This is a genomic window from Pseudomonas persica (assembly GCF_900291015.1).
In the GTDB taxonomy this organism is placed as follows: Bacteria; Pseudomonadota; Gammaproteobacteria; order Pseudomonadales; family Pseudomonadaceae; genus Aquipseudomonas.
This window is the reverse complement of the sequence record NZ_OLKL01000007.1, coordinates 1-57,671: the sequence shown is the minus strand read 5'-3', so window position 1 is coordinate 57,671 and position 57,671 is coordinate 1. Positions and strand designations below refer to the sequence as shown.

The window sequence follows — 57,671 nt, the reverse complement described above, 5'->3', positions numbered from 1 at the left end:
CGAAATCAAGATCTACGACAAGCTGCTGGTCAACAGCTCGCTGGCCAAGGCCCATTGCGCACCAGACACGCTGAAGATGCTCGCCCAGTTCACCGTGCTGTCGCGCCTGAAAGAACCGGAAAACTCCAACATCTACTCGAAGATGCGGGTGTACGATGGGGAAAACCTCAAGGACACCGACCCGAAGGCCAAGTCGATCCAGGAATACCGCGATGCCGCCGGCGTCGACGAAGGCATGAACGGCCTGTCGACCCGCTTCGCCTTCAAGATCCTGTCCAAGGTATTCAACTTCGACCCGCATGAAGTGGCCGCCAACCCGGTGCACCTGCTGTATGTGCTGGAACAGCAGATCGAGCAGGAACAGTTCCCGGCCGAAGTGCGCGAACGCTACCTGCGCTACCTGAAGGAGTACCTGGCCCCGCGCTATATCGAGTTCATCGGCAAGGAAATCCAGACCGCCTACCTGGAGTCCTACAGCGAATACGGCCAGAACATCTTCGACCGCTACGTGCTGTACGCCGACTTCTGGATCCAGGACCAGGAATACCGCGACCCGGAAACCGGCGAAATCCTCAACCGTATCGCCCTCAACGAAGAACTGGAGAAGATCGAGAAACCGGCCGGCATCAGCAACCCGAAAGATTTCCGCAACGAAATCGTCAACTTCGTGCTGCGTGCACGTGCCAACAACAACGGTAAGAACCCGAGCTGGCTGAGCTACGAAAAGCTGCGGGTGGTGATCGAGAAGAAAATGTTCTCCAACACCGAGGACCTGCTGCCGGTCATCAGCTTCAACGCCAAGGCCAGCAAGGAGGACCAACAGAAACACAACGACTTCGTCACGCGGATGGTGGAGCGTGGCTACACCGACAAACAGGTTCGTCTGCTGTCGGAATGGTACCTGCGGGTCAGGAAATCGCAATAAAGCGACAGGCTACACACCGCACGCCCAGGGCTGCTACGCCAGCCTTGGGCGGCGGCAGCTGCTTTGCTGCCTTTACCTGCAGCAACTCGTAGCTTGAAGCGTGCAGCTGTTCCCAGCTACCGGAGGGACCATGAGCTACGTTATAGACCGACGCCTGAACGGCAAGAACAAGAGCACGGTGAACCGCCAGCGCTTCCTGCGGCGGTACCGCGAACACATCAAGAAAGCCGTCGAAGAGGCGGTGAGCCGCCGTTCCATCATGGACATGGAACATGGCGAGCAGATCAGCATTCCGGGGCGCGACATCGACGAACCGGTGCTGCACCATGGTCGTGGGGGCAAACAGACCATCGTGCACCCAGGCAACAAGGAATTCACCGCAGGTGAACATATCCCCAGGCCGCAAGGCGGCGGCGGTGGCAGTGGCCGTGGCAAAGCCGGCAACTCCGGCGAGGGCATGGATGACTTCGTCTTCCAGATCACCCAGGAAGAATTCCTCGAGTTCATGTTCGAGGACCTCGAACTGCCCAACCTGGTCAAACGTCACCTGACCGGGGCAGACACCTTCAAGACCGTGCGCGCCGGTATCGCCAACGAAGGCAACCCGTCACGCATCAACATCGTGCGCACCCTGCGTTCGGCCCATGCCCGGCGCATCGCCCTGACCGGCAGCAGCCGCGCACTGTTGCGCGAAGCGCAGAAGGAACTCGCCCGCCTGAAGGTCGAGGAACCGGACAACTTCACCGATATCCAGGAAGTCGAACATGAGATCGAACGCCTGAAGGCACGTATCAACCGCCTGCCTTTCCTCGACACCTTCGACCTCAAGTACAACCTGTTGGTCAAGCAGCCCAACCCCAGTTCCAAGGCGGTGATGTTCTGCCTGATGGACGTGTCCGGCTCGATGACCCAGGCCACCAAGGACATCGCCAAGCGCTTCTTCATCCTGCTGTACCTGTTCCTCAAACGTAACTACGAGCGCATCGAAGTGGTCTTTATCCGCCACCACACCAGCGCGCGTGAAGTCGACGAGGAAGAATTCTTCTATTCGCGGGAAACCGGCGGCACCATCGTTTCCAGCGCACTCAAGCTGATGCAGGAGGTCATGGCCGAACGCTACCCGGCCAGCGACTGGAACATCTACGCCGCCCAGGCCTCCGACGGCGACAACTGGAACGACGACTCGCCGATCTGCCGCGACATCCTGGCCAAGCAGATCATGCCGCATGTGCAGTACTACACTTACGTTGAAATAACCCCTCGTGAGCACCAGGCGCTGTGGTACGAATACGAGCGCATCGGCGAAGCCTTCCCCGATACGTTCGCCCAGCAGCAGTTGGTATCGGCCGGCGACATCTACCCGGTCTTCCGTGAACTCTTCCAGCGCAGGTTAGCCACATGACCGCCAGAGCACAGAGACGCCAACCCATTTCCACCGGGTCCGAGTGGACGTTCGAACTGATCCAGACCTACGACCGGGAAATCAGCCGCCTGGCCGAGCGTTACGCCCTGGACACCTACCCCAACCAGATCGAGGTCATTACCGCCGAGCAGATGATGGACGCCTATGCCTCGGTCGGCATGCCACTGGGTTATCACCACTGGTCCTACGGTAAGCAGTTCCTCAGCACGGAAAAGTCCTACAGCCGCGGCCAGATGGGCCTGGCCTATGAGATCGTGATCAACTCCGACCCGTGCATCGCCTACCTGATGGAAGAAAACACCATGTGCATGCAGGCACTGGTGATCGCCCATGCCTGCTACGGCCATAACAGCTTCTTTAAAGGCAACTACCTGTTCCGCACCTGGACCGACGCCAGCTCGATCATCGACTACCTGGTGTTTGCCAAGCAGTACATCGCCCAGTGCGAAGAGCGCCATGGCATCGATGCCGTGGAAGACCTGATCGACTCCTGCCATGCCCTGATGAACTACGGCGTCGACCGTTACAAGCGGCCGTACCCGATTTCCGCCGAAGAGGAGCGACGGCGGCAGAAGGAGCGCGAGGAGCACCTGCAGCGGCAGATCAATGACCTGTGGCGGACCATTCCGAAGAGCGCAGACAAGGGTAACGAGCGCGATGATGCGCGCTTCCCCGCCGAACCGCAGGAAAACATCCTGTATTTCATCGAGAAGAACGCCCCGCTGCTGGAACCCTGGCAGCGCGAAGTGGTGCGCATCGTGCGCAAGATCGCCCAGTATTTCTACCCGCAGCGCCAGACCCAGGTAATGAACGAAGGCTGGGCGACGTTCTGGCACTACACGCTAATGAACGACCTGTACGACGAGGGACTGATCACCGAAGGCTTCATGATGGAGTTTTTGCAGTCGCACACCAGCGTGGTGTTCCAGCCCGGCTTCGACAGCCCCTACTACAACGGCATCAACCCCTACGCGCTGGGCTTTGCGATGTACACCGACATCCGCCGCATGTGCGAAAACCCGACCGAGGAAGATCGCCGCTGGTTCCCAGACATTGCCGGCAGTGACTGGCTTTCTACCATCAAGTTCGCCATGAGCAGCTTCAAGGACGAGAGCTTTATCCTGCAGTATCTGTCGCCCAAGGTCATGCGTGATCTCAAGCTGTTCAGCATTCTCGATGACGACCAGCGCGACGACCTGTATGTACCTGCCATCCACGACGAGGCCGGCTACCGGACCATTCGCGAACTACTGGCGGCGCAGTACAACCTGGGCAACCGCGAACCCAACGTGCAGATCTGGAGCGTCGACCGCCGCGGCGACCGCTCGCTGACCTTGCGCCACCAGCAACACAACCGCAAACCGCTGGGCGATTCGACCGATGAAGTGCTCAAACACCTGCACCGCCTGTGGGGCTTCGACATCCATCTGGAGACCGTGCAGGGCGAGCAGGTGATGAAGACCCACCATATGCCACCGCGCGGCGAACACGGCGAAAGCGCCGACTACGGCCGCATGGACCTGGCGGTCATCCACCACCTCTAGGGCTACGCCATAACTGCCGACAGGGTATCCTGTCGGCAGTTATGGAGAGCTGCACATGCACATCTACAAAGTCGGCGGCGCCGTGCGCGACCGCCTGCTCGGCCGTCCGGTCAGCGATATCGACTGGCTGGTGGTCGGCGCCACGGTCGAGGAAATGCACGCCAAGGGCTTTCGCCCGGTCGGCGCTGATTTCCCTGTATTCCTGCACCCGAAAACCGGCGAGGAATACGCCTTGGCGCGCACCGAGCGCAAAAGCGGGCGCGGCTACGGCGGGTTCACCTTCCACGCCAGCCCCGATGTGACCCTGGAAGAAGACCTGATCCGCCGTGACCTGACCATCAATGCGATGGCCGAGGATGAGGCGGGTACGCTGTACGACCCCTATCATGGCCAGGACGATCTCGATCAGCGCCTGTTGCGCCATGTTTCCCCGGCATTCGCCGAAGATCCTTTGCGCGTGCTGCGTGTTGCGCGCTTTGCTGCCCGTTATGCACCGCTGGGTTTCCGGGTTGCCGATGAGACCCTTGAGTTGATGCGCCGGATCAGCGCCTCTGGCGAACTGCAGGCGCTGACTGCCGAGCGCAGCTGGAAAGAAATCGAGCGGGCGCTGATGGAGGTGCAGCCGCAGGTGTTCTTCCAGGTGCTGAGTGCTTGTGGGGCCCGGCAGGAGCTGTTGCCTGAGCTTGATGACGGCCCCCAGGCCTTGGCGGCGCTGGAACAGGCGGCAATGCACGAACAGCCCCTGCATGTACGCTGGGCCTGCTTGCTGCGAGCACTGGCACCAGCCGCGATCAAAGCTATCAACCAGCGCCTCAAGGCGCCGCGAGAGTGCCAGGAGCTGGCGTTGCTGACGGGCGAGTGCCTGGCGCAAGGCAACCAGGCGCTGGGGCTGCCCGCCACGGCATTGCTGGCGTTGTTGCAGAAGTTCGATGTGTACCGGCGGCCGCAGCGCTTCGAGGACTTCCTGATCGCTTGCGAGATGGCAGCGCTGGGCGAAGGCAAATCGGGTTATCCACAGGCCGATTACCTGCGAGGGGCAGCGGCAGCGGCGCGGGCGGTGGATGTGAAGCCGTTGGTGCAGGCAGGGCTGACTGGCCAGGCCTTGGGCGAAGCGCTCAAAAGTGAGCGGCTGAAAGCACTCGAGGCTTACCAGCGCAGTTAGCCATACCGGCCCTTTCGCGGCTAAAGCCGCTCCCACAGGAATCGCACAACACTTGGCATCATGCGATCACTGTGGGAGCGGCTTTAGCCGCGAAAGGGCCGGCACCGGTTCAAGCTGGAGTCAGCTGCAACCCACGCCACTCAAAGGCAACCGGCGCCAACACCTGATCGATTCGCGCCTCCTGCCACAACTGCGCCATCGTCTTGCCTACCCCCGGGTGCACCAGCTCCGGCGCCAGCAGCGACAGCGGCCACAGCACAAAGGCGTTCTTCAGGATCTCGGCCCGAGGCAACACCAGCCCATCGAACGTGCCGTGCAAATCGTCATACATCAGCACGTCGATATCCAGTGGCAGCCCTCTGCGGTCAGGCGCATAGCGGCCATTGTCGGCCTCGATGAACTTCAGCCGGCGGTCCAGTTCGATCAACGGCAACGCCGTCTGCCCGGTCACCACGAAGTTGATGAACGGCCCGCTCTTGATCCCCACCGCCTGGCTTTCGAACGCCGGCGAACAGCGTATGTCGGTCAGGATGCCCGCCAACGCATCGAGCCCGGCGCACAAGTGCGCCTCGCGGTCGATGTTGCTGCCAAGGCCCAGGTAAACCGTGCTTAGAGACATCCGCGCTCGATCTCCACGCCGACACCACCACGGGCCGCAGGCACCGCACCCGGCTTGGTCAGCTTCAACCGCACCCACGGGATATGGAACTCTTCCATCAACGTCGCCACCAGGCGCTCGGCGAAGGTTTCCACCAACTCGAAACGGGCCTGTTCGGCAAACGCCTGGATGCGCGCCGACACACTGGCATAGTCCAGCGCCAGGCTCAGGTCGTCACCGGCCGCAGCCGGGCGGTTGTCCCAGGCAAAGCTCAGGTCCAGGCGCAAGCACTGGCGAATATCCCGCTCCCAGTCATAGGCACCGATGACGGTATCGACTTCCAGGCCTTCGATGAACACTCTGTCCAAGCACTTCTCTCCACAGCACGACAAGGGCGACTGGCGCCGTTAGAATCAGGGCGTCCTCGCCCGGAATAGTTAGCATGTTTTGGTTACTGGCGTTGCTCGCCTACCTGCTCGGCTCGCTGTCCTTCGCCATCGTCCTCAGCCGCCTGACCGGCAGCCCGGACCCGCGTTCCAGCGGTTCAGGCAATGCCGGCGCCACCAACATGCTACGCCTGGCAGGCCGCAAACTGGCGATCCTGACCCTGCTTGGCGACCTGTGCAAGGGCCTGTTGCCGGTTTTGCTCGCCCGCCTTGCCGGGCTGGACCTGCACGCGCAGGCCTGGGTTGGCGTGTGCGCGGTGCTGGGCCACCTGTTCCCGCTGTATTTCCGCTTCCAGGGTGGCAAGGGCGTGGCAACTGCCGCCGGCATGCTCATGGCCCTGTACTTCCCGGCCGCGTTGCTGGCCATCGGCGCCTGGCTGCTGATCTTCTACCTTACCCGTACCAGCTCGCTGGCGGCGCTGATCGCCACACCGCTGATCCTGCCATTGCTGGCCTGGCGCGAGCCCGAAGCCCTGCTGCCGATGACCGTGCTGACGGCGATGATCGTGTGGCGCCACCGCAGCAACCTGCGCGACCTGTTTGCCGGGCGCGAACGGCACTTCTGACGCTTAAACCGGCGGCAACTGCTCCATTGGCCAGCGTGCCTGCACGCTGATTGCCAGGTCCTGCTGCTGTCCGGCCAACAAGCGCTGGCAGCCAGCGTAGGCGATCATCGCGCCGTTGTCGGTGCAGAACTGCGGACGTGCGTAGTACACATTGCCCTTGATGCTGCCGAGCATGTCCTCGAGGGACGCGCGCAGAGCCTTGTTGGCGCTGACACCACCGGCAATGACCAGGCGCTTGAGGCCAGTCTGCTTCAGCGCCCGCTTGCACTTGATGGTCAAAGTCTCCACCACCGCCTGTTGGAATGCCAGGGACAGGTCGCAACGGGTTTGCTCACTGTCGTCGCCGGCATCGCGGCACTGCTGCCAGGTGTTCAGGGCAAAGGTTTTCAGGCCGCTGAAGCTGAATTCCAGGCCCGGGCGGTCGGTCATCGGCCGCGGGAACACGAAGCGGCCAGGCACGCCGCGCTCGGCCAGGCGGGCGATTTCCGGGCCACCGGGGTAATTCAGGCCGATCAGCTTGGCAGTCTTGTCGAACGCTTCACCGGCGGCGTCGTCCAGGCTCTCGCCCAGCAGCTCGTACTGACCGATGCCATCGACCCGTACCAGCTGGGTGTGGCCACCGGAAACCAACAAAGCGACGAACGGAAACTCCGGCGGGTTTTCTTCCAGCATGGGCGCCAGCAGGTGGCCTTCCATGTGGTGCACGCCAATCGCCGGGATGTCCCAGGCGAAGGCCAGCGCCTGGGCACAGGAGGCCCCCACCAGCAATGCACCGACCAGGCCCGGGCCGGCGGTGTAGGCGATGGCGTCGATCTCGGTGGCGACGCAGCCGGCCTCGTCCAGCACCTGGCGGATGAGTGGCAGCATGCGCTTGACGTGGTCACGCGAGGCAAGCTCTGGCACCACACCGCCGAACACACGGTGCAGGTCGATCTGGCTGAACAGCGCGTCGGCCAACAAACCGCGCTCGCTGTCGTATAATGCGACGCCAGTTTCGTCGCAGGATGTTTCCAATCCCAGTACTAGCATGGGTTCGTCCCTTGTGGGGGCTGAATTCGAAGCCGCGCATGATAGTCCCCGTGTCGGATGCCGACCAGCGGTTTTCGATCAGAGGCTTTGCATTCCGGCTTGCTAAGGGTTAACATCCGCAACCCTTGAAAACCGACGTTCTCCAGCACACCTTTGTTTTGCCAGGAGCACGTCTACCCCGGTAATGAATTAAGGTAGCCCTGGATGCCAGCCGTCAAAGTTAAAGAGAACGAACCCTTCGACGTAGCTCTGCGTCGTTTCAAGCGCTCCTGCGAAAAAGCCGGTGTACTGGCTGAAGTTCGTAGCCGCGAGTTTTACGAGAAGCCGACCGCCGAGCGTAAGCGCAAAGCAGCTGCTGCTGTTAAGCGTCACGCCAAGAAAGTTCAGCGCGAACAGCGCCGCGCCGTTCGTCTGTACTAATACAGACGTTCAACGCAAAGCTTCTGCCCTGCCCGGCTAACCGCCGGGCGATGGCAGTAGTAGCCTCAAACTTGAGCAGCTAGCTCAAGGCCCTGCACAAGCTTAACGCGAACTGCACATGGGCAACCTGCCTGAAACGTCAGAGCTGGTCCTCCTTGTTGTATGACCAGACGTGCACGTCCGACTGACGGGCCCTCAGGGGCTGGCGACGAGCACACATTCCCTCGCACTTCCCCAAGCGGCACTCGCCCCATTCGGCGCGTGAGCGATTAGACTTGCCAGTTGCCAGATGACGAGACTGCCATGGCCGGGCTGATTCCCCAGAGTTTCATTGACGACCTTATCAACCGCCTCGACATCGTCGACGTGGTGAGTTCGCGCGTTCAGCTGAAAAAAACCGGCAAGAACTACTCCGCCTGCTGCCCGTTCCACAAGGAAAAGACCCCTTCCTTCACGGTCAGCCCCGACAAGCAGTTCTACTACTGCTTCGGCTGCGGCGCCGGCGGCAACGCCCTGGGCTTCGTCATGGACCACGACAACCTGGACTTCCCCCAGGCCGTCGAGGAACTGGCCCGCGCCGCCGGCATGGAAGTGCCCCGCGAGCAAGGCCGCCGCGACCACAAGCCGCGCCAGCCAACCGATTCGCCGCTATACCCGCTGCTGGACGCCGCCTCGGAGTTCTACCGCCAGGCCCTGCGTAACCACCCGACCCGCAAGGCGGCGGTGGAGTACCTCAAGGGTCGCGGCCTGTCCGGGGAAATCGCCCGTGACTTTGGCCTGGGCTTCGCCCCACCAGGCTGGGACAACCTGCTCAAGCACCTGGGTGCCGACAGCCTGCAGCAAAAGGTGATGATCGATGCCGGCCTGCTGATCGAGAACGCCGAGAGCGGCAAGCGCTACGACCGTTTCCGCGACCGGGTGATGTTCCCGATCCGCGACAGCCGCGGGCGCATCATCGCCTTCGGCGGCCGGGTACTCGGCGACGACAAACCCAAGTACCTGAACTCGCCGGAAACCCCGGTGTTCCACAAGGGCCAGGAACTGTACGGCCTGTACGAGGCACGCAAGCACAACCGCAACCTCGACGAAATCATCGTCGTCGAGGGCTACATGGACGTCATTGCCCTGGCCCAGCAGGGCCTGCGCAATGCCGTAGCCACACTCGGCACTGCCACCAGCGAAGAGCACCTCAAGCGCCTGTTTCGCGTGGTGCCCAGCGTGCTGTTCTGCTTCGACGGTGACCAGGCCGGGCGCAAGGCTGCCTGGCGCGCCCTGGAATCGACCCTGTCGAACCTGCAGGACGGCCGCCGCGCGCGCTTCCTGTTCCTGCCCGAAGGCGAAGACCCGGACAGCCTGGTGCGCGCCGAAGGCACCGATGCCTTCATGGCCCGCATCAACCAGCACGCCCAGCCGCTGGCCGATTACTTCTTCGAGCAATTAAGCGTCGAAGCCGACCCGCGCTCGCTGGAAGGCAAGGCGCACATGGCGACCCTGGCCGCACCGTTGATCGAAAAGATCCCCGGCGCCAACCTGCGCCAACTGATGCGCAACCGCCTGAAGGAAATCACCGGCCTTGACCCGCAGCTGGTCGAGCAACTGGCGCAACACGCCCCGGCCCCCAGCAGCGTGCCGGACTACGACCCTGGCTACGACTACGACGCCATGGCCAGCTACACCCCCGACTACGGCGACATGCCGCAGCACGACTACGCCCCCGTTCATCAGGAGCAGGAGTGGAAGCCGAACAAGGGCGCTGGCAAGAAGCAATGGAGCGACAAGCCCTGGGACAAGAACCGCAAGGGCGGCAAGCCCTGGCAGCAACGCGATGAAGCGCCACCACGCGTGCCGGCCCCGGTCGAGCCACCCACCCTGGCCGCTCTGCGCACCCTGCTGCACCACCCACTGCTGGCCGGCAAGGTGGAAGATGCCAGCCACTTCGCTGACGAAGAGCACCTGTACAGCCAGCTGCTGGTAGCACTGATCGAAGCCGCGCAGAAAAATCCTGGGCTAAGCTCAATGCAGTTGATCGCACGTTGGCACGGCACCGAACAGGGGCGCCTGCTGCGGGCCCTGGCGGAAAAGGAATGGCTGATCGTGGCCGACAACCTTGAACAACAGTTTTTCGACACTATAACTAGCTTGTCTGCCCGCCAACGCGAGCGCAGCCTGGAACAACTGCTCAGGAAATCACGTCAAAGCGAATTGACCAGCGAGGAAAAAACCCAGCTCCTCGCCCTGCTGAGCCGGAATGTTCCCGCACAAACGCCGACCTCATCTGGCGCGTGAGGCCCATGCTCGGGTATAATCCTCGGCTTGTTTTTTGCCCGCCAAGACCTTCAGTGGATAGGGTGTTATGTCCGGAAAAGCGCAACAGCAGTCTCGTATCAAAGAGTTGATCACCCGCGGTCGTGAGCAGGGCTACCTGACTTACGCGGAGGTCAACGACCACCTGCCTGAGGATATTTCAGATCCGGAACAGGTGGAAGACATCATCCGCATGATCAACGACATGGGGATCAACGTATTCGAGAGTGCTCCGGATGCGGATGCCCTTCTGTTGGCGGAAGCCGACACCGACGAAGCCGCGGCCGAAGAAGCCGCTGCTGCGTTGGCGGCCGTTGAAACCGATATCGGCCGTACGACCGACCCGGTGCGCATGTACATGCGCGAAATGGGTACCGTCGAGTTGCTGACCCGCGAAGGCGAAATCGAAATCGCCAAGCGTATCGAGGAAGGCATTCGCGAAGTCATGGGCGCCATCGCCCACTTCCCGGGCACTGTCGACTACATTCTCGGCGAATATGACCGCGTCACCACCGAAGGTGGCCGTCTGTCCGACGTTCTCAGTGGTTACATCGACCCTGACGACAATATCGCCGCGCCGACCGAAGAAGTGCCGATTCCCGGCACCAAGGCCGCCGCCGCGAAGGAAGAGTCCGACGACGAAGAAGAAGAGTCGGAAAGCGGTGACGACGAGGAAGAGGCCGAGAGCGGCCCGGACCCGGAAGTCGCGCGCCAGCGCTTCGGTGCGGTCAACGATCAGCTGCAGGTTACCAACAAGGTCCTGAAGAAAAACGGTCGTGCCCACAAGGAAAGCATCGAGGCCCTGCAGGCCCTGGCCGACCTGTTCATGCCGATCAAACTGGTACCGAAACAGTTCGAGGTACTGGTAGAGCGTGTTCGTGACGCCCTGAACCGTCTGCGCCAGCAGGAACGCGCCATCATGCAGCTGTGCGTGCGTGACGCCCGCATGCCGCGTGCCGACTTCCTGCGCATGTTCCCGAGCAACGAAACCGACCAGACCTGGAGCGGTGACCTGGCCAAGCGCAACACCAAGTGGGCTGCCGCCCTGGGTGAAAAGGACGCTGCCATCGTCGCTTGCCAGCAGAAGCTGATCGACCTTGAGACCGAAACCGGCCTGACCGTTGCCGAGATCAAGGAAATCAACCGTCGCATGTCGATCGGTGAAGCCAAGGCCCGCCGCGCCAAGAAAGAAATGGTCGAGGCGAACCTGCGTCTGGTGATCTCCATTGCCAAGAAGTACACCAACCGTGGCCTGCAATTCCTCGACCTGATCCAGGAAGGCAACATCGGTTTGATGAAAGCGGTGGACAAGTTCGAATACCGTCGCGGCTACAAGTTCTCGACCTACGCCACCTGGTGGATCCGCCAGGCGATCACCCGTTCGATCGCCGACCAGGCACGCACCATCCGTATTCCGGTGCACATGATCGAGACGATCAACAAGCTCAACCGTATTTCCCGCCAGATGCTGCAGGAAATGGGTCGCGAACCGACCCCGGAAGAGCTGGGCGAGCGCATGGAAATGCCTGAGGACAAGATCCGCAAGGTACTGAAGATCGCCAAAGAGCCGATCTCCATGGAAACCCCGATCGGTGACGACGAAGATTCGCACCTGGGCGACTTCATCGAGGACTCGACCATGCAGTCCCCGATCGACGTGGCCACGGTCGAAAGCCTCAAGGAAGCCACCCGTGACGTGCTCTCGGGCCTGACCGCACGCGAAGCCAAGGTGCTGCGCATGCGTTTCGGTATCGACATGAACACCGACCACACCCTCGAAGAGGTGGGCAAGCAGTTCGACGTGACCCGTGAGCGGATCCGTCAGATCGAAGCGAAGGCGTTGCGCAAACTGCGCCACCCGACTCGCAGCGAGCATCTGCGCTCCTTCCTCGACGAGTGATGACAAAACCCCGGCCCAGGCCGGGGTTTTTCTTTCCGGCCCTGCGCGATCCGTGTGGGAGCCGGCTTGCCGGCGATGGGCTGCGCAGCAGCCCCATTTCCTCATTACCGCCCCCCTTTCGACAGCCAGAACACAAAGCCCGCCCTTCCACCGCACACCTGCAGCAATGCCCGTCTACACTCGATTTCAGACCCCCTGAATGCGAGGCCGCTATGCACCCGATGCCGGCCATCCTGTTGCTGCTCCTGGTTTTGTGGAACACAACGGCCGGCGCCCTGACCCTGACAGACGAGGAGAAAACCTGGTTGGCTGCCCACCCGCAGCTGAACCTGGGTGTAGACGCCTCTTGGCCACCGTTCGAGTTTCGCGACCAGGAGGGCCGGTACCAGGGATTGGCCGCCGATTACATCGCCACAATCCAGCAACGCCTGGGGGTGACGCTCAAACCGGTCGAACCCAGCAGCTGGACCGAGGTACTGGCGCAGGCCCGCGAAAGCCGCATCGACCTGCTGCCCGGCATCATGTCCACCCCCGAGCGCCAAGGTTATCTGGCCTTCACCCGGCCGTACCTCGACTTCCCTATTGTCATCCTCGCGCATAAAGGCGGCGCACAGCCGCGCAACCTGGACGACCTGTACGGCCTGAAGATTGCCGTGGTCGAAAACTACGCCCCGCACGAACTGCTGCGCACCCAGCATCCAGACCTCAACCTGGTAGCCCTGCCCAACGTCAGCTCCACTCTACAAGCCCTGGCCACCGACGAAGTGGACGCGGTGGTGGGTGACCTCGCTTCTAGCATCTGGAGCCTGCGCCAGCTCAAGCTCGACGGCCTCTACGTCAGCGGCGAAACACCCTACCGCTACCAGCTGGCCATGGCCGTCCCGCGCGACAAGAAGGTGCTGGTCGGCATTCTCGACAAAGTGATGGCCGACATGAGCAGCGGTGAAGTCAGCCAGATCCAGCAACGCTGGGTGGGCAATGTGGTCGACCAACGGATGTTCTGGTCCGACCTGCTGATGTATGGCCTGCCCGCGGTACTGGTATTGATAGCCGTGCTGGCAGTGGTCATCCGCATCAATCGCCGGCTCAGTTCGGAAATTTCCCGGCGCATTGCCCTCGAACAGGAACTGCGCAGCAGCGAGTACCACTATCGCAGCCTGGTCGAGAGCCTGTCCGCCATCGCCTGGGAGGCCGACGCCAACGACTTCACCTACAGCTACGTCTCGCCCCACGCCGAAGGCCTGCTCGGCTACCCACTGGGTGACTGGCTCAAGCCCGGCTTCTGGCGCAGCATCCTGCACCCGGAGGACGCCCTCTGGGCCCAGGCCTACTGCGACAGCGAAACCGCCGCCGGGCGCGACCACAGCCTCGACTATCGGGTGATCCGGGCCGATGGTCAGCCACTGTGGGTGCGCAACATCGTCAGCATGATCGAGCATGGCCACCAACCGGTGATGCGCGGGCTGATGATCGACATCAGCGAGACCAAGCGCACCGAGAACGCCCTGCGCCTATCCGAGCAGAAGTTCGCCTCGGTGTTCCAGCAGTGCCCCGACATCCTGCTGATCGCCCGCCACAGCGACGGCTGCCTGCTGGAGGTGAACGAGGCCTTCGAAGAACAGATCGGCCTCACCCCGGGCCAAGTCATCGGCCGCACGGCCACCGATCTCAACCTGTGGGGCGTCGACGGCACCGGCCCACGCCTGCTCGAACGCCTGCACCAAGGCGGTATCCGCAACCTGGAAATGAGCTTCCGCCGCAGCAACGGCCAACTGTTCACCGGCCTGACCTCGGCCGAAACCTTCGAGCTCGACGGCAACCTCGCGCTGGTGGTAGCGGTACGCGACATCAGCCAGCTCAAGAAAACCCAGGAGCAGTTGCAAACCTCGGAGGAGAAATTCGCCAAGGCCTTCCACGCCTCGCCCGATGGCCTGCTGCTGTCGCGCCAGAGTGACGGCTTGCTGCTCGAAGTGAACGAGGGCTTCTGCCGCCTCACTGGCTATGACCTCAGCCCGACCCTCGACCAGACCTCGCTGGACCTGGGCATCTGGGTCGACCTCAACGAACGCAAGCGCCTGGTCGACCAGCTCAACCGCGACGGCTTCGTACGCGACTTCACGTGCCACCTGCGCCGCAGCGATGGGCAGATTCGCCTCTGCGAGCTCTCTGCACGGCCGCTGCCGATTGCTGGCGACGACTGCATGCTGACCATCGCCCGCGACATCACCGAACGCCACCTGATGCAGGAAAAGCTGCAGCTGGCCGCGACCGTGTTCGAGAACACCGCCGAAGGCGTGCTGATCACCGACATCGACCAGCGCATCAGTGCCGTCAACCGCGCCTTCAGCGAAATCACCGGCTACAGCGAGATCGAAGCCCTCGGCCAGACCCCACGCCTGCTCGCCTCCGGCCAGCACGACAGCGCGTTCTATGTCGCCATGTGGCACCAGCTGACCGATGAAGGCCACTGGCAAGGCGAGATCTACAACAAGCGCAAGAACGGCGAGCTGTACCCCGGCTGGCTGACCATCAGCGCCGTACGCAACAGCGAGCGCGAGATCACCCACTTCGTCGCCGTGTTCGCCGACATCTCCAGCCTCAAGCATGCCCAGGCCAAGCTCGACTACCAGGCCCACCACGACCCGCTGACCGGCCTGCCCAATCGCGCCCTGTTCGAGAACCGTCTGCAGGCCGCGCTCGCCTGCTCGCAGCTGTCCGCCCGCAAGGGCGCGGTGCTGTTCCTTGACCTCGACCGTTTCAAGCACATCAACGACAGCCTCGGCCACCCGGTCGGCGATCTGCTGCTCAAAGGCATCGCCCAGCGCCTGAAGGAGCAGGTACGCGACATCGACACCGTGGCCCGCCTGGGCGGTGATGAGTTCATCATCCTGTTGCCCGGCCTGCACAAAGCCAGTGACGCCAGCACCATCGCCAACAAACTGCTGGCCTGCTTCAACGCGCCGTTCCAGGCCGGCGAGCACGAGTTCTTCACCAGCGCCAGCATCGGTATCAGCCTTTATCCACAGGACGGCACCGACGTTTCCACACTGATTCGCAACGCCGACGCTGCCATGTACCGCTCCAAGGCCAAGGGCCGCAACCGCGTCGAGGCCTACACCCTCGACCTCACCGCCCAGGCCAGCGAACGCATTGCCCTGGAGCACGAGCTGCGCCGCGCCATCGAACGCAACGAATTGAGCCTGTGTTTCCAGCCCAAGCTCAGCCTCAAGACCCAGAGCCTGGTGGGCGCCGAAGCACTGATCCGCTGGAGCCACCCGACCTTTGGTGAGGTGCCGCCGGAGCACTTCATCCACCTGGCGGAAGATAACGGCACCATCCTCCAGATCGGCGACTGGGTGCTGGAGCAGGCCTGCCGGCAGATGCAGGCCTGGAAGCTGCACTACGAACCCTTCGGCCCGCTGTCGATCAACCTCGCTGGCGCCCAGCTGCGCCACCCGCACCTGGCCCGACGCATCGAACAGCTGTTGAAGCAATGCCAACTCAAGGCCGGCGACCTGCAGCTGGAGATTACCGAAAACTTCATCATGAGCCAGGCAGAAGAAGCCCTGGCCGTGTTGTACCAGCTGAAGAAACTGGGCGTGCAGCTGGCCATCGATGACTTCGGCACCGGTTATTCATCGCTGAGCTACCTCAAGCGCCTGCCGCTGGACATCCTCAAGATCGACAAGTCGTTCATCCGCGGCCTGCCCGACGACCCCCACGACGCCGCCATCGCCCGCGCGATCATCGCCCTGGGCCGCAGCATGCAGCTGACCATCATTGCCGAGGGTGTGGAGAATCAGGCACAGCAGCGCTTCCTGGCGGCTGAAGGGTGTGAACAGATCCAGGGATACATCGTCAGCCTGCCGCTGCCGCCAGAAGAGTTCGCAGCGACGTTTCTTCGCATAGCACTATCGGATCTTTCAGATGGCACAGGTGCGAAACCCTCGTTATAATCCGGCCACTTACTGAGGGCCTATAGCTCAGTCGGTTAGAGCAGAGGACTCATAATCCTTTGGTCCACGGTTCGAGTCCGTGTGGGCCCACCAGATACGACAAAGCCGCGCGATTGCGCGGTTTTTTCATGTCTGTCGTTCAGGCGGAGAATCACTCTCGTTTCTTCGGGGCATGCCCGGTCGCCTCATTTGCGAAACTTGCAGGCAGGTGGCGCAGCCTCCAAACATAAGCGGTCTTGTGGGAGCGGCCAGCTGTGACTGCCCTTGCTCTGGCCTGCACTGGCTGGCTAGGCTAGCGGGCCAACCGTAGAGACTCGCCATGTCGGATTCCCGCTCCATCACGCTGGATGAAATCGATCGCCAGCTGATCGCCCTGCTGCAGATCAACGCCCGCGAAAGCGTCGCCACCCTCGCCCGCCAGCTTGGCATCGCCCGCACCACCGTCAACTCGCGCCTGGAGCGGCTGGAGAAGAACAAGGTCATCTCCGGCTATGGCGTGCGCCTGGGCCAGCGGGTGATGGGCGGTGGGCTGCAGGCCTACGTGGGGATCAAGGTGCAGCCGCGCTCGGGCAAGGAGGTAGTGCGGCGCCTGAGTGCCATGGGCCAGGTGCAGCAGCTGTGCGCAGTGAGCGGCGAGTTCGACTATGTGGCCTGGCTGCGCACGGATTCGCCCGAGCAACTGGACCAGCTGCTCGACCAGATCGGCAGTGTCGACGGGGTGGAGAAGACCACCACGTCGATCATTCTCAGCAGCAAGGTGGACCGCGGGCAGCCGCTCTGAACTCGCTGGCAGTCAGGCTTCCTGGCCGTCGAGCAGGCCTTCCAGAATCGCCGCAAGGCTTTCGGCGGAATGCTGCATCGACCAGACGATGTCACGGCTGCGCTCGGGGGCGTGGTGTTGGGCATAGTCGGTGGCGACTTGATTGATGCCACGGGCCAGCAGACAGGCGTGGACCAGGGCGTCGGCTGCATCGATGCCGGGGCGGATGGCGAATAGCGGTGGGTGGCTGGATTCGCAGTTGCAGAAGGTTTTTTCTGCGGTGGGTTTCAGTTTTTCGGGCTGGTCGGGATCTGTCTTCTTCATGATGCAATTTCCAAATTGGGTCTTGAGGAAACCGCCTACCAACTCCTTCTCACGGGAAATAGGTGGCAGCCATGCACGGGGTGAGAACCGGCCAACTTGGAAATCCGGCCAGGCCAAAGCCTGCCCGCGCACGGCTGCCATGACATAAGCCTTGGTGCGAAGTTGAAGATGGGTTCTCACACCCAGTCGCCCGAACAGCAGCGACCCTGTGACGTTAACCCTGAGGCATTTCCCACGCAGCCAGACCGAGGCTATGGCGGGCGTAGGGTAATTCTTTAAATCCTGGCATGGGTGTAGGAACTGTCTGATCACCGCCTTCCAAAACGCGCAGATGTCAGGCCGACAGGTCGCATGAAGGTTACCAGGTGCTTGCCTTGCGATTTGCAAGGCCTATGCGATCGAGCGCCGCCCGCGCGGCGCATCGCGAGCTGCGCTCGCTCCTACGTTTGTTTCGGGCCAGTTATTCCTGGGGGATTTGCGCGCGAACGCGTTGGCGCATGACGCGACATCGTGTGGTACGAACCAGGCGGTCGCGCGCGTTGGCGCAGGCGTTACTGGCCCGAAACAAACGTAGGAGCGAGCGCAGCTCGCGATGCGCCGCGCGGGCGGCGCTCGATCGCATAGGCACCACAAACCTTAAGACAATAACCTCGTCTAAAAGAACATAAAAATTATCATTTCGACGAAAAAAACTACATTAAGACAACACTCTGCACCTTAATAACGAACGCCCCACTCCCTAAAATGGCCACCAGGCATCTCCTATACTCAGGCTCCGCACCTGCGCAGCCCCTCTGGCAAGGTCACTTCATGAACAAGAAAAACCGCCACCCCGCCGATGGCAAAAAGCCCATCACCATCTTCGGCCCGGACTTCCCCTTCGCCTTCGACGACTGGCTGGAACACCCGGCAGGCCTGGGCAGCATCCCGGCCGAGCGCCATGGTGAAGAAGTGGCCATCGTCGGTGCCGGTATCGCCGGCCTGGTGGCGGCCTACGAGCTGATGAAGCTGGGCCTCAAGCCGGTAGTGTACGAGGCCTCCAAGCTGGGTGGCCGGCTGCGCTCGCAAGCCTTCAACGGCACCGACGGGATCATCGCCGAGCTGGGTGGCATGCGCTTCCCGGTGTCGTCCACCGCCTTCTACCACTACGTGGACAAGCTGGGCCTGGAGACCAAACCCTTCCCCAACCCGCTGACCCCGGCCTCGGGCAGCACGGTGATCGACCTGGAAGGCCAGACCTACTACGCCGAAAAACCCACCGACCTGCCCAAGCTGTTCCAGGAAGTAGCCGACGCCTGGGCCGACGCGCTGGAAAGCGGTGCCCAGTTCGCCGACATCCAGCAGGCCATCCGCGACCGTGACGTACCACGCCTGAAAGCGCTGTGGAACAAGCTGGTACCGCTGTGGGACGACCGCACGTTCTACGACTTCGTCGCCACCTCGCGCTCGTTCGCCCAACTGAGCTTCCAGCACCGCGAAGTGTTCGGCCAGGTCGGCTTCGGCACCGGCGGCTGGGACTCGGACTTCCCCAACTCGATGCTGGAAATCTTCCGTGTGGTAATGACCAACTGCGACGACCACCAACATCTGGTAGTCGGCGGTGTGGAGCAGGTACCGCAAGGCATCTGGCGCCATGTGCCGGAGCGCTGCATACATTGGCCGGAAGGCACCAGCCTGAGCGCACTGCATGGCGGCGCACCGCGTACCGGGGTCAAACGCATCGCCCGCGCCGCCGATGGCCGCCTGGCGGTCACCGATAACTGGGGCGACACCCGGCACTACAGTGCGGTGCTCGCCACCTGCCAGACCTGGCTGCTGACCACCCAGATCGACTGCGAGGAATCGCTGTTCTCGCAAAAAATGTGGATGGCCCTGGACCGCACCCGCTACATGCAGTCGTCGAAAACCTTCGTCATGGTCGACCGCCCGTTCTGGAAGGACAAGGACCCGGAAACCGGCCGCGACCTGATGAGCATGACCCTCACCGATCGCCTCACCCGTGGCACCTACCTGTTCGACAACGGCAACGACAAGCCGGGGGTGATCTGCCTGTCGTACTCGTGGATGAGCGACGCACTGAAGATGCTGCCGCACCCGGTGGAAAAACGCGTGCAGCTGGCCCTGGATGCACTGAAGAAAATCTACCCGAAGACCGACATCGCCGGGCACATCATCGGCGACCCGATCACCGTTTCCTGGGAGGCCGACCCGCACTTCCTCGGCGCCTTCAAGGGCGCGCTGCCGGGCCACTACCGCTACAACCAGCGCATGTACGCGCACTTCATGCAGCAGGACATGCCTGCCGAGCAGCGCGGCATGTTCATCGCCGGTGACGACGTGTCATGGACGCCGGCCTGGGTGGAAGGCGCGGTACAGACATCGCTGAATGCGGTGTGGGGTATCATGAATCACTTCGGTGGCCGCACCCACCCGGACAACCCCGGCCCGGGCGACGTGTTCGACGAAATCGGCCCGATTGCCCTGCCGGACTGAGACAAGGAGGCAACATGCGCATCGCTCTGTTCCAGGGCGCGCCCAAGCCACTGGACGTGCCCGGCAACCTGCAACGGTTGCGCCATCAGGCGCAACTGGCGGCCGAACGCGGCGCCCGGCTGCTGGTGTGCCCGGAGATGTTCCTGACCGGCTACAACATCGGCCTGGCCCAGGTCGAGCGCCTGGCCGAGGCCGACGATGGCCCGGCGGCCATGGTGGTGGTGGAGATCGCCCAGGCGCACCGCATCGCCATCGTCTACGGCTACCCGGAGCGCGGCGAAGACGGCGCGATCTACAACAGTGTGCAGTTGATCGACGCGCATGGCCGCAGCCTGAGCAACTATCGCAAGACCCACCTGTTCGGCGAGCTGGACCGCTCGATGTTCAGCGCAGGTTCCGACCATTTCCCGGTGGTGGAGCTGGATGGCTGGAAGGTCGGCCTGCTGATCTGCTACGACATCGAGTTCCCGGAAAACGCCCGGCGCCTGGCACTGGGCGGCGCCGAGCTGATCCTGGTGCCGACGGCGAACATGGCGCCGTACGACTTCATTTGCCAGGTGACCGTGAGGGCGCGGGCGCAGGAGAACCAGTGCTACCTGGTGTATGCCAACTATTGCGGCGCGGAAGGCGAGATCCAGTATTGCGGGCAGAGCAGCATCATCGGCCCGGATGGCAGCCTGCTGGCCATGGCCGGGCGGGACGAATGCCAGTTGCTGGCGGAGCTGGAGCATGAGCGTGTGGTGCAGGGGCGGGCGGCGTTTCCTTACCTGAGCGATCTGCGCCAGGAGCTGCACCTGCGTAAAGGCTGACAGGGGCCGCTGTGCGGCCCATTCGCGGGTAAACCCGCTCCCACAGGGTAAATCACAGGTTCTGAAAGCTGTGCAGTGCCTGTGGGAGCGGGTTTACCCGCGAATGGGCCGGCCCTGCAAACAAATGGGTTAGCATGGACAGCAGTTACCGGAGCTCCCATGCCTGACGCCACCCGCCACCTCACCCTCGCCAACGGCCTGCAGCTGACCCTGCGCCATGCCCCGCGCCTGAAGCGCTCGGCCGCCGCACTGCGGGTGCACGCGGGCAGCCACGACGCGCCGGGCAAATGGCCTGGCTTGGCCCACTTCCTGGAGCACCTGTTCTTCCTCGGCACCCCGCGCTTCCCTCTGGACGACGGCCTGATGCGCTACGTGCAGGCCCTCGGTGGCCAGGTCAATGCCAGCACCCGCGAACGCACCACCGACTTTTTCTTCGAGGTCCCACCCAGCGCCCTGGCCGGCGGGGTGGAGCGCCTGTGCCAGATGCTGGCCGAGCCTGACCTTGGCATCGCGCAGCAATGCCGCGAACGCGAAGTAATCCATGCCGAGTTCATTGCCTGGTCGCGCAGCCCGCAGGCCCAGCAACAGTTCGCCTTGCTGCAAGCCGCAGCGCCCGGCCATCCGCTGAGCGCTTTTCATGCCGGTAACCGCTACACCCTGGCCTTGCAGGATCCTGCCTTCCAGCAAGCACTCGATGGCTTTCACCAGCGCTTCTACCAAGGTGGCCAGGTCACCTTGAGCCTGTGCGGCCCACAATCGCTGGATGAACTGGAAATACTGGGCCGCCAGCATGCCGAGCTGTTCGCAACAGGTGAACGGGTGCCACAAGCTCTACCACCGCCATTGTCGGCGACCGACACGCCCCTGCTCTTTAGCCACGAAAACCTGCCGGTGGGTGCCGAGCAGGCCCTTGAGTTGTTGATCGCCTGCCTCGGCGATAGCCGCCCGGGCACCTGGCTGGATGCGCTTCGCCAGCGTGGCTGGCTGCAAGGGTTCAAGGCCGAGGCGCTGTATGCCTTCGCCGGGCAGCTGCTGTGGCACATCGACCTGAAGCTCGGCGAGGACGCCTGCCCAGAGGAGGCCGATGCCCTGTTGCAGGGTTGGTTTGGCTTCATCCGCCAAGCCGAACCTGAGCAATTGAATGCCGAGTTCGAACTGCTGCAGCAAAGCCGCGAACGCAGCGCCAGCGCGCTTGAACTGGCCCGCCGGGACAGCGCCGGCCAGCCGTTCGCCGGGCTGGATACACAAGGCTTGCAGGCCCTTCGTGCCCTGCTGGAGAGCCTGCCGGGCCGCAAGCACGGGCACTGGCAGCTGCCCGCTATAGACCCCTTGCTCCTGGCCGACTTGGCCGTTGCCAGGGCGCAGCCGCTGCCCGCGGCACTGAAGGTCAGCGACCAGCTGCCTGACGCTCGTCAGTACGCCGCGCTGTACCTGCGCTGGCATGTCCCTTCGCCCTTGCGCCAGCACCTGCATGCGCTGCTCGAACGTGCCTTGCACCCCATGCAGGAGCGCTGTGAGCGCGTCTCGGTGCAGCTGCAGTTCAGTACTGCTGGCGAATACTGGCAGCTGCGCTGCGCCGGGCTGCCGGCAGCGGTGCTGCGCACTATGGAACAGGCCTTGGCACTGATGCTCAAGCCCCCGGCAGGCAGCTGGCTGCCTGGTTCGGCGCAGCCTCCGGCACTGATCCCCCTACGCGCCCTGCTCAAACAACTGCCCGACGCCGTGCTGGGCGCCACGCCTGCACCCGTTGCGGCCTGCCCCCTGGCACAGACGCAACTCGACAGCCTGTGGCAGCAGGCACGCTGGCACGGCCTGGCTGCAGGCTTCGACGATGCCGCCCTGAACGCATTGGGCACTGTAATGCAGCACTGCCCTGGCCAAGGCTCGGCGCCAGACCCTCTGCCCGCCTGGGCCAACCGCCGTTGGCAACATGCCAAAGTACCCGGCAGTGAACATGCCCTGCTGTTGTTCTGCCCACTGCCGGCGGCCATGGAAGCCGCTGGCCGCCTGCTCGCCCAGGTGCTGCAAGGGCCGGTTTTCCAACGGCTGCGGGTAGAACTGCAACTTGGCTATGCGGTATTCAGTACCTTTCGTCAGGTCGAGGGTGTCGGTGGTCTGCTGTTCGGGGTCCAGTCGCCTCATGCCAGCCAGGTACAGATCCTCGACCACCTGCTCACCTTGCTGCGCCAGGGCGTTACCCTCGCCCCTGCCGCTCGCCAGGCCCTGGCCGGGCAATTCGATGAGCCGGCAATGGGCAATGCCGAAGTCGCCGAATGGGCGTGGCAGACATACCTGGCCACACAACCCGGCAGGCTGGATGCGCTGCGCAGATCTATCCTGCATACGCAGCAGACGGATCTGGACCACCTGCTGGGCCACCTGCTCGGTACAGGTTCCACTTGGCTATGCCTGGCCAACACTGCCGCACCAGATGCTTCCTGGCTGGGCTCGCCCCCCTGATTGTTACGAAAACTGCAAGGGACTTTTCGAATAATTAACCTTTCGGTACAAATTTTTCTTGTAAGATAGCGCAATCTCAACCATGGGAACCTCCAGGCAATGGCGGTACCCAAGTAGTAGCTGACAAACCCACCCCCTCATCCGGAAGGAGTAATTCCATGTGGACCAAACCTGCATACACTGATCTGCGCATCGGCTTCGAAGTCACCATGTACTTCGCCAACCGCTAAGCCCGGCTTACGGTTCAACGCCTCGGCCTGCCGGGGCGTTTTCGTTTTTCGCTACGGTTTTCTGCAGAGAGAGTGCCCATGTACATCCAGGTTCTCGGTTCCGCCGCCGGCGGCGGGTTCCCACAGTGGAACTGCAACTGCGTCAACTGCAAGGGCTTGCGTGACGGCACCCTGCGGGCCACGCCGCGCACCCAGTCGTCCATCGCCCTGTCCGACGATGGCGTGCACTGGGTACTGTGCAATGCCTCGCCCGACATCCGCGCCCAGCTCCAGGCCTTTGCGCCGATGCAGCCGGCCCGTGCCCTGCGCGACAGCGGCATCAACGCCATCATCCTGCTGGACAGCCAGATCGACCACACCACCGGCCTGCTCAGCCTGCGCGAAGGCTGCCCGCACCAGGTGTGGTGCACCGACATGGTCCACCAGGACCTGACCACCGGCTTCCCGCTGTTCAACATGCTCAGCCACTGGAACGGCGGCCTGCAATGGCACCGCATCGAGCTGGAAGGCAGCTTCGTCATCGACGCCTGCCCCAACCTGCGCTTTACCCCGTTCCCCCTGCGCAGCGCCGCACCGCCCTACTCGCCACACCGCTTCGACCCACACCCGGGCGATAACCTTGGCCTGCTGGTCGAGGACACCCGCACCGGCGGCAAGCTGTTCTACGCCCCGGGCCTGGGCCAGGTGGACGACAAGCTGCTGACGATGATGCACGGCGCCGACTGCCTGCTGGTCGACGGCACCCTGTGGGAGGATGATGAAATGCAGCGCCGTGGCGTGGGTACCCGCACCGGCCGCGAGATGGGCCACCTGGCGCAGAACGGCCCCGGCGGCATGCTGGAAGTGCTCGATGGCTTCCCGCGCCAGCGCAAGGTACTTATCCACATCAACAACACCAACCCGATTCTCGATGAAGACTCGCCCGAGCGTGCCGAAGTGCTGCGCCGGGGCGTGGAAGTGGCCTTCGATGGCATGAGTATCGAGTTGTAACGACCAGATCGCACACGCAAACCCGCTCCCCCAGCGGGCCGCGCCGAGACTCAGCTTTACAGGAGCCAGCCGAATGAGCGACGCACTGCCAATGTCCCCTGCCGAATTCGAGCAGGCCCTGCGCGCCAAGGGCGCCTACTATCACATTCATCACCCGTATCACGTGGCGATGTACCAGGGCCGCGCCACCCGCGAACAGATCCAGGGCTGGGTGGCCAACCGCTTCTACTACCAGGTCAACATCCCGATGAAGGATGCCGCGATCCTGGCCAACTGCCCGGACCGCGAAGTGCGCCGCGAGTGGATCCAGCGCCTGCTCGACCACGACGGCGCGCCCGGTGAGGATGGCGGCATCGAGGCCTGGCTGCGCCTCGGCCAGGCCGTGGGCCTGGACCCCGACCAGCTGCGCAGCCAGGAGCTGGTGCTGCCCGGGGTGCGCTTCGCGGTCGACGCCTACGTCAACTTCGCCCGCCGCGCCAGCTGGCAGGAAGCGGCCAGCAGTTCGCTGACCGAGCTGTTCGCCCCGCAGATCCACCAATCGCGCCTGGACAGCTGGCCGCAGCACTACCCGTGGATCGACCCGGCCGGCTACGAATACTTCCGCACCCGCCTGGGCCAGGCCCGGCGTGACGTGGAGCACGGCCTGGCGATTACCCTGCAGCACTACACCACCCGCGCAGGCCAGGAGCGTATGCTGGAAATATTGCAGTTCAAGCTGGATATCCTGTGGAGCATGCTCGACGCCATGAGCATGGCCTACGAGCTGAACCGCCCACCCTATCACTCCGTCACCCAGGAACGGGTGTGGCACAAAGGGATCACCCTATGAGTTTCAACCGTCATCAAGTGCCGAACTGGCGCCCCGGCTACCGCTTCCAGTACGAGCCGGCGCAAAAAGGCCATGTGCTGCTGTACCCCGAGGGCATGATCAAGCTCAACGACAGCGCCGCCCTGATCGGTGGCCTGATCGACGGCCAACGCGACGTTGCCGCGATCATTAGCGAACTCGAACAACAGTTCCCCGGTGTCCCGGAAGTGGCCGACGACATCGAGCAGTTCATGGAGGTGGCCCGTGCCGAACACTGGATCGTCCTCGCCTGAGTTACCGCCCACGCCCGCGGTCGGCCTGCCGCTATGGCTGCTGGCCGAGCTGACCTACCGTTGCCCGCTACAGTGCCCGTACTGCTCCAACCCGCTGGACTTCGCCGCCCAGGGCCAGGAGCTGAGCACCGCGCAGTGGTTCAAGGTGATGGCCGAAGCCCGGCAAATGGGTGCCGCGCAAATCGGCTTTTCCGGCGGAGAACCGTTGGTACGCCAGGACCTCGCCGAACTGATCGGCGAGGCCCGCCGGCTGGGCTACTACACCAACCTGATCACCTCGGGCATCGGCCTGACCGAGGCGCGCATCGCCGACTTCAAGAAGGCCGGCCTGGACCATATCCAGATCAGCTTCCAGGCCAGCGACGAGCAGGTCAACAACTTGCTGGCCGGCTCGAAGAAGGCCTTTGCGCAAAAGCTGGAAATGGCCCGTGCGGTGAAGGCTCACGGCTACCCGATGGTGCTCAACTTCGTCACCCACCGGCACAACATCGACAAGATCGACCGCATCATCGAGCTGTGCATCGCCCTGGAGGCTGACTTCGTCGAGCTTGCCACCTGCCAGTTCTACGGCTGGGCCCACCTCAATCGCCTGGGCCTGCTGCCGACCCGCGCGCAGCTCGAACGGGCCGAACGCATTACCAACGAGTACCGGGACAAGCTCAAGGCCGAGGGCAACCCGTGCAAGCTGATCTTCGTCACCCCGGACTACTACGAGGAACGCCCCAAAGCCTGCATGAATGGCTGGGGCAGCCTGTTTCTCACCATCACCCCGGACGGCACCGCACTCCCCTGCCATGGCGCGCGCCAGTTGCCGGTGCAGTTCCCCAACGTGCGCGACCACGACCTGCACCACATCTGGTACGAGTCGTTCGGCTTCAACCGCTTCCGAGGCTATGAGTGGATGCCCGAACCGTGCCGCTCCTGCGACGAGAAGGAAAAGGATTTCGGCGGCTGCCGCTGCCAGGCCTTCATGCTCACCGGCGATGCCAGCAACACCGACCCGGTGTGCGCCAAGTCGGCCGATCACGGCATCATCCTCAAAGCCCGCGAGGAGGCAGAAAGCGCCCAGCTCACCATTGAACAGATGACCTTCCGCAATGAGCGAAACTCCCGTGTCATCGTCCGCGGCTGAATTCAGCGCGGCCCAGGCAGTTGCCGCCGGCACCGACTTCGCCGAACTCAAGGTCAGCGCCGCGGGGCTGTTCTGGAATGAGTTCCGCCCGGCCGATGGAGCCTGTCGCATCTGGCACTGGCAGCACCAGCAGGCCCGCTGCCTGACCCCCGATGGCTTCAGCGCGCGTAGCCGGGTGTACGAATACGGCGGTGGCAGTTTTTGCCTGGGTGGTGACGGGTTGCTGTTCGTCAACGAAATGGACCAGCAGGTCTATACCCAATCCCTGGAAGGCGCGGTACCGCGGGCCCTGACCGGTGCTGCCAGTTGCCGCTACGGCGATGTGCAGTGGCATGACGGCCTGGTGCTGGCGGTCGAGGAACAGCATGGCGAACGGGTCGAGCATCGTCTGGTCGCCTTGGCTGAACATACCCGCGAAGTGCTCGCCGAGGGTGCCGACTTCTATGCCTCGCCTACGGTGAGTGCCGATGGCCTGCGCCTGGCGTGGGTCGAATGGGACCGCCCGGCACAACCCTGGACCGTCACCCGGCTGATGTGCCGCACACGTGATGCCAGTGGCCACTGGGGGCCGGCGCAATGTGTGGCCGCGGCTGACGAATCGCTCCAGCAGCCGCGCTTCGATAGCGAAGGCCGCCTCTACTGCCTGTCCGACCGCAATGGCTTCTGGCAACCCTGGGGCGAGGTCGATGGCCGCTGGCAGGCCTTGCCTGCCGAGCCTGCGGACCACGCTGCGGCGCCCTGGCAACTGGGCGCCAGCACCTGGCTGGCGCAAGGGCCGCAAAGCTATCTGGCCAGCTGGTTCGAAGACGGCTTCGGCCAACTGGGGCTGCGCACTGCCGATGGCCGCCTGGAGCGTTTCGCCAGCGCCTACACGCGTTTTCGCAGCCTGGCCATGGATGCCGAACACCTGTACGCCATTGCCGCCTCGCCGATCAGCCCGCCTGCGGTCATCGCCATCGCCCGCAGCAACCACGAGGTCAGCGTGTTGGCCGGTGGCGCCGACGTGCTGCCGGCAAGGCATATCAGCCTGCCACAGTCGATCCACTACGGCAGTGACGGTCACCGCGCCCACGGTTTTTTCTACCCGGCAGCCCGCTCGCAAGAGGCCGCGCCGCTGGTGGTGTTCATCCATGGCGGGCCGACTTCGGCCTGTTATCCCGTGCTCGACCCGCGCATCCAGTACTGGACCCAACGCGGCTTCGCCGTCGCCGACCTCAACTACCGGGGCAGCACCGGCTATGGCCGGGAATACCGCCAAGCCCTGCACCTGCGCTGGGGCGAAAGCGATGTGGCCGATGCTTGCGCAGCGGTGGATTACCTGGCCGGACGTGGGTTGATCGACCGCCGCAAGGCGTTCATCCGCGGCGGTAGCGCGGGCGGCTACACCACCCTGTGCGCTCTGGCATTCCATGATGTATTTCGCGCCGGCGCCAGCCTGTACGGGGTCAGCGACCCGGTTGCCCTGGGCCGGGCCACGCACAAGTTCGAAGGGGACTACCTGGACTGGCTGATCGGCGACCCGCTGCAGGACGCCGAGCGCTATCGCCAGCGTACGCCGCTGCTGCATGCGGGGCAGATCAAGGTGCCGGTCATTTTCTTCCAGGGTGAGCTGGATGCGGTGGTGGTGCCGGAGCAGACGCGATCGATGCTGGCGGCGTTGCAGGCTAACGGGATCGAGGCTGAAGGGCACTTCTATGCCGGGGAGCGGCACGGGTTCCGCAAGGCGGAGAACCTGGCGCATGCACTGGAAGAAGAATGGAAATTCTATTGCCGGGTGTTGGGCGGCTGAGATTCCGGGGCCGCTTGGCGGCCCTTTCGCGACACAAGGCCGCTCCCACAAGCGACCGCGCAAACCCGAATGTGGCGCTGTACCTGTGGGAGCGGCCTTGCGTCGCGAAAGGGCTGCACAGCAGCCCCAGCGATGTCACCGCTTGGCGATGATGTACACCGCATGCACGATCCCGGGAATGTACCCCAGCAAGGTCAGCAGAATATTCAGCCAGAACGCCCCGCCAAACCCCACCTGCAGGAACACGCCCAGCGGCGGCAGGATGATGGCGATGATGATGCGTATGAAGTCCATGCGAGTCTCTCCTGAAGGGGTTACATCAGAGACTAGCCGTCTACCACAGAGGTTCAACAGGCAAAAAAAAACGCCCCGGGCCGAATGAAGCAGGCCAAGGGCGATGCGCAGGAACGCCAGACGGTTCGTAGAATTCTCGGTGTGCCCAGGCCGCTAGGCCGGTACTTCGCGGCGGGCCTGCTGCCGGGCGTGCAGGCGGGTGAAGGCGCGGGCCAGGCGCAGCAGCATTTCGTCGATGTTGCCCTTGCTCACGGTCAGTGCTGGCGAAAAGCGCAGCACATCCGCCTGCGGTGCGTTGAGCAACAGGCCTTCGTGCAGGGCCGCCGCCACCAGCTCGCGGGCCAGGTTTTCTTTCAGCTGCAGGGCCCACAGCAGGCCTTGCCCGCGCACTTCGCCCTGGCCATAACGCCCGGCCAGCCGGCTCAGGCCCTCGCGCAGGTGGCGGCCGTTGTCCTGCACCTGTGCGAAGAAGCCAGGCTCCAGCACGGTATCCAGTACGGCCAGGCCGGCTGCGCACATCAGCGCGTTGCCGTGGTGGCTACCTTCCAGTTCGCCAGACTCGGCGCAGCACGCCGTGCCCCGGGCCAGCAAGGCCGCCAGCGGCACGCCAGCGCCCAGGCCCTTGCCCAGGGTGATGATGTCGGCGCGCACGCCGTAGGTTTCTTCGGCCAGCAGCGCGCCACAGCGGCCGATGCCGGTCTGCACCTCGTCGAGGATCAGCAGGATGCCCAGTTCGCGGCACAGCGTTTCCACACCCTTGAGGTATTCCTGCGTGGCCGGGATGACACCCGCCTCACCCTGGATCGGCTCGAGCATGATCGCCACGGTGCGCGAGTCCACCTCGGCGTGCAGCGCCGCCAGGTCGTTGAACGGCACCTTGCTGAAGCCCGGCAGGCCCGGCTCGCAACGGTTGCACGGCAGCGGGTCGGACGCCGACAACGCGCCCAGGCTGCGGCCATGGCAGGCCTGGCTGGCGGTGATGATGTGATAGGCACCGTTGCGGTGCAGCTGGCCCCACTTGCGCGCCAGCTTGATCGCGCCTTCGCAGGCTTCGGCGCCGCTGTTGAGCAGGTAGGCCTGGTCGCTGCCGGTGCTCTGGCACAGGCGGTTGGCCAGCGCCAGCAGGCCACGGCTGTGGAAGCCCGAGCCCGGGTTGATCAACGCCTGGGCCTGGTTGCCCAGCGCTTTCACCAGCACGCTGGGGCTGTGGCCCAGGCTGTTGACCGCCCCCCCCTGGGTGAAGTCCAGGTAGGCATGCCCTTCGTTGTCCCACAACCACGAGCCCTGGCCACGCACGAACACCTGCGCTGCGCGTTCGGTACTGGGCATCAGGCGCTCATGCGACAGCTGCGGCGCTTCCGGCACGATCACCGGCGCACGCTTGGGCTCGGCAACGGCGGCAGAGGCCGGGCGGCGCAGCTTGAACAGGTTCATCAGGGCTCCAACCAATCACGATAAAGGGCGGCCACGGTGCGGTCTGGGTGCCGGCACTCGATATTTTGCCTTGCCTATCAAAAGTGTTTTTCATCCGGGGTAACAATCGACCGATTCATCGCTGTAACCCGCTGGAATACGGCGATAGACTAGGCTTCGCGAAGGTTTTCGACCATTTCGTTTTTCCAGCATTTTCGATAAGCATTACTTATGGATTTTCGCCAACTGCGTTATTTCGTCGCGGTGTATGAAGAAGGCCACGTGGGCCGCGCCGCCGAGCGCCTGTCGCTGTCCCAGCCGGCGCTTTCCCAGCAGATCCGCCAGCTGGAACACAGCCTTGACCTGAGCCTGTTCGAGCGCAGCAACAAGCGCCTGCTGCCGACACTGGCCGCCCATACCCTGTACAACCACGCCCTGCCGCTGCTCGACGGCCTGCAGCGCGCCCACGAGGCCATGCGCAACTTCAAGGGCCAGTCCCTACGTACGCTGGCCATCGGCGTGCTGCAGACCGTGCGGCCGAGCCTGGTGCCACAGCTGCTCGAACGCCTGCGCAGGGCACAGCCGCACCTCGTGGTGCAGATCTACGAATTGTCGGGGCTGGAGATCGAACGGCGCTTGCTCAACGGCAGCCTGGACATCGGTATCAGCTACCTGCCGCCACGCCAGCCGGGGCTGCATGGCCTGCTGCTGTACGAAGACGAGCTGCAATTGGTCATCCCTGCTACCCACCCGCTGAAGGACTTCAAGAAGGTCTCTATCCGCCAGGCCGCCGAGTTGCCCATGCTGATGCTCGGTGAGGAATTCCAGATTCGCCAGATCTGGCAGGCGCAGCTGGCCAGCCAAGGGCGTCGGCCACAGGTGCAGGCCGAGATGAACAACATGGCGGGGATTCTCGACAGCCTGGCCCATACCGCGCTGGCCACCATCCTGCCGGGGCGGGCCAAGGAGGCTGCCGAAGATGATCAGGGGCTGCTGTGGAAGCCATTGAGCGAGCCGCGGGTACCGCTGAAGGTTGGCCTGGTGTTCCGCGATGCCCAACGCCAGCAGGCCTCTGTGGAGCTGCTGCGCACGCTGCTGGAGGAAGAGACGGACGCCCGCCTGCTGGGTACATCACCGCTGGATGTGCTGGGCTGAAAAACACACGCACAAAGAAAACCCCGCCGAAGCGGGGTTTCCCAGACTGTTTCCCTGTGACATCCGTATCGCCCCACCATCCTGGCAGGCGTCCTTCGTCGTCATCCTTGATCTGTCCTTTGCGCTTCCTGCGCAACGTCCATGTGGTAAAGATTAACCGTGGATCCAATCTGAGAACAGTGGTGAAAAGTCACCACGTTGTGTAGGAAAAGGCTTACAAAGGGGATTCATTCCCGAATTTGGCAAATCTGCCACCTGTACCGGCCCGATCGCCGGCAAGCCAGCTCCCACAGGGATAGCGCATGGCTTGAGGCCAGCGAGGTCGGGGTGGGGATTGGGCTGCGCAGCAGCCCAAAAGCGTCAGAACTGCTCGGCATCCAGCAGATACAGCGACTCACTCCCCGCCTTAACCGAGGCGACCAGCGAATCCACCCGCGGCAGCAACCGCGCAAAGTAGAATCGCGCCGTGCCCAGCTTGCCCGAGTAGAACGCCTCGTCCCCCTCACCCGCCTTGGCCGCCCGCGCCATCAACGCCCACATGTAGGCATAGGCGACATAACCAAAGGCATGCAGGTACTCGACCGACGCCGCGCCGATTTCATTCGGGTTGCCCTTGGCCTGCTCCAGCACCCACTCGGTCAGCCCGTCGAGTTGATCGAGACAAGTACCCAACGGCTTGGCAAATTCATCCAGCTCGCTACCCGCGCTGGCAATGAACTGGCGAATCTCGTCGGAGAACAGCCGGTAGTACGCCCCACCACTGGCCACCACCTTGCGCCCCATCAGGTCGAGGGCCTGGATGCCGTTGGTGCCTTCGTAGATCTGCGTAATACGCACATCGCGCACCAGTTGCTCCTGGCCCCATTCACGGATGTAGCCATGCCCGCCGAACACCTGCTGACCGTGCACCGCGCACTCCAGGCCCAGGTCGGTGAGGAAGGCCTTGGCCACCGGCGTCAGCAGTGCCACCAGCTCTTCGCTGCGCTTGCGCACGCTGGCGTCTTCGCTGTACTTGGCACTGTCCAGCTGCATGGCCACGTAGCTGGAGAAGGCACGGCCACCCTCGATCAGCGCCTTCATGGTCAGCAGCATGCGGCGCACGTCCGGATGGACGATGATCGGGTCGGCCGCCTTGTCCTTGGCTTGCGGCCCGGTCGGGGCGCGGCTCTGCAGGCGGTCGCGGGCGTACTCCACGGCGTTCTGGTAAGAACGCTCGGCCGAGGCCAGACCCTGGATACCAACACCCAGGCGCTCGTAGTTCATCATGGTGAACATGGCCGCCAGGCCCTTGTTCGGCTCCCCGACGATGTAGCCGACCGCTTCGTCGAAATTCATCACGCAAGTGGCCGAAGCCTGGATACCCATCTTGTGCTCGATCGAGCCACAGGTGGCCGGGTTGCGTGCACCCAGGCTGCCATCTTCGTTAACCAGGAACTTCGGCACCAGGAACAGCGAAATGCCTTTCGGCCCTGCCGGTGCGTCAGGCAGCTTCGCCAGCACCAGGTGGATGATGTTCTCGGTCAGGTCGTGCTCGCCACCGGTGATGAAGATCTTGGTGCCGCTGACCTTGTAGCTGCCGTCGGCCTGGGGCTCGGCCTTGGTGCGGATGATACCCAGGTCGGTACCGGCGTGCGGCTCGGTCAGGCACATGGAGCCGGCCCACACGCCGGCGTACATGTTGGGCAGGTATTTTTCCTTCAGCGCTTCACTGGCGTGAGCATTGATCGACAGGCAGGCGCCGGCAGTCAGCATCGGATACAGGCCGAAGGACAGGCTGGAGGCGTTGACCATTTCCTCGACCTGGGCCGAGATGACCTTGGGCATGCCCATGCCGCCGAACAGCGGGTCGCCGCCCACGCCCACCCAACCGCCTTCGGCGTAGGTGTCGTAGGCCTCGCTGAAACCGGCCGGTGTGCGCACTGCGCCATTGTCCCAGTGGCAGCCCTCTTCATCCGCGGCGCGACTGAGCGGCGCAATGGATTTGGCTGTGACCTTGCCAGCCTCTTCCAGCACCGCCATGGCCGTGTCGGCATCGACAACCTCGGCCAGCGCGGGCAACTGCGCCCACTGCTCGGCCACGTTGAAGACTTCATTCAGTACGAAGCGCATGTCGCGCAGGGGCGCTTTATATTCAGCCATGACAACCTCTCGCTAGTCGGGTCGGGGCGGTCTCGGGGAACCGCGACACTGGGTTACAGGCAGTGTAACCGAACAACTTTTACGAGACATAGGGTCATCACTAGACTGAATAGTCAATTACGGTCACGCCGTGCGCACTGCCCCACGCTGCGATTGTTGCCCATGCACCATGACACAATTGCGCCCCGCGCCCTTGGCGCTGTACAGCGCCTGGTCGGCGGATTTCAACACGGCCTCGGGGTTACGATGATCGGCCTGGCGCTCGGCCACGCCGATGCTGATGGTGACCGACACCGTGCCGGCACTGCTGCCCGCCCGCCGCTGGCGCCCGGCGGTATCGTCCTGCGGGCGGTTGTGCTGGTCACGCAGGTGCATCACGTAGTTGGCGATCACTTCGCGCACGGCCTCCACATGCGGTACGCATTCCTCGGCGCTCTTGCCGGCGAAAACCAGGGCGAACTCTTCGCCACCATAACGGTAGGCCCGGCCACCGCCGGTAACCTTGGACAGGCGGCTGGCGACCAGCCGCAGCACTTGGTCGCCGACGTCGTGGCCGTGGGTGTCGTTGAATTTCTTGAAGTGGTCGACATCGGTCATGGCGATCACATAGTTGCGCCCCAGGCGCTGCATGCGCTCGTTCAGCGCACGGCGCCCCGGCAGGCCGGTCAGTTCGTCGCGGAAGGCCATCTGGTAGGCCTCGTGCGCCACCGCCGCGGCGATCATCAGCATTACCTGGCTGCACATGATGTTCAGGGTGAACGGCAGGATGAAGGTTTGCGGCAGCATCCAGAAGATGCCCAGCAAGCCCGTCACCTGCGCAGCGTGCAACGGCCGTGGCGCGCGCAGATATTGCACCACCAGCAGGATGAACACGCCGAGGAACAGCGGGTAGACCATCTGGATCAGGCTCATCCACTGGCCATGCAAGGTTGGCCAGCGGATTTCCGCCAACCAGGTCAGCAACGCCTCGGGGTAGCTTTGCTCCAGGGCCACCGCCACGCTGCCGACGGCAAACAGCACGGCGCCACGGGCGACCAGGTCCTGCAGCAGATGGGTGCGCTCCTGCCAGGCACCATACAGCCCGAACAGGGCGGGCAGCAGCAGGCACACCAGGTGGAAGATCACCGCCGCGTCCTCGCGCACGCGACCATGGTCACGGTAGAAGTCGGTCTGGGTGTCGAGCAGGTAGTAGGCGATGTACACCGTGAGCATCAGGAACAGCTCGCGCTGGCGACGGTACACCGCGCAGTAGGCACCGCCAAGCAACAGGACCAAAGTGGGGAGGACGTTGAACAGCGAAGTGAAAAAGACACTGAGGTCTCTCACATAGGCTGCGGCGAGCCCTGCCAGCAACAAGAACAGCGACGGCAGGAAGTGGCTTGCGCGAACAGCGTTAAGACGAAACAAGGGTAATCTCCAACCCGGCAGATCAATAGTGGCATTGTGCCCTTACTTCATCGGCAGTGCACATGAACAGTTGAATTTGCGGTTGAAGTGAACACGAAATTCCGCCTTGCACGCGATCGGTGTGGGAGCGGGTTTACCCGCGAATACCGGCGAAGCCGGTGCCATATACCGCGTCGCATTCTTCGCGGGTAAACCCGCTCCCACAGGGATCGGGTAAAACACGGGAATTGCGCCTGGCCCCAAAATGCAAAAAACCCGCCTGCCGGTGAAGGCAGGCGGGTTCCGCTTACAGCGGTAGGATCAGTACGACAGACCGAAGTTTTCTTCGTCCATATCCATCAGGTTGTTGGCACCCGACAGCATGGTCGCCACATGGGTACGGGTACGCGGCAGAATGCGCTGGAAGTAGAAGCGCGCGGTCTGCAGCTTGGCGGTGTAGAACGCTTCTTCGCTGGTGCCGGCAGCCAGTTTCTCGGCCGCCAGGCGTGCGATGTCGGCCCAGAAGTAGGCCAGGCAGGCGTAGCCGGAATACATCAGGTAATCGACCGAGGCGGCACCCACTTCTTCACGGTCCTTCATGGCCGCCATGCCCACTTTCATGGTCAGCTCGCCCCACTCCTTGTTCAACGCCGCCAGCGGTTCGACGAACTCTTTGACCGCGTCGTTGCCTTCCTGCGCCTGGCAGAACTTGTGCACGATCCTGGTGAAGCCCTTCAGCGCTTCGCCCTGGGTCATCAGTACCTTGCGGCCGAGCAGGTCCAGGGCCTGGATGCCGGTGGTGCCTTCGTACAGCATGGAAATGCGGCTGTCGCGCACGTTCTGCTCCATGCCCCACTCGGCGATGAAGCCGTGGCCGCCGTAGATCTGCACGCCATGGTTGGCGGCTTCGAAGCCGACTTCGGTCATGAACGCCTTGGCGATCGGGGTCAGGAACGCCAGCAGGGCATCGGCCTTCTTGCGCTCTTCTTCATCCTGGCTGTACTTGACGATGTCCACCTGCTTGGCAGTGAAGTACACCATCGCGCGGTTGCCTTCGGCGAAGGCCTTCATGGTCAGCAGCATGCGACGCACGTCCGGGTGGACGATGATCGGGTCAGCGGCCTTGTCCGGTGCTTTCGGGCCAGTCAGGGAGCGCATCTGCAGGCGCTCACGGGCATACTTCAGGCCGCCCTGGAAGGCCACCTCGGCGTGGGCCAGGCCTTGCAGCGCGGTGCCCAGGCGAGCGGTGTTCATGAAGGTGAACATGCAGTTCAGGCCTTTGTTGGCCGGGCCGATGAGATAACCGGTAGCGCCGTCGAAGTTCATCACGCAGGTGGCGTTGCCGTGGATACCCATCTTGTGTTCGATCGAGCCGCAGCTCACGCCGTTGCGCTCGCCCACACCGCCTTCGGCGTTGGGCAGGAACTTCGGCACGATGAACAGCGAGATGCCCTTGGTGCCGGCCGGTGCATCCGGCAGGCGGGCCAGGACGATATGGACAATGTTGGCGGCCATGTCGTGCTCACCGGCCGAAATGAAGATCTTGGTGCCCGACACCTTGTAGCTGCCGTCGGCCTGGGGCTCGGCCTTGGTGCGCAGCATGCCCAGGTCGGTACCACAGTGTGGCTCGGTCAGGCACATGGTGCCGGTCCACTCGCCGGATACCAGCTTGGTCAGGTAGGTGTGCTGCTGCTCGGCAGTGCCGTGCGCAGAGATGGTGTTCATCGCACCGTGGGACAGGCCCGGGTACATGCCCCACGACCAGTTCGAACCGCCGACCATTTCGCTCAGGGCCAGGCCCAGCGACTCCGGCAGGCCCTGGCCGCCGTGCTCGACGTCATGCGCCAGGCTCGGCCAGCCGCCTTCGACGAACTGCTGGTAGGCCTCTTTGAAACCAGTCGGGGTCTTCACACCCGATTCGCTCCAGGTGCAGCCTTCCTGGTCACCCACACGGTTCAGCGGCGACAGCACCTGCTCACAGAACTTCGCGCCTTCTTCGAGGATCGCGTCGACCATGTCGGGCGTGGCGTCCTGGCAACCCGGCAGGCTCTGATAGTGCGCCTCATAGCCGAGCAGCTCGTCGCGAACGAAGCGGATATCACGCAAGGGGGCTTTGTAATCAGGCATTGCGATGAACCTCTAGGTGAGTTCTGTGGAGGTGACCCGCGCTTGGCGGCAGCAGATCAAACAGTTGTTTGAAACTTACGTTTAGCTCCACGTTATGTCAAGGATGGACTATGGTGCCATTTGCGCCACGAAAAATGGCAAATCAGCCAAGACACGGCTCGGCCATCCGTGGGAGCGGGTTTACCCGCGAAGAGGCCAGCCGGAAAACAGTGTTGTCTGGGCTGACGCATTCGCGGGTAAACCCGCTCCCACCGGTGGAGAGCGTTGGTATAGGAGGAAAACGCCAGAGATCAGGCGTAGGTATCGATGATCCGGCCGAGCATTTCGTCGGATGCCTTGGCGACCTTGGCGCCAAGCTCGACTTCGAGTTTGCCCACGGCCATCTGCACGGTGCTGGTGGCCAGGTCCATCTGCTGGCTGCGGTCGACCGCGCGCAGGCGTTCGGCCTGAAAATCGCTGGACTGGCTGGTGGCGGTACGTTCGGCGCTGGTGTTGGCGATCTGGCTGGCTGCCTGATCGACGCGGTTCTGGCCGGTGTGGATTGCGCTCAGGCCCGCGTAATAGGCGGAGCTACCGGTGATTTCCATGTCAGGACTCCATTGACGCTGGATGACGAACAGGCCCAATTAAAACAGGCCAGGGGCGAAAAGGCCCGTTTAAATCCCTAATGGCCTGGTGCCAGTTGATAGTCCATGGGTATATCCGCGTGGGCCTATTCGCGGGTAAACCCGCTCTCACAGGATCTCCACAGGCATTGAGGGTTGTGCAGTATCTGTGGGAGCGGGTTCACCCGCGAATAGGCCGAGCCTGCAACCAACCTAATCCAGCAGATCCAGCTGCAAATGCTCAGCCACCAGATCGGCACTGGCCTGCTTCAACTTGGGCACCCGCCCCAGGCAAGGTGCCGGCAAACGCTCGGCCAGGCTGGCCAGGTTCTCTTCCAGGCGCGAAGTACGCGGCTCGATGATGTTCGCCACCCATCCTGCCAACTGCAGCCCGTCACGGGCAATCGCTTCGGCGCTGAGCAAGGCATGGCTGATACAACCCAAGCGCACCCCCACGACCAGAATCACCGGCAACTTCAGAGCAATTGCCAGGTCGGACAAGTTGGCCTGCCCCGACAACGGCACGCGCCAGCCTCCGGCCCCCTCGATCAGGGTGAAGTCGGCATTTTGTTGCAGCACATTGCGCATCGCCGCCAACAGCTCCGAGACGCCAAGCGTCACCCCCGCCTCGCGCGCCGCTACGTGCGGCGCGATGGCCGGCTCGAAGGCAAACGGGTTGACCTGCTCGTAGGGCAGCTTGATCGAGCTTTCATCGATCAGCGCCTGGGCGTCGCTGTTGCGCAAGCCTTTCGGCGTCATCGTGCAACCGGAGGCCACCGGCTTGGCCCCCAGCGTGCTCATGCCCTGCGACCGTGCCGCATGCAACAGCCCGGCAGCGATGGTGGTCTTGCCAACATCGGTATCGGTACCGGCAATGAAATACGCCTGGCTCATCTCGCCTCCCTTACGCCTGTGGCTTGCGCAACACACCATAGACCACCTGGTAGGTGGCTGGCAGCCCCTCGGGCTGGCGAAATGCCTCATAGGCCTGCAGCAGGCCCTGCATGCGCGCCCGGCCGGTAAGCCCGGAAGGCCGGCCAGGGTTCAGATTGTGTGCTCCCAGAGCCTTCAGTTCGTGGGTCAGGCTACGCACATCCGGGTAGTGCAGCACGTGCGGGCAACGCTGCAGCCCAAGCTGTTCGAAGCCGCTGGCGGCGCACAAACGCTGATAGTCCTCGAAACGGCGGAAGCGGTTCACATGCACCAGGCCATCCACCGCCTGCCAACTGGCGCGCAGTTCATCGAGGGTACCCACACACAGGCTGCTGAAAGCCAGCACGCCGCCCGGGCGCAGCACCCGCAGCGCTTCTGCCAGCACGCAGGCGAACTGGTCGCACCACTGCACGGCCAGGCTGGTAAACACCAGGTCGACGCTGGCATCACGCAGCGGCAAACGTTCGGCGTCGCCGGCTACGTGGTAATGCGCCCCACTTTGCTCGTTGCGGGCATGGCGCAGCATGCCTTCGGCGATATCCACCGCAACGCCGCTGGACTGGGCGAAACGCTCGGCCAGAATGCGGCTGAAATGGCCGGTGCCGCTACCCAGATCCAGCCAGCGCGACGGCTGCAAGCCTGCCGGCAACTGCTCCAGCAGGCTCAAACCTACGGCGCGCTGCAATGCAGCCACGCTGTCGTAGCTGGCCGCCGCGCGGGAGAACGAAGCCGCTACCTGGCGCTTGTCGGGCAACGCACCAGGCAGGGTCGGACGGGATAGGTCAGTCATCGCCACTCTCATGCAGGAAACTCTTGATGCCCGCCGCCAGCTCCTGCGGATACTCCAGCAGAAACGCGTGGGAACTCTCTTCGACCAGACCCACTTCCACATCGGGCAGCAGCTCGCTCAGTGCCTTTGCCGCCTCTGCCGGTACCAACGCATCGCTGCCGGCGAACAGGTGCAACTGCGGGCCGCCGTAGGCCTGCAAGGCTTCACGGGTATCCAGCCTGGCCAGTACCTCGAGACCGGTGGCCAGGTACAGCGGGTCGGTGTCCGGCACGCCGATGCCCAGTTGACGCAGCAGGGTACGCGGTTGCAGGGCGCCGTCGCTGCACAAAGTGCGAAAGCGCTTGAGGGTGACCTGGGTATGGCTGCGGCAGCCGTCGAGGAAGGTGCCGAAGGTGTCTTCGGCCATGCCATGCGGCCAGTCCGCGCGGGCCACAAAACTGGGGTTGCTCGCCAGGGTCAACAGGCCGCAACAGTGGTCACCGCGCTTGTGCGCCAGTGCACTGGCGAGCATGCCGCCCAAGGACCAGCCGCCCAGCCAGACATCGCTCGGCAGCTTGCGGTCGAGATGGTCGACCCACGCCTGCACATCGCTGTGGGCCAATTCCGGCAAGGGCATCAGTTCTACCTGCAGGCGGGCGTCCTGGGCGCGCAGGCTGGCGGCCAGCGGCTCCAGCGAAGCAGTACCCAGGCCCCAGCCAGGCAGCAGTACAAGGCGATTACGCATCGGCGTTCTCCAACTGTGGATAACACTCGGCCAATGCATTCAACAATAGCTGCACCTGCGCCTCACTGTGCGCGGCACTCAAGGTCACCCGCAGGCGCGCACTGCCCGCCGGCACGGTGGGTGGGCGGATGGCTGTCACCAGCAGGCCGCGCTCGCGCAACATGCGTGACAGGCGCAGGGCCTGTGCACTGTCACCGATGACGATCGGCTGGATCGGCGTCGGGCTGTCCATCAATGCCAGGCCGATCTGCTGCGCACCTTCGCGGAACTGGCGGATCAACGCGGCCAGGTGCTCGCGGCGCCAGGTTTCACGGCGCAGCAGCTCCAGGCTCTTGAGCGTGGCGCAGGCCAGTGCCGGTGGCTGGCTGGTGGTGTAGATGTACGGGCGGGCAAATTGCACCAGCGCCTCGATCAGCTCTTCGCTGCCGGCCACAAAGGCGCCAGCGGTACCACAGGCCTTGCCCAGCGTGCCGATCAGCACCGGCACCTCATCCACGCCCAGGCCGAAATGCTCGACGATGCCGCCACCCTGCGCTCCCAGGGTACCCAGGCCATGGGCATCATCAACCATCAGCCAGGCGCCACGGGCCCGGGCAACATCGGCCAGCGCCGGCAGGTCGGCGAGGTCGCCGTCCATGCTGAACACGCCGTCGGTCACCACCAGGGTATTGCCGACCGCCTTGTCCAGACGGCTGGCCAGGCTGGCCGGGTCGTTGTGCAGGTAGCGGTTGAAGCGCGCGCCACTGAGCAGCCCGCCATCCAGCAGCGAGGCGTGGTTCAGGCGGTCTTGCAGCACTGTGTCGCCCTGCCCCACCAGCGCGGTGATGGCGCCCAGGTTGGCCATGTAGCCAGTGGAAAACAGCAGCGCGCGCGGGCGCCCGGTAAGTTCGGCCAGCGCCTCTTCCACCTGGTGGTGCGGCGTGCTGTGGCCGATCACCAGGTGCGAGGCACCGCCACCGACACCCCAGCGCTCGGCGCCGGCCTGCCAGGCGGCGATCACTTCCGGGTGGTTGGCCAGGCCCAGGTAATCATTGCTGCAGAAGGCCAGCAAACGCTGGCCGTCGACCACCACCTGCGGCCCCTGCGGGCTTTCCAGCAGTGGCCGCTGCCGATACAGGTCTGCGGCGCGCCGTTCGGCCAGGCGCGCCGCCAGGTCAAAGGCCATCTCAGGCTGTCGCGGCGTTGTAGAACATCTCGCTGCTGCGCTGCTCGACCAGCGCCTGCTCGATGGCGGCCTGGTGCACTTCGTCGGCATGTTCTTCACGCGCTTCGGGCTTGATACCCAGGCGTGCGAACAATTGCATGTCCTTGTCGGCCTGCGGGTTGGCGGTGGTCAGCAGTTTTTCGCCGTAGAAGATCGAGTTGGCGCCAGCCATGAAAGCCAGGGCCTGCATCTGCTCGTTCATCTGCTCGCGGCCGGCGGACAGGCGCACGTGCGACTTGGGCATGAGGATACGGGCCACGGCCAGCATGCGGATGAAATCGAACGGGTCGACATCCTCTTCCTCGGCCAGCGGCGTACCGGCCACCTTGACCAGCATGTTGATCGGCACCGACTCCGGGTGTTCGGGCAGGTTGGCCAGCTGGATCAGCAGGCCGGCGCGGTCGTCCAGCGACTCGCCCATGCCGAGGATGCCGCCAGAGCAGATTTTCATACCGGCATCACGCACGTAGGCCAGGGTCTGCAGGCGCTCGCTGTAGGTGCGGGTGGTGATGATACTGCCGTAGAACTCCGGCGAGGTGTCGAGGTTGTGGTTGTAGTAGTCCAGGCCGGCCTGGGCCAGGGCCTTGGTCTGCTCCTGGTCGAGCTTGCCCAGGGTCATGCAGGTTTCCAGGCCCATGGCCTTGACCCCTTTGACCATCTCCAGCACGTAAGGCATGTCTTTGGCCGACGGGTGCTTCCACGCCGCGCCCATGCAGAAGCGGGTAGAGCCGATGGCTTTGGCGCGGGCGGCGTCTTCCAGCACCTTCTGCACTTCCATCAGCTTCTGTTTTTCCAGCCCGGTGTTGTAATGGCCGGACTGTGGACAATATTTGCAATCTTCCGGGCAAGCGCCGGTCTTGATCGACAGCAGGGTCGAAACCTGCACGCGGTTGGGGTCGAAGTGCGCGCGGTGCACGGTCTGCGCCTGGAACAGCAGGTCATTGAACGGTTGCTGGAACAGCGCCTTGACCTCGGCCAGGGACCAGTCGTGACGTGTTGTTGCAGTTGTGCTGGCGCTCATCGGCGTTTCCTTGTTTAGGCTGAAGCTGGCGCCGGGACAGGGAAGCCCGCCAGCGCATCACGGATAGCTCGCATAGTCATGGAAGGCCTATGAACTGTCAACCTCACTGGAAAAGACTGGTTTACAAGTGCTCACTTACTAACCAATCGTGTTTGTTGTGTGATGAACCCGCGGGGCAGCACTACCCGCTGTGCATCTCCTGCGAGCAGGAGCTGCCCTGGCTGGGCGACCAGTGCCGGCGCTGCGCCCTGCCGTTGCCCATGGCCGGCTTGACCTGCGCCCCGTGCTGCCGCCGCGCACCGGCCTTTGAGCAGGTGATTGCACTGTGGCATTTCGGCTTTCCGGTGGACGCCCTGATCAGTCGCTTCAAGCACAACCGCCAGTGGCCTTTGGGGCGTTTGATGGCTGAACTGCTGGGGCATGGGCTGCTGCACCGCTTTGCCGAAGGCCTGCCGCGCCCTGACCTGCTGTTGCCCGTGCCCTTGGCCAGGCGTCGACTGCGTGAGCGGGGGTTCAATCAGGCTGGCATGCTCGGGCACTGGCTGGCGGCGCAGTTGGAGATACGTTGCGACGAACGGCTGCTGCTGCGCACCCGGGACACGCCGGCGCAGCAGCAACTGGATGCCAAGGCCAGGCAGCGCAATTTACGCCAGGCGTTTGCGGCCACGGGTGAGCTGACAGGCAAGCATGTCGCCATAGTCGATGATGTATTGACCACGGGCGCCACCGCGCAGGCTATCGCCCAGGTGCTGCGCAAGGCCGGGGCGCGGCGGGTGGATGTGTATTGCCTGGCACGTACGCCCAAGCCTGGCTATGTATGAGGCGAAGTTGGCGCGATCCTGTGGGAGCGGCCTTGTGTCGCGAAAGGGCTGCGCAGCAGCCCCCCTAGATCTCAGCCACAACAAAAATCGCTGGGGCTGCTGCGCAGCCCTTTCGCGACACAAGGCCGCTCCCACAGAGGGCCGGGCAAGCCTGCAGATTTTGCAAGACAGCTGACCCTGCTCAATCCAGACTTGGCTACCAGCCAAAACGACCGGATGCCCATGCCCCTACCCTCCCTACTCACCCAGCACATCGCCCGCCGCCCGCAGCGCATCGCGTTGCTGCAGCACATTGCCGAACAAGGCTCGATCACCCGCGCCGCCAAGGCTGCGGGCATCAGCTACAAGGCTGCCTGGGACGCCATCGACGAGCTCAACAACCTGGCCAGCCAGCCCCTGGTCGAGCGCAGCACTGGCGGGCGTGGCGGCGGTGGTGCGCGCTTGTCCCCGGAAGGCGAGCGGGTACTGCGCCTGTACCAAAGGCTGCAGGCCCTGCAGGCGCAAATCCTCGAAGTAGCCGAAGAATCCAGCGACCTCGACCTGCTCGGCCGCTTGATGCTGCGCACCAGTGCGCGCAACCAGCTGCAGGGTCAGGTCAGTGGTTTGCGCCGAGAAGGCCGGTATGACCGGGTGAGCCTGGCGCTGGGTGGCGGGCTGGAGATTGACGCGCTGATCACCCACGACAGCACCGCGCGGCTGGAGCTGACGCTGGGGACAATGGTGGTGGCGCTGCTCAAGGCGGGGTGGGTACGGTTGCTGGCGGAGGGGGAAGAGGCCGAAGCTGGGAGCAATTGCCTGAGGGCGACGGTGGAGGAAGTGCTGGCGGAGGTCGACGGCCCGAGTGAGGTCAGGCTGGCGTTGGGTAATGGGCAGACGCTTTGTGCCATTGTCGAGGCGGATTGGTTGGCTGGGCAGCGAGTTGAGGGAGGTAGCGCGGTGCGGGTGCAGTTTCATCCCTCTTATGTGCTGATCGGGGTTCCTGCGTAGCCTGGCCGCGCTGCGCGCGGTTCGCGGGTAAACCCGCTCCCACAAGTCCAGCGCAGGTTTCAAGTTCTGCACCATCCCTGTGGGAGCGGGTTCACCCGCGAAGAGGCCGGCATAGGTAGAACGCGGTACCATGGCCCCCACGCCGCCTACCCCCGGAGCCACCATGTCTCACCCCTTCGACACCCTCACCCCCGACCTGGTCCTGGACGCCGTGGAAAGCATTGGCTTTCTCAGTGATGCCCGGGTGCTGGCACTGAACAGCTACGAGAATCGCGTCTACCAGGTGGGCATCGAAGATGCACAACCGCTGATTGCCAAGTTCTACCGCCCAGGCCGCTGGAGCGATGCGGCCATCCTCGAAGAACACGCCTTCACAGCCGAGCTCGCCGACTGCGAAGTACCGGTGGTTGCGCCAATGCAGCACGAAGGCCGCACCCTGTTCGAACACCAGGGCTTCCGCTTTACCCTGTTTCCGCGCCGCGGTGGCCACGCCCCGGAGCCGGGCAACCTCGACCAACTCTACCGCCTCGGCCAACTGCTCGGGCGCCTGCATGCCGTGGGCGCCAGCAAACCGTTCGCGCACCGCGAGGCATTGGCTGTGGACAACTTCGGCCATGCCTCGCTGCGCACCCTGCTGGACGGCGGTTTTGTCCCGCGCGAGCTGCTGCCAGCGTTCGAATCCGTAGCGCGCGACCTGCTCAAGCGCGTGGAGGACATCTACGCCCGCACGCCGCACCAGCTAATCCGCCTGCACGGCGACCTGCACCCCGGCAACCTGATGCACCGCGACGAGGTGTACCACGTGGTCGACCTCGACGACTGCCGCATGGGCCCGGCGGTGCAAGACCTGTGGATGATGCTGGCTGGCAGCCGCGAGGAGCGCCTGGGGCAACTGGCCGAGCTGATCGACGGCTACAACGAGTTCCACGATTTCGACCCGCGCGAGCTGGCCCTGATCGAGCCGCTGCGCGCCCTGCGCCAGCTGCACTACAGCGCCTGGCTGGCACGGCGCTGGGATGACCCGGCATTCCCGCCCAGCTTCCCCTGGTTTGGCCAGCCTCGCTACTGGGGCGACCAGATTCTCGCCCTGCGTGAGCAGATGGCTGCGCTGGATGAACCGCCGCTGAAGTTGTTCTAGGCCTTGCAGCAGAAAAGATATAGCTGACAGACACAGCGTAACGCGCCAGCCGGTAGGCGACATACCGGCACCCTGTCCTGCAACTTCCATACAGCCTCAACCTAGTATTTTTGCCAGTAGGCAAGGTCGAAGGCTGAGTGTAAAAACACTCCAACCAGTATAGGAAAATCAGTAACGGGTCGACCTGACTTCGCCATTACTGAACGGGTTCTCTGCTCTGAGATACCTCTGCAATTGGTAGCTTCACTTCGCACGCCAAATCCATCGCACGCGAGGCGCGCGAACGCGAGCGCGACAAATAACTCACTACGCATCAGTACGACAATCCAGGTCAGTGCTTCGCTGACATCATCAAATCCACTCAAGGCTTCTTATTCATGAACAACTCGACGCAACAGTCTCTAGAAGAGCTTTTAACAGAACTGAGCAAGGCTCGAAAAAATTTCGGCTATCCGATAATCGTGGCTTTCGATAAGGAAACCGCAAACCACGTACTAAAACAAGAGTTTATCGAACGTTATTCGGGCGGGCTTTTTCTGGACCCGATGAATAGTGAGGTTGATATCGAACCCGGTGTTTCCTATCACCAGCTTAACGATTTTTGCCTGGATGAGCCTAGGCTATCGTTTGAAAATGCAGACCTCAGTGGCTCCAAAGCCGTGCTGATGATGCGAACCGTGCGGGGTAAGCAGATTCAGCTAAGCCAACCGGTCGGCAGCACACGCAGGCGCGTGACCCGATTGGCGGAGGCGACGCCTGTCAATGGTCCGTCTCTTGTATTTGACATTGAACTGAAAAGTACGTTCGGAGAAGTTTCAGATGAAGGCAGAGTCTATTTCCAGTTTACTGCTGGTAAAAATTATGAGTTTCATGGCGGCGTAACGCAGTTTGAAATCGACAAGCTCGGCCAGCATTTCAAACAATACTTCGATGCCATATCCATCGACCCAGGAAAGAAGAGTCGGATCGAGTACACATTGGGTCAGATTGCCCATTCGGAGAGTTCTGACCTGAAACCACACAGGTTTGCAATCCGCACCCATGGTGCACCTGGATCGAAGCTTAGAAACACGGAAAGTTTTGGTGATGGTGCAGTTGTGCTATTTGTCGAACTGGAAGGCTTTGATAGTGAAGATGCTTCCCCACCAGATGAAAACTATAAGCTCCCTTATCTTTTACCAGATGGCTACAGCGCAAACATGCTTGTCAATACCGATTTCCTGGGGCTGGCCATTGTCGGTTCGGCAATAACAAAACTTCCTGGAAGCAGATTCGAGTTAGAATTCAATGTAACACTTGGTGACAAACATCGCTATCACGCCAAAGGAGATGTTCTATTTGACATCATTAATGCGGAGAACAGCTTGGGCAGTATCAAAGCCAACGATCCCCGATGGACCTCACCTTCATCATTTGATGAAAACAACGCACTATTCCTGGAGATCATGGACAACAGCATTACCCTAGACTTCAGGGCAAACACCACTATAAATTTTGATCTTAAAACCTATGACGGCCAAACAGCCAATGCTACTGCCTCCCCCAGTTGGCGTTTCCGTCAAAAATACAGATTCGAACTTGACAGCTCTGACAGCGGAAGCAAAATCAAACTTGTCAAGGATGGATCACGACAACATGAATTCAAGCCAAATCTAAGCAGCAAACTGTTGGACTTCATGCATGTCATCAGCATGCCGGACGGCACAGTTAATAATCAGGTCAGCGCGTCCATCTATTCCGGATTCAATCAGATGTACGAGTTCATGACCTCTTTAAACATGGAAATAGACACCTTTGTCATGTCGTCACTGTTGTTCCGCAATTCACAGATCTGGATCGACAGTTTACACCAGCCCAATGACTTCATCACGCCTGGTCAATTGGCGCCTGACCGTAACAAGTTCATAATTGCCAGGGGTGACAGCAAACCGATCAACAATGGTGAAACCAGCGCGCTACCTGGTGAATCGATAGCCTTCAAGACCGAACCTGCTGCTCAAGGAGTAGTATGGAGCGTACAGCACCTCCCTGATTACACCGGTGATGACCTGAAAGGTGAGATTAACGAAAACACAGGGGTCTACAAGGCACCTGCGGCAAACCAGTTCAAAGACAGCCACATCAAGGTCATCGTTACGGCCAGGAAGGGCACTGAAGTTTCTCATACACTGGTGAGCGTGCTGCGAACGGGTGTCAATGTCTACCCATCGATCACGACCGTCAATGTTGGGGCCTACGGCGACATCATCGCGGGCGAGATGAACGGACAAGCAATCGACTGGAAGGTCGAAGGGCTTGGAAAACTTGGAGATCAGCCTACACCCGACCCACTGGCTCAGGCACCTAAACGCTACTTTGCCCCCAGCGCTGCAGAAATTCCGGAATGGGAAGAAGGCATGCCCGAAGTCGACCTGGTGATGCGTCATAGCCAAGTGGTTGTCAGCAGCAGCAATAGCCAAAAGGTCGTCGATATACTTGTACCCGTCGAAGTCGAAGGTGCATATTGGCTAGTCGCGAAAGCACATGGCACTGGCGTAAAACTCGAATTCTGGGTGAAAAACAAAACCGGTAAAGAGATACAAATTCCGGAGGATGAAACGTCCTGGCATGTACGTGTCGGCAACGGCACGATCAAGGAGGGCGTTTACTCGCCAGATCCGAACAAGCCAGAAGAGTACGCCGTTATCGTGGCCATTCACGACACGCAGTTCATCCCTCAATACGCCAGCATGATCTTGCCAGTTCCCTTCATCGACGCTGAACAATTCCTGGCGCTGCATGCGCCTGATGAAGCCAAGGCAATCGCCAGCCGGTAGTCCCGCAGCCGGCGATGATTGATGCAGCGGTCATTGCCCGGTTCCAAAGCACCATAGACACCGATAACCAGGAGCAGGTCCTGGTTATCGCGTTGCACAAGTGTCAGCACAACCCGCCAACCTGTGCTGAAATAGCCCTGCGCTTTATTTAGCTACCTAAGCAAGGATTCTGCATGCACGCCGCAAACCCGCGTCGCGGGTACCTACTGGGCCTCAGCGCCTACATCATCTGGGGCCTGTTCCCCCTGTACTTCAAGGCGATCCAGAGCGTCCCGGCGGTGGAGATCATTGTCCACCGGGTGCTGTGGTCGGCACTGTTCGGCTCGCTGCTGCTACTGGTGTGGAAACACCCCGGCTGGTGGCGTGAGCTGCGTGACAACCCGCGCCGGCTGGGCATCCTCGCCCTCAGCGGGGCACTGATCGCTGGTAACTGGCTGACGTATGTGTGGTCGGTGAACAACGGCCGCATGCTCGAGGCCAGCCTGGGTTACTACATCAACCCGCTGATCAATGTGCTGCTGGGCATGCTGATTCTTGGCGAACGCCTGCGCCGCCTGCAATGGCTGGCGGTGGGCATGGCCGCCGTGGGAGTGGCCCAGCAGGTGTGGCAGGTGGGCAGCCTGCCGTGGGTATCGCTGGTGCTGGCGCTGAGCTTTGGCTTCTATGGGCTGATCCGCAAGCAAGCGCCGGTGGCGGCGCTGCCGGGCCTGGTGGTGGAAACCTGGATGCTGGTACCGCTGGCGCTTGGCTGGTTGTTGCTGCACCCGGCGGCGACAAGTGCCCAGGGCGCGTTCTACACCAGCAGCGAAGCGTTGTGGTTGATGGCCGCAGGGCCGGTGACACTGGTACCGCTGGTGTGCTTCAACGCTGCCGCACGGCACCTGCCGTACACCACGCTGGGCTTCCTGCAGTACCTGGCGCCGACCCTGGTGCTGCTGCAGGCGGTACTGCTGTTCGACGAGCATTTGTCGTCCAGCACCTTGGTGGCGTTCATGTTCATCTGGGCAGGCTTGGCAATCTATAGCGTCGATGCGTGGCTCAGTTTGCGCAAGCGTAGCTGAGCAAAAAATGATCATAATTCTGCAGGCCTTGTGGTTCGTGGCCTGCAGAGACATCTCCAAAGGTTATCCACACCCTCGTCCCCGTGCTTTGTGCACAAGCTGCTGATTTTTGAGCGTTTTTTGAGCAAAGTTGTGGAAGGCACGCAGTTATTGGGCTGGAGAGGTACACCCCCAGGTTATCCACAGGGCCTTCCCCGTGATATCGGGATAACCGCAGGGGGCCGCGAAGCGGCCCCGGCAATTTCGGATCAATCCTCCGGCCGCAGCTTCAACTCCACCATCAAGTCGTCTGCCAGGCTCTCCAGTTTCTGCTGCAAGTCCTCCAGCGACAGGGTCAGCGGCAAAGCCAGCAAGGCATCGGCATGGAATAGCGGCTCGCTGCTCATCGGCGCCGGCCGCACCTCTGTGGTAAACCGCTCAAGGTTCACCCCCAGGTCCGCCAGCAAGCGGGTAATGTCACGCACGATCCCCGGCCGGTCATTCCCTACCAACTCCATGGCAATCGGCTTCCAGGTGCACGACGGCTCGATGCCGCTCTCGGCAATCAGCACGCGAATGTCATAGCGAACCAGCCCCTGCAGCGAGGCCACCAGTTCGTCGTAATTTTCCGCTGGCACCGCCACCCGCAGAATGCCGGCAAACTGCCCGGCCATGCGCGACATACGGCTTTCCAGCCAGTTGCCACTGTGGTCGGCGATGCACTGGGCAATGCGTTCGACCTGGCCTGCCTTGTCAGGGGCAATCACAGTCAGTACAAGATGATCCACAGGCCCTTCCTCGTGTCGGTCCGCGCCGGGCGGTAGAAAATCGGGGGATCGACTCAGTATAGGCAAGGCGCGGCAACCTGCCGCAGGGCAATCTGCACAACCAATCGTGTACTGTTTCGAGATTTATCTGGAACAATCCACCTGTTTTTTGCGAACATACTCACTCCCAGCGTGACCATACGCGACCAACGGGTCGCATAACGGCGCTTTTAGTCTGATTTTGCCCCGCCTACTGCTTCATGTAGTATCCCGTGGCGCGGACTACAAAACGTCGTTTGGATGTCTGCCAAGGCGCCTGTGAAAATACGCACACTGTCTGCCAGCAGGTCTGGCAGGCCGCACCCAGCCGCGCTCGGGGCTTTACTCGGGGGCATGCACTGGTGCCGTGTTTAGAGAAGCGCTACAGGCTTAATACAGAAGAGCGAAATAGCTGAGCAGAGTGAGGCAAGCAATGACTGGATACGTTCAAGTCGGTGGCCTTCAGGTCGCCAAGGTCCTGTACGACTTCGTGAACAACGAAGCCATCCCCGGGACCGGCATCGTCGCCGAGCAGTTCTGGGCCGGTGCAGAGAAGATCATCAATGACCTCGCTCCAAAGAACAAAGCCCTGCTCGCCAAGCGCGACGAGCTGCAAGCCAAGATCGACGCCTGGCACCAGGCACGCCAAGGCCAGACCTTTGATGCCGTAGCCTACAAAGCATTTCTCCAGGAAATCGGCTACCTGTTGCCCCAGGTCGACGATTTCCAGGCCACCACCCAGAACGTGGACGAAGAAATTGCCCACATGGCCGGCCCGCAGCTGGTCGTACCGGTGATGAACGCCCGCTTCGCCCTGAACGCCGCCAACGCCCGTTGGGGTTCGCTGTACGACGCGCTGTACGGCACCGATGCCATCAGCGATGAAGGCGGCGCCGAGAAAGGCCAGGGCTACAACAAGGTGCGTGGTGACAAGGTCATCGCCTTCGCCCGCGCCTTCCTCGACGAAGCCGCGCCACTGGCCGCCGGCTCGCATGTCGACGCCACCGGCTACCGCATCGAAGGCGGCAAGCTGATCGTCACCCTGAAAGGCGGCAGCAACAGCGGCCTGCGTGACGACGCCCAGCTGATCGGCTTCCACGGCGATGCCGCCGCGCCGACTGCCGTGCTGCTCAAGCACAATGGCCTGCACTTCGAAATCCAGGTCGATGCCAGCACCCCGGTAGGCAGCACCGACGCCGCCGGCGTGAAAGACATCCTGATGGAATCGGCGCTGACCACCATCATGGACTGCGAAGACTCGGTTGCCGCCGTCGACGCCGATGACAAGGTGGTCGTCTACCGCAACTGGCTGGGCCTGATGAAAGGCGACTTGGCCGAAAACGTCAGCAAGGGTGGCAAGACCTTCACCCGCACCATGAACCCGGACCGCGAGTACGCCGCGCCCAACGGTGGCAGCGTGACCCTGCATGGCCGTTCATTGCTGTTCGTGCGCAACGTTGGCCACTTGATGACCAACCCGGCGATCCTCGACGCCCAGGGTAATGAAATTCCCGAAGGTATCCAGGACGGCCTGTTCACCAACCTGATCGCCCTGCACAACCTCAACGGCAACACCAGCCGCAAGAACACCCGGACCGGCAGCGTGTACATCGTCAAGCCGAAGATGCACGGCCCGGAAGAAGTCGCCTTCGCCGCCGAGATCTTCAGCCAGGTCGAAGACCTGCTGGGCATGAAGCGCAATACCGTCAAGGTCGGCATCATGGACGAGGAGCGCCGCACCACGGTCAACCTCAAGTCGTGCATCAAGGCTGCAGCCGAGCGCGTGGTGTTCATCAACACCGGCTTCCTCGACCGCACCGGCGATGAAATCCACACCTCGATGGAAGCCGGCGCCGTGGTGCGCAAGGGCGCCATGAAGAACCAGAAGTGGATCGGTGCCTACGAGAACAACAACGTCGACGTCGGCCTGGCCACCGGCCTGCAAGGCCGTGCGCAGATCGGCAAAGGCATGTGGGCCATGCCCGACCTGATGGCAGCCATGCTCGAGCAGAAGATCGCCCACCCGCTGGCCGGTGCCAACACCGCCTGGGTACCATCGCCGACCGCCGCCACCCTGCACGCCCTGCACTACCACAAGGTGGACGTACAGGCGCGTCAGCGTGAACTGGCTTCGCGCGCTCCGGCGTCGGTGGATGACATCCTGACCATCCCGCTGGCCACCGACACCAACTGGTCGGCCGAAGAGATCCGCAACGAACTGGACAACAACGCCCAGGGCATCCTCGGCTACGTGGTGCGCTGGATCGACCAGGGCGTGGGCTGCTCGAAGGTGCCGGACATCAACAACATCGGCCTGATGGAAGACCGTGCCACCCTGCGTATTTCGGCGCAGCTGCTGGCCAACTGGCTGCGCCATGGCGTGGTCAGCCAGGAGCAGGTGCTGGAAAGCCTCAAGCGCATGGCTGTAGTGGTTGACCAGCAGAACGCTGGCGATGCCCTGTACCGCCCGATGGCACCGAACTTCGACGACAACGTCGCGTTCCAGGCGGCGGTAGAGCTGGTGGTGGAAGGTGGCAAGCAGCCGAACGGTTATACCGAGCCGGTACTGCACCGCCGTCGCCGCGAGTTCAAGGCGCGTAACGGCTTGTAAGCGACATCTGCGACAGGGGGCCGCTTTGCGGCCCAATCGCCGGCAAGCCAGCGCCCACAGGGACTGCACAGGCCTCAAACGCTGTGCGCTCCCTGTGGGCGCTGGTTTGCCGGCGATGAGGCCGGAACAGGCTCCTCACCTAATCGATCTTCAATTCTTTCTTCACCAACTGCAGCAGCCTGTCCAGATCGACCGGTTTCAACAGGAAATCCACCACCCCCAGGTGCATCACGTCCACCGCCTCTTTCACATCGGTGTCGCCCGACACCACGATGATCGACAACGCTGCCCGCTCTGATTCACGAACCTTGCGAATCAGGTCCAGGCCATTCTCCGGCTGCATACGCAAATCCGTAATCATCAACCCGATGCGCGGCTGATAATGAAGGTACAGCCTGGCCTCCTCGGCCCCATCCGCCCCAACGCAGTCGATCCCCCGGCTTTTCAAGTACAGGATCAACGCTTCACGGTTCGCCGCATTGTCATCTACCACGAGCACCAGCGGCTTGACTGCCACAGGCGCACTCACGACGGCCAATGCCTCGCGCTCGGCGTCGCTCAGGATGTCGTGTTGCTCTGGCATGCTCATCTCGTCAAAAAAATCCGCTTCAGCATTAGGACTGCAGAACTTGCGTAACCCGATTCGCCTTTTGTCGGGTCTTTGACAGGGGCGCTCATAGACTTACGTCCAATGGGCACCACCCCGCCGCAAGCCGACCATGGAGGCAGAGAACAACATGGTCGGCACCTATATACATAGATATATAGTTCGGCACAGCGATACGGTCAGTTTCATGAGCAAAAAGGACGCCTACAGCCAGGCGGGCAGGACGGCAGTGCTGCAGAACATCCAGGGCACCCTGCAGTTCCTGCAGCGTTTTCCGCCATTCAACCAGATGGAACACAGCCATCTGGCCTATCTGGTCGAACAGTGCCAGCTGCGCTTCTATGCCAGCGGCGAGAGCATCGTCAAACCTGCCGACGGGCCGGTCGAGCACTTCTACATCGTCAAGCAGGGCCGGGTGGTCGGCGAGCGCCAGCACCTGGTCAAGCCGGGTGTGGAGACCACCTTCGAAATCACCAGCGGCGAATGCTTCCCGCTGGCTGCCCTGCTCGGCGAGCGGGCGACCCGCACCGAGCACCTGGCCGGGGAGGACACCTTCTGCCTGCAGCTGAACAAGGCTGCGTTCATCCGCGTGTTCTCGATGTCGGAAGTGTTTCGGGATTTTGCCCTGCGCGGGGTCAGCAGCCTGCTCGACCAGGTCAACCAGCAGGTACGCCAGCGTGCGGTGGAAACCCTCGGCACCCAGTATTCGCTGAACACGCAGCTAGGTGAGCTGGCCATGCGCCACCCAGTGGTATGCAGCGCCGACACGCCGCTGCGCGACGCCGTGCGGCTGATGCACGAGCAGCAGGTTGGCAGCATCGTGGTGGTCGACCCGCAGCGCTACCCCACCGGTATCTTCACCCTGCGCGACCTGCGCCAGGTGGTGGCCGCGGCCGATGCCGACCTGGGCGCGCCGATCAAGCGGCACATGACCGCCCAGCCGTTCTACCTCAGCCCCCAGGCCAGCGCCTTCGATGCGGCCATGGCCATGACCGAACGGCATATCGCCCACGTGTGCCTGGTGGAAAACCGGCGCCTGTGCGGGGTGGTCTCGGAGCGTGACCTGTTCTCCCTGCAACGGGTCGACCTGGTGCACCTGGCACGTACCATCCGCCATGCGCCCCGGCTGGATACCCTGGTCTCGCTGCGCGGCGAAATCAGCCAGCTGGTCGAGCGTATGCTGGCCCATGGCGCGTCCTCCACGCAGATCACCCAGATCATCACCCTGCTCAACGACCACACCGTGTGCCGGGTGATCGAGCTGGCGCTGGCCGAACGCGGTGATCCGGGCGTGCCGTTCAGCTGGCTGTGCTTTGGCAGCGAAGGGCGCCGTGAGCAGACCCTGCACACCGACCAGGACAACGGCATCCTCTTCGAGGCCGCCGACAGCGCCGAAGCCGACGCCATCCGTGCCCGCCTGCTGCCGCTGGCGCAATACATCAACCAGTGCCTGGCCCAGTGCGGCTTCACCCTGTGCAAGGGCAACGTCATGGCCGGCAACCCCGAGCTGTGCCTGTCGCGCAGTGAGTGGGCGCGGCGTTTTGCCGGTTTTGTCCGCGAAGCCAGCCCGGAGAACCTGCTGGGCTCGAGCATCTATTTCGACCTGCGCGTGGTGTGGGGCGACGAGCAAGGCTGCGAGCAGCTGCGCCAGGGCCTGCTCGACCAGGTGGCCGATAACCGCATCTTCCAGCGCATGATGGCTGACAACGCCCTGCGCCAGCGCCCACCGGTGGGTCGCCTGCGCGAGTTCGTGCTGACCCGCCAGGGCAACGACAAGGCCGCCACGCTCGACCTCAAGGTCCAGGGCCTGACCCCCTTCGTCGATGGTGCCCGGTTGCTGGCCCTGGCCAACGGCATCGGTGCCTGCAATACCCTGGAACGCCTGCGCCAGCTGGTGGCCAAGGGTGTGATCGAGGCACTGGACGGCGCAGCGTATGAGGAGGCCTACCACTTCATTCAGCAAACCCGCATGCAGCAGCACCAGCGCCAGACCCGCGACAACCTGCCCTATTCCAACCGCCTGGACCCGGACAGCCTCAACCACCTGGACCGGCGCATCCTGCGCGAGTCACTGCGCCAGGCCCAGCGCCTGCAAAGCAGCCTGGCCTTGCGGTACCAGCTATGAGCCTGTTTGCCTGGCTGCGCCCCAACGCGCCCGAACTGGACCATGCCGCGCGCCAGCGCCTGGCCCGGCTGCCCAAGGCCGCACCGCTGGGTGTGTGTACACTGCGCGAGCAGCGCTGGGTGGTGCTGGACCTGGAGACCAGCGGCCTGAACCCCAGCCGGGACCAGGTGTTGTCGATCGGCGCCGTGGCCATCGAAGATGGCGCCATCGACTTTGCCCAACAGTTCGAACGCACCCTGCACCGACCTTTGCAGAAGACCAACGCCAGCGTGCTGATCCACGGCCTGGGCCCGAGCGCCCTGGCTGCCGGTTGCGACCCGGCCGAGGCCTTGCTCGATTTGCTCGACTTCATTGGCAATAGCCCGGTGCTGGCGTTCCATGCACCATTCGACCAGCGCATGCTGGGCCGGGCGCTGAAGGAAAGCCTGGGCTATCGCCTGCAGTCGCCCTTCCTCGATGTTGCCGAGCTGGCGCCGATGCTCAACCCCGACACAGTGCTGCGCGAGGCCGGGCTGGATGACTGGGTGGCGCGGTTTGGCCTGCAGGTGGAGGAGCGCCATCATGCCAGCGCCGATGCCCTGGTAACCGCCGAGCTGGCGCTGATCCTGTTCAGCCAGGCCCGGCGCCAGCAGCTGGACAGCCCGTTGCAGCTGGAGCAGCGCTTGCGCGGGTGGCGCCGGCGCAAGGTGCACAATCACGGCCTGTAACTTTGCGCTGCCCTTGCTGGCCTCTTCGCGGGTAAACCCGCTCCCACAAGGACTGCACTGCCTTTGAAGCCCTGGAGATCCTGTGGGAGCGGGTTTACCCGCGAAGAGGCCAGCACAGGCAGAACATCTGCATGACCTTATGATGGCCATCCGATAAGCGTCCATTGCACCCAGCCCTTCCCCTCTGCAACAATCGCGAATAATTATCGTTAGTTAATGCATACGTTCCAGGGGGACGCTGCTTGTCTTCTGCACAGAGCCCACACGCCGATCTGGTCGGTGCGCTGTACCGCGACCATCGCGGCTGGCTGCTTGCCTGGCTGCAACGCAGCATGGCCTGCCGCCAACGTGCCGAAGACCTGAGCCAGGACACCTTCGTGCGCCTACTCGGCCGTGAGCAACTGCTCACGCCCCGCGAGCCCCGGGCTTTCCTGGCTGCCGTGGCCAAGGGCCTGATGTTCGACCACTTCCGCCGTGCCGCGCTGGAACAGGCCTACCTGGCCGAACTGGCACTGATGCCGGAAGCCGAACAACCGTCCCCGGAAGTACAGCACCTGATCCTCGAAGACCTCCAGGCCATCGATCGCCTGCTCGGCAAGCTGTCGAGCAAGGCCCGCGCAGCATTCCTGCACAATCGCCTGGACGGCATGGGTCATGCCGAAATCGCCGAGCGCCTGGGGGTTTCAGTGTCGCGGGTGCGCCAGTACATCGCCCAGGGCATGCGCCAGTGCTACGTGGCCCTGTACGGAGAACCGACGTGAGCAGTGCACCGGTTTCGTCCCGGGTGCTGGAAGCCGCCATAGCCTGGAAACTCAGCCTCGACAATGGCAGCGGCACACCTGATGAGCGCAGCGAATTCATGCGCTGGCATGCCGCCAGCGAAGAGCATGCCCGCGCCTGGCATCAACTCGGCGCCATGGACCAGCGCGTCAGCACCGCTGCCGGGCCGGCACGCCAGGCCCTGCTACAATCGCGCGTCGGCCTGCGCCGACGTATCGGCAAGGTCGGCGGCGGGCTGGCCGGCATGTTTCTACTGGGCTCGCTGCTGGCCTGGGCCGGCGCACCATCGCTGGCCCCCAGTTACTGGCTGGCCGACCAGCGCACCGCCACCGGCGAACTGCGTACCCTGCGCCTGGAAGACGGCACCTTGCTGAGCCTGAACAGCCACACTGCCGTGGATATCGACTACGCAGACGAGCAACGGGTGATCGTACTGCACCAGGGCGAGATCTCGGTCGATACCGGCCACCAGGACCCACGTCCGTTGCTGGTCCGCACCGACGATGGCCGCCTGCGCCCATTGGGCACGCGCTTCCTGGTGCGCCGTGAGGACGACGGCACGCGCCTGGAGGTGCTGCAAGCCTCGGTCGCCGCCATGCCGCTGAACAGTGGCGACGAACAGGTGCTGCGCGAAGGCCAGCAGGTGCTGATGAACGCCAACGGCCTCGGCCGAATCGGCGCGGTACCCGCCGGTGCCGACGCCTGGACCCGCGGCATGCTGGTGGTGGACAACGTGCGCTTGGGCGACCTGCTGAGCGCGCTCGGCCAGTACCGCCGCGGTTACCTCGGGGTAGACGACAAAGTCGCCGACCTGCGCGTGACCGGCAGCTTCCCGCTGACCGACACCGACCTGGCGCTGGCGTCGCTGGTGCCGGCACTGCCGGTGAAGATCGAGCGGCATACCCAGTGGTGGGTAACCGTGGTGCCCAGATAAACCTGTTCCGGACTCTTCGCGGGTAAACCCGCTCCCACAGGATTGCACCAGGTTCAAAACCTGCGCGGCCCCTGTGGGAGATTCTATGGCCGAAGGCAATTTCTCAGTAGAACCGTCTTCGGCCTCTTTCAGCAATCTCCAGGCACA

General features: G+C 62.9%; 46 protein-coding genes, 1 tRNA gene and 1 pseudogene (1 of these 48 running past the window's edge). 31 read left to right on the top strand and 17 right to left on the bottom strand.

The window, feature by feature from the left end:
* From FQ664_RS02425 to FQ664_RS02410, 4 genes are all read left to right on the top strand, one after another.
* Positions 1–925, top strand: partial view of a PrkA family serine protein kinase gene (locus FQ664_RS02425; protein ID WP_144170287.1) — the 3' portion only. Its footprint begins 998 nt before the window's first position; 925 of the gene's 1,923 nt are visible here — the last part of the coding sequence; its start codon lies off the left edge, out of view; it ends in the stop codon at positions 923–925.
* Positions 926–1,055: 130 nt separating this feature from the next.
* A complete protein-coding gene (locus tag FQ664_RS02420; RefSeq protein ID WP_144170286.1) occupies positions 1,056–2,327 on the top strand; it encodes a YeaH/YhbH family protein in 1,272 nt (423 codons plus the stop codon).
* Entirely contained in the window at positions 2,324–3,892 is a 1,569-nt protein-coding gene (locus tag FQ664_RS02415) for a SpoVR family protein (protein ID WP_025337455.1), read from the top strand. The genes FQ664_RS02420 and FQ664_RS02415 overlap by 4 nt, the downstream gene beginning before the upstream one ends.
* Before the next feature lie 55 nt (positions 3,893–3,947).
* Positions 3,948–5,054: a multifunctional CCA addition/repair protein gene (locus FQ664_RS02410; RefSeq protein ID WP_144170285.1), complete on the top strand. Its 1,107-nt coding sequence runs from the start codon at positions 3,948–3,950 to the stop codon at positions 5,052–5,054.
* 109 nt (positions 5,055–5,163) lie between these two features.
* Here the strand turns inward: FQ664_RS02410 and folK are convergent, their stop codons facing one another.
* Both folK and folB read right to left on the bottom strand, forming a co-directional pair.
* On the bottom strand, positions 5,164–5,673 hold the full coding sequence (gene folK / locus FQ664_RS02405; protein ID WP_144170284.1) for a 2-amino-4-hydroxy-6-hydroxymethyldihydropteridine diphosphokinase: 510 nt from the start codon (positions 5,671–5,673) through the stop codon (positions 5,164–5,166).
* A complete protein-coding gene (gene folB, locus FQ664_RS02400) occupies positions 5,664–6,020 on the bottom strand; it encodes a dihydroneopterin aldolase (protein WP_019471281.1) in 357 nt (118 codons plus the stop codon). The genes folK and folB overlap by 10 nt, the downstream gene beginning before the upstream one ends.
* Before the next feature lie 74 nt (positions 6,021–6,094).
* Between folB and plsY the strand changes: the two genes are divergently transcribed.
* Positions 6,095–6,664: a glycerol-3-phosphate 1-O-acyltransferase PlsY gene (gene plsY / locus FQ664_RS02395; RefSeq protein ID WP_144170283.1), complete on the top strand. Its 570-nt coding sequence runs from the start codon at positions 6,095–6,097 to the stop codon at positions 6,662–6,664.
* A gap of 3 nt (positions 6,665–6,667) precedes the next feature.
* Here the strand turns inward: plsY and tsaD are convergent, their stop codons facing one another.
* Positions 6,668–7,693, bottom strand: a complete 1,026-nt coding sequence (gene tsaD / locus FQ664_RS02390; RefSeq protein WP_013970580.1) for a tRNA (adenosine(37)-N6)-threonylcarbamoyltransferase complex transferase subunit TsaD — start codon at positions 7,691–7,693, stop codon at positions 6,668–6,670.
* Positions 7,694–7,897: 204 nt separating this feature from the next.
* Here tsaD and rpsU point away from each other — a divergent pair, with 204 nt between their 5' ends.
* From rpsU to FQ664_RS02360, 6 genes are all read left to right on the top strand, one after another.
* On the top strand, positions 7,898–8,113 hold the full coding sequence (rpsU, locus tag FQ664_RS02385) for a 30S ribosomal protein S21 (protein ID WP_003255575.1): 216 nt from the start codon (positions 7,898–7,900) through the stop codon (positions 8,111–8,113).
* 303 nt (positions 8,114–8,416) lie between these two features.
* Positions 8,417–10,399 (top strand): DNA primase, encoded by a 1,983-nt coding sequence (gene dnaG, locus FQ664_RS02380; protein WP_144170282.1) that lies wholly within the window; start codon positions 8,417–8,419, stop codon positions 10,397–10,399.
* Positions 10,400–10,466: 67 nt separating this feature from the next.
* Positions 10,467–12,317, top strand: a complete 1,851-nt coding sequence (gene rpoD, locus FQ664_RS02375; protein WP_144170281.1) for an RNA polymerase sigma factor RpoD — start codon at positions 10,467–10,469, stop codon at positions 12,315–12,317.
* Positions 12,318–12,529: 212 nt separating this feature from the next.
* Entirely contained in the window at positions 12,530–16,273 is a 3,744-nt protein-coding gene (locus FQ664_RS02370) for an EAL domain-containing protein (RefSeq protein WP_144170280.1), read from the top strand.
* A 16-nt stretch (positions 16,274–16,289) separates the two neighbouring features.
* A tRNA-Ile gene (locus FQ664_RS02365) sits at positions 16,290–16,366 on the top strand.
* A gap of 226 nt (positions 16,367–16,592) precedes the next feature.
* A complete protein-coding gene (locus FQ664_RS02360) occupies positions 16,593–17,054 on the top strand; it encodes an Lrp/AsnC family transcriptional regulator (protein ID WP_015268712.1) in 462 nt (153 codons plus the stop codon).
* A gap of 12 nt (positions 17,055–17,066) precedes the next feature.
* On the opposite strand, the gene FQ664_RS02355 is transcribed toward FQ664_RS02360, so the two are convergent.
* The gene (locus FQ664_RS02355) at positions 17,067–17,498 is read right to left on the bottom strand and encodes a hypothetical protein (protein ID WP_256675803.1); all 432 of its coding nucleotides are present in this window, start codon (positions 17,496–17,498) and stop codon (positions 17,067–17,069) included.
* Positions 17,499–18,167: 669 nt separating this feature from the next.
* Between FQ664_RS02355 and FQ664_RS02350 the strand changes: the two genes are divergently transcribed.
* The 9 genes from FQ664_RS02350 (at position 18,168) to FQ664_RS02305 (ending at position 28,361) form a co-directional block, all read left to right on the top strand.
* Positions 18,168–19,850: a flavin monoamine oxidase family protein gene (locus FQ664_RS02350; protein WP_144170279.1), complete on the top strand. Its 1,683-nt coding sequence runs from the start codon at positions 18,168–18,170 to the stop codon at positions 19,848–19,850.
* A 14-nt stretch (positions 19,851–19,864) separates the two neighbouring features.
* Positions 19,865–20,659: a carbon-nitrogen hydrolase family protein gene (locus FQ664_RS02345; protein ID WP_144170278.1), complete on the top strand. Its 795-nt coding sequence runs from the start codon at positions 19,865–19,867 to the stop codon at positions 20,657–20,659.
* Between the two features lie 159 nt (positions 20,660–20,818).
* Entirely contained in the window at positions 20,819–23,119 is a 2,301-nt protein-coding gene (gene pqqF, locus FQ664_RS02335; RefSeq protein ID WP_144170276.1) for a pyrroloquinoline quinone biosynthesis protein PqqF, read from the top strand.
* 158 nt (positions 23,120–23,277) lie between these two features.
* On the top strand, positions 23,278–23,349 hold the full coding sequence (pqqA, locus tag FQ664_RS02330; protein ID WP_003243383.1) for a pyrroloquinoline quinone precursor peptide PqqA: 72 nt from the start codon (positions 23,278–23,280) through the stop codon (positions 23,347–23,349).
* A 78-nt stretch (positions 23,350–23,427) separates the two neighbouring features.
* Positions 23,428–24,339, top strand: coding sequence for a pyrroloquinoline quinone biosynthesis protein PqqB (pqqB, locus tag FQ664_RS02325; protein ID WP_144170275.1), 912 nt, complete (start codon positions 23,428–23,430; stop codon positions 24,337–24,339).
* 73 nt (positions 24,340–24,412) lie between these two features.
* The gene (gene pqqC, locus FQ664_RS02320; RefSeq protein WP_003255592.1) at positions 24,413–25,168 is read left to right on the top strand and encodes a pyrroloquinoline-quinone synthase PqqC; all 756 of its coding nucleotides are present in this window, start codon (positions 24,413–24,415) and stop codon (positions 25,166–25,168) included.
* Positions 25,165–25,440: a pyrroloquinoline quinone biosynthesis peptide chaperone PqqD gene (pqqD, locus tag FQ664_RS02315; RefSeq protein WP_144170274.1), complete on the top strand. Its 276-nt coding sequence runs from the start codon at positions 25,165–25,167 to the stop codon at positions 25,438–25,440. Before pqqC ends, pqqD begins: the two co-directional genes overlap by 4 nt.
* Positions 25,412–26,572, top strand: coding sequence for a pyrroloquinoline quinone biosynthesis protein PqqE (pqqE, locus tag FQ664_RS02310; protein ID WP_144170273.1), 1,161 nt, complete (start codon positions 25,412–25,414; stop codon positions 26,570–26,572). The genes pqqD and pqqE overlap by 29 nt, the downstream gene beginning before the upstream one ends.
* Positions 26,538–28,361 (top strand): alpha/beta hydrolase family protein, encoded by a 1,824-nt coding sequence (locus FQ664_RS02305; RefSeq protein ID WP_144170272.1) that lies wholly within the window; start codon positions 26,538–26,540, stop codon positions 28,359–28,361. Before pqqE ends, FQ664_RS02305 begins: the two co-directional genes overlap by 35 nt.
* A gap of 135 nt (positions 28,362–28,496) precedes the next feature.
* Here FQ664_RS02305 and FQ664_RS02295 read toward each other — a convergent pair whose 3' ends face one another.
* Positions 28,497–28,655: a YqaE/Pmp3 family membrane protein gene (locus tag FQ664_RS02295; RefSeq protein ID WP_009681539.1), complete on the bottom strand. Its 159-nt coding sequence runs from the start codon at positions 28,653–28,655 to the stop codon at positions 28,497–28,499.
* Positions 28,656–28,808: 153 nt separating this feature from the next.
* Complete coding sequence (locus FQ664_RS02290; protein WP_144170270.1) at positions 28,809–30,089, bottom strand: aspartate aminotransferase family protein; 1,281 nt, start codon at positions 30,087–30,089, stop codon at positions 28,809–28,811.
* Between the two features lie 210 nt (positions 30,090–30,299).
* On the opposite strand from FQ664_RS02290, the gene FQ664_RS02285 reads away from it, so the two are divergent.
* A complete protein-coding gene (locus tag FQ664_RS02285) occupies positions 30,300–31,223 on the top strand; it encodes a LysR family transcriptional regulator (protein ID WP_144170269.1) in 924 nt (307 codons plus the stop codon).
* Positions 31,224–31,583: 360 nt separating this feature from the next.
* Here the strand turns inward: FQ664_RS02285 and FQ664_RS02280 are convergent, their stop codons facing one another.
* The 9 genes from FQ664_RS02280 to bioB form a co-directional block, all read right to left on the bottom strand.
* Entirely contained in the window at positions 31,584–33,362 is a 1,779-nt protein-coding gene (locus FQ664_RS02280) for an acyl-CoA dehydrogenase C-terminal domain-containing protein (protein WP_144170268.1), read from the bottom strand.
* A gap of 123 nt (positions 33,363–33,485) precedes the next feature.
* Positions 33,486–34,769 carry a GGDEF domain-containing protein gene (locus tag FQ664_RS02275; protein ID WP_144170267.1) on the bottom strand — a complete coding sequence of 428 codons (1,284 nt, stop codon included), beginning with the start codon at positions 34,767–34,769 and terminating at the stop codon, positions 33,486–33,488.
* Between the two features lie 300 nt (positions 34,770–35,069).
* Positions 35,070–36,875, bottom strand: a complete 1,806-nt coding sequence (locus tag FQ664_RS02270) for a phenylacyl-CoA dehydrogenase (RefSeq protein ID WP_144170266.1) — start codon at positions 36,873–36,875, stop codon at positions 35,070–35,072.
* A gap of 290 nt (positions 36,876–37,165) precedes the next feature.
* The gene (locus tag FQ664_RS02265; protein WP_144170265.1) at positions 37,166–37,462 is read right to left on the bottom strand and encodes a pyrroloquinoline quinone biosynthesis protein PqqE; all 297 of its coding nucleotides are present in this window, start codon (positions 37,460–37,462) and stop codon (positions 37,166–37,168) included.
* A gap of 231 nt (positions 37,463–37,693) precedes the next feature.
* Positions 37,694–38,374 (bottom strand): dethiobiotin synthase, encoded by a 681-nt coding sequence (gene bioD, locus FQ664_RS02260; RefSeq protein ID WP_144170264.1) that lies wholly within the window; start codon positions 38,372–38,374, stop codon positions 37,694–37,696.
* A gap of 10 nt (positions 38,375–38,384) precedes the next feature.
* A complete protein-coding gene (bioC, locus tag FQ664_RS02255) occupies positions 38,385–39,203 on the bottom strand; it encodes a malonyl-ACP O-methyltransferase BioC (protein WP_144170263.1) in 819 nt (272 codons plus the stop codon).
* Positions 39,196–39,927 (bottom strand): alpha/beta fold hydrolase, encoded by a 732-nt coding sequence (locus FQ664_RS02250; protein ID WP_144170262.1) that lies wholly within the window; start codon positions 39,925–39,927, stop codon positions 39,196–39,198. The genes bioC and FQ664_RS02250 overlap by 8 nt, the downstream gene beginning before the upstream one ends.
* The gene (gene bioF / locus FQ664_RS02245; protein WP_144170261.1) at positions 39,920–41,092 is read right to left on the bottom strand and encodes an 8-amino-7-oxononanoate synthase; all 1,173 of its coding nucleotides are present in this window, start codon (positions 41,090–41,092) and stop codon (positions 39,920–39,922) included. The genes FQ664_RS02250 and bioF overlap by 8 nt, the downstream gene beginning before the upstream one ends.
* A gap of 1 nt (position 41,093) precedes the next feature.
* Positions 41,094–42,152 carry a biotin synthase BioB gene (bioB, locus tag FQ664_RS02240; protein WP_144170260.1) on the bottom strand — a complete coding sequence of 353 codons (1,059 nt, stop codon included), beginning with the start codon at positions 42,150–42,152 and terminating at the stop codon, positions 41,094–41,096.
* An 89-nt stretch (positions 42,153–42,241) separates the two neighbouring features.
* Here bioB and FQ664_RS02235 point away from each other — a divergent pair, with 89 nt between their 5' ends.
* The 5 genes from FQ664_RS02235 (at position 42,242) to rarD (ending at position 48,975) form a co-directional block, all read left to right on the top strand.
* A complete protein-coding gene (locus FQ664_RS02235; RefSeq protein WP_144170259.1) occupies positions 42,242–42,973 on the top strand; it encodes a ComF family protein in 732 nt (243 codons plus the stop codon).
* Between the two features lie 222 nt (positions 42,974–43,195).
* A complete protein-coding gene (locus tag FQ664_RS02225; protein WP_144170257.1) occupies positions 43,196–43,960 on the top strand; it encodes a TOBE domain-containing protein in 765 nt (254 codons plus the stop codon).
* Positions 43,961–44,123: 163 nt separating this feature from the next.
* On the top strand, positions 44,124–45,098 hold the full coding sequence (locus FQ664_RS02220) for a serine/threonine protein kinase (RefSeq protein ID WP_144170256.1): 975 nt from the start codon (positions 44,124–44,126) through the stop codon (positions 45,096–45,098).
* Between the two features lie 377 nt (positions 45,099–45,475).
* Complete coding sequence (locus FQ664_RS02215; protein ID WP_144170255.1) at positions 45,476–47,914, top strand: glycoside hydrolase family 43 protein; 2,439 nt, start codon at positions 45,476–45,478, stop codon at positions 47,912–47,914.
* 173 nt (positions 47,915–48,087) lie between these two features.
* On the top strand, positions 48,088–48,975 hold the full coding sequence (gene rarD, locus FQ664_RS02210; protein WP_144170254.1) for an EamA family transporter RarD: 888 nt from the start codon (positions 48,088–48,090) through the stop codon (positions 48,973–48,975).
* Between the two features lie 248 nt (positions 48,976–49,223).
* On the opposite strand, the gene FQ664_RS02205 is transcribed toward rarD, so the two are convergent.
* Positions 49,224–49,742, bottom strand: coding sequence for a glycine cleavage system transcriptional repressor (locus tag FQ664_RS02205; RefSeq protein WP_085591348.1), 519 nt, complete (start codon positions 49,740–49,742; stop codon positions 49,224–49,226).
* A gap of 451 nt (positions 49,743–50,193) precedes the next feature.
* Between FQ664_RS02205 and FQ664_RS02200 the strand changes: the two genes are divergently transcribed.
* On the top strand, positions 50,194–52,371 hold the full coding sequence (locus tag FQ664_RS02200; protein WP_144170253.1) for a malate synthase G: 2,178 nt from the start codon (positions 50,194–50,196) through the stop codon (positions 52,369–52,371).
* A 139-nt stretch (positions 52,372–52,510) separates the two neighbouring features.
* On the opposite strand, the pseudogene FQ664_RS02195 reads toward FQ664_RS02200, so the two are convergent.
* A pseudogene (locus FQ664_RS02195) lies at positions 52,511–53,049 on the bottom strand (response regulator).
* A gap of 116 nt (positions 53,050–53,165) precedes the next feature.
* Between FQ664_RS02195 and FQ664_RS02190 the strand changes: the two are divergent.
* The 4 genes from FQ664_RS02190 (at position 53,166) to FQ664_RS02175 (ending at position 57,524) form a co-directional block, all read left to right on the top strand.
* Positions 53,166–55,103, top strand: a complete 1,938-nt coding sequence (locus tag FQ664_RS02190) for a DUF294 nucleotidyltransferase-like domain-containing protein (RefSeq protein ID WP_144170252.1) — start codon at positions 53,166–53,168, stop codon at positions 55,101–55,103.
* Positions 55,100–55,810 carry a 3'-5' exonuclease gene (locus FQ664_RS02185; RefSeq protein WP_144170251.1) on the top strand — a complete coding sequence of 237 codons (711 nt, stop codon included), beginning with the start codon at positions 55,100–55,102 and terminating at the stop codon, positions 55,808–55,810. Before FQ664_RS02190 ends, FQ664_RS02185 begins: the two co-directional genes overlap by 4 nt.
* 242 nt (positions 55,811–56,052) lie before the next feature.
* On the top strand, positions 56,053–56,571 hold the full coding sequence (locus FQ664_RS02180) for an RNA polymerase sigma factor (protein ID WP_144170250.1): 519 nt from the start codon (positions 56,053–56,055) through the stop codon (positions 56,569–56,571).
* On the top strand, positions 56,568–57,524 hold the full coding sequence (locus FQ664_RS02175; RefSeq protein ID WP_144170249.1) for a FecR domain-containing protein: 957 nt from the start codon (positions 56,568–56,570) through the stop codon (positions 57,522–57,524). Before FQ664_RS02180 ends, FQ664_RS02175 begins: the two co-directional genes overlap by 4 nt.
* The last annotated feature ends 147 nt before the right edge of the window (positions 57,525–57,671 follow it).

Bases quoted from the DNA above. Each gene is read 5' to 3' on its own strand.
- FQ664_RS02295 (WP_009681539.1), bottom strand. From the start codon at position 28,655: ATGGACTTCATACGCATCATCATCGCCATCATCCTGCCGCCGCTGGGC.
- FQ664_RS02190 (WP_144170252.1), top strand. From the start codon at position 53,166: ATGAGCAAAAAGGACGCCTACAGCCAGGCGGGCAGGACGGCAGTGCTG.
- bioC (WP_144170263.1), bottom strand. From the start codon at position 39,203: ATGACTGACCTATCCCGTCCGACCCTGCCTGGTGCGTTGCCCGACAAG.
- FQ664_RS02305 (WP_144170272.1), top strand. From the start codon at position 26,538: ATGAGCGAAACTCCCGTGTCATCGTCCGCGGCTGAATTCAGCGCGGCC.
- folK (WP_144170284.1), bottom strand. From the start codon at position 5,673: ATGTCTCTAAGCACGGTTTACCTGGGCCTTGGCAGCAACATCGACCGC.
- FQ664_RS02370 (WP_144170280.1), top strand. From the start codon at position 12,530: ATGCACCCGATGCCGGCCATCCTGTTGCTGCTCCTGGTTTTGTGGAAC.
- FQ664_RS02420 (WP_144170286.1), top strand. From the start codon at position 1,056: ATGAGCTACGTTATAGACCGACGCCTGAACGGCAAGAACAAGAGCACG.
- dnaG (WP_144170282.1), top strand. From the start codon at position 8,417: ATGGCCGGGCTGATTCCCCAGAGTTTCATTGACGACCTTATCAACCGC.
- FQ664_RS02355 (WP_256675803.1), bottom strand. From the start codon at position 17,498: ATGGCAGCCGTGCGCGGGCAGGCTTTGGCCTGGCCGGATTTCCAAGTT.
- FQ664_RS02215 (WP_144170255.1), top strand. From the start codon at position 45,476: ATGAACAACTCGACGCAACAGTCTCTAGAAGAGCTTTTAACAGAACTG.
- FQ664_RS02185 (WP_144170251.1), top strand. From the start codon at position 55,100: ATGAGCCTGTTTGCCTGGCTGCGCCCCAACGCGCCCGAACTGGACCAT.
- pqqD (WP_144170274.1), top strand. From the start codon at position 25,165: ATGAGTTTCAACCGTCATCAAGTGCCGAACTGGCGCCCCGGCTACCGC.
- rpsU (WP_003255575.1), top strand. From the start codon at position 7,898: ATGCCAGCCGTCAAAGTTAAAGAGAACGAACCCTTCGACGTAGCTCTG.
- tsaD (WP_013970580.1), bottom strand. From the start codon at position 7,693: ATGCTAGTACTGGGATTGGAAACATCCTGCGACGAAACTGGCGTCGCA.
- FQ664_RS02250 (WP_144170262.1), bottom strand. From the start codon at position 39,927: ATGCGTAATCGCCTTGTACTGCTGCCTGGCTGGGGCCTGGGTACTGCT.
- FQ664_RS02290 (WP_144170270.1), bottom strand. From the start codon at position 30,089: ATGAACCTGTTCAAGCTGCGCCGCCCGGCCTCTGCCGCCGTTGCCGAG.
- FQ664_RS02410 (WP_144170285.1), top strand. From the start codon at position 3,948: ATGCACATCTACAAAGTCGGCGGCGCCGTGCGCGACCGCCTGCTCGGC.
- rpoD (WP_144170281.1), top strand. From the start codon at position 10,467: ATGTCCGGAAAAGCGCAACAGCAGTCTCGTATCAAAGAGTTGATCACC.
- FQ664_RS02235 (WP_144170259.1), top strand. From the start codon at position 42,242: ATGAACTGTCAACCTCACTGGAAAAGACTGGTTTACAAGTGCTCACTT.
- bioF (WP_144170261.1), bottom strand. From the start codon at position 41,092: ATGGCCTTTGACCTGGCGGCGCGCCTGGCCGAACGGCGCGCCGCAGAC.
- plsY (WP_144170283.1), top strand. From the start codon at position 6,095: ATGTTTTGGTTACTGGCGTTGCTCGCCTACCTGCTCGGCTCGCTGTCC.
- FQ664_RS02200 (WP_144170253.1), top strand. From the start codon at position 50,194: ATGACTGGATACGTTCAAGTCGGTGGCCTTCAGGTCGCCAAGGTCCTG.
- FQ664_RS02225 (WP_144170257.1), top strand. From the start codon at position 43,196: ATGCCCCTACCCTCCCTACTCACCCAGCACATCGCCCGCCGCCCGCAG.
- pqqF (WP_144170276.1), top strand. From the start codon at position 20,819: ATGCCTGACGCCACCCGCCACCTCACCCTCGCCAACGGCCTGCAGCTG.
- bioD (WP_144170264.1), bottom strand. From the start codon at position 38,374: ATGAGCCAGGCGTATTTCATTGCCGGTACCGATACCGATGTTGGCAAG.
- FQ664_RS02415 (WP_025337455.1), top strand. From the start codon at position 2,324: ATGACCGCCAGAGCACAGAGACGCCAACCCATTTCCACCGGGTCCGAG.
- pqqB (WP_144170275.1), top strand. From the start codon at position 23,428: ATGTACATCCAGGTTCTCGGTTCCGCCGCCGGCGGCGGGTTCCCACAG.
- pqqC (WP_003255592.1), top strand. From the start codon at position 24,413: ATGAGCGACGCACTGCCAATGTCCCCTGCCGAATTCGAGCAGGCCCTG.
- FQ664_RS02360 (WP_015268712.1), top strand. From the start codon at position 16,593: ATGTCGGATTCCCGCTCCATCACGCTGGATGAAATCGATCGCCAGCTG.
- rarD (WP_144170254.1), top strand. From the start codon at position 48,088: ATGCACGCCGCAAACCCGCGTCGCGGGTACCTACTGGGCCTCAGCGCC.
- FQ664_RS02265 (WP_144170265.1), bottom strand. From the start codon at position 37,462: ATGGAAATCACCGGTAGCTCCGCCTATTACGCGGGCCTGAGCGCAATC.
- FQ664_RS02220 (WP_144170256.1), top strand. From the start codon at position 44,124: ATGTCTCACCCCTTCGACACCCTCACCCCCGACCTGGTCCTGGACGCC.
- FQ664_RS02285 (WP_144170269.1), top strand. From the start codon at position 30,300: ATGGATTTTCGCCAACTGCGTTATTTCGTCGCGGTGTATGAAGAAGGC.
- FQ664_RS02270 (WP_144170266.1), bottom strand. From the start codon at position 36,875: ATGCCTGATTACAAAGCCCCCTTGCGTGATATCCGCTTCGTTCGCGAC.
- FQ664_RS02280 (WP_144170268.1), bottom strand. From the start codon at position 33,362: ATGGCTGAATATAAAGCGCCCCTGCGCGACATGCGCTTCGTACTGAAT.
- FQ664_RS02345 (WP_144170278.1), top strand. From the start codon at position 19,865: ATGCGCATCGCTCTGTTCCAGGGCGCGCCCAAGCCACTGGACGTGCCC.
- bioB (WP_144170260.1), bottom strand. From the start codon at position 42,152: ATGAGCGCCAGCACAACTGCAACAACACGTCACGACTGGTCCCTGGCC.
- FQ664_RS02350 (WP_144170279.1), top strand. From the start codon at position 18,168: ATGAACAAGAAAAACCGCCACCCCGCCGATGGCAAAAAGCCCATCACC.